Origin of the sequence: Psychrobacter cibarius, assembly GCF_016107535.1 — a bacterium.
GTDB classification, from domain to species: domain Bacteria; phylum Pseudomonadota; class Gammaproteobacteria; order Pseudomonadales; family Moraxellaceae; genus Psychrobacter; species Psychrobacter cibarius.
This window is the reverse complement of sequence record NZ_JABASQ010000022.1, coordinates 1-51,003: the sequence shown is the minus strand read 5'-3', so window position 1 is coordinate 51,003 and position 51,003 is coordinate 1. Positions and strand designations below refer to the sequence as shown.

General features: G+C 42.4%; 43 protein-coding genes, 4 tRNA genes and 2 pseudogenes. 27 read left to right on the top strand and 22 right to left on the bottom strand.

Annotated elements, in window-relative coordinates; genetic code table 11:
* Positions 1-34: 34 nt before the first annotated feature.
* Positions 35-1,228, bottom strand: a complete 1,194-nt coding sequence (locus JFC08_RS11385; RefSeq protein ID WP_198330772.1) for a DUF262 domain-containing protein — start codon at positions 1,226-1,228, stop codon at positions 35-37.
* A 522-nt stretch (positions 1,229-1,750) separates the two neighbouring features.
* On the opposite strand from JFC08_RS11385, the gene JFC08_RS11380 reads away from it, so the two are divergent.
* From JFC08_RS11380 to JFC08_RS11355, 7 genes and pseudogenes are all read left to right on the top strand, one after another.
* Complete coding sequence (locus JFC08_RS11380; protein WP_198330771.1) at positions 1,751-2,770, top strand: lipoate--protein ligase; 1,020 nt, start codon at positions 1,751-1,753, stop codon at positions 2,768-2,770.
* A gap of 219 nt (positions 2,771-2,989) precedes the next feature.
* Positions 2,990-3,937: a PAAR domain-containing protein gene (locus tag JFC08_RS11375; protein WP_198330770.1), complete on the top strand. Its 948-nt coding sequence runs from the start codon at positions 2,990-2,992 to the stop codon at positions 3,935-3,937.
* A gap of 73 nt (positions 3,938-4,010) precedes the next feature.
* The gene (locus JFC08_RS11370; RefSeq protein WP_198330769.1) at positions 4,011-4,721 is read left to right on the top strand and encodes a hypothetical protein; all 711 of its coding nucleotides are present in this window, start codon (positions 4,011-4,013) and stop codon (positions 4,719-4,721) included.
* Between the two features lie 141 nt (positions 4,722-4,862).
* Positions 4,863-5,039: pseudogene (locus JFC08_RS14070) on the top strand (PAAR domain-containing protein); the annotation flags it as partial.
* Positions 5,040-5,084: 45 nt separating this feature from the next.
* The gene (locus JFC08_RS11365; protein ID WP_244656513.1) at positions 5,085-5,735 is read left to right on the top strand and encodes a hypothetical protein; all 651 of its coding nucleotides are present in this window, start codon (positions 5,085-5,087) and stop codon (positions 5,733-5,735) included.
* Between the two features lie 220 nt (positions 5,736-5,955).
* Positions 5,956-6,633, top strand: coding sequence for a hypothetical protein (locus JFC08_RS11360; protein ID WP_198330768.1), 678 nt, complete (start codon positions 5,956-5,958; stop codon positions 6,631-6,633).
* A gap of 105 nt (positions 6,634-6,738) precedes the next feature.
* Entirely contained in the window at positions 6,739-7,614 is an 876-nt protein-coding gene (locus JFC08_RS11355) for a tetratricopeptide repeat protein (protein WP_198330767.1), read from the top strand.
* Between the two features lie 294 nt (positions 7,615-7,908).
* On the opposite strand, the gene JFC08_RS11350 is transcribed toward JFC08_RS11355, so the two are convergent.
* Both JFC08_RS11350 and JFC08_RS11345 read right to left on the bottom strand, forming a co-directional pair.
* Positions 7,909-8,619 (bottom strand): hypothetical protein, encoded by a 711-nt coding sequence (locus JFC08_RS11350; protein ID WP_198330766.1) that lies wholly within the window; start codon positions 8,617-8,619, stop codon positions 7,909-7,911.
* Positions 8,620-8,764: 145 nt separating this feature from the next.
* Positions 8,765-10,900, bottom strand: coding sequence for an NADPH-dependent 2,4-dienoyl-CoA reductase (locus JFC08_RS11345; RefSeq protein WP_198330765.1), 2,136 nt, complete (start codon positions 10,898-10,900; stop codon positions 8,765-8,767).
* A 433-nt stretch (positions 10,901-11,333) separates the two neighbouring features.
* Here JFC08_RS11345 and JFC08_RS11340 point away from each other — a divergent pair, with 433 nt between their 5' ends.
* Positions 11,334-12,998 carry an AMP-binding protein gene (locus JFC08_RS11340; protein WP_198330764.1) on the top strand — a complete coding sequence of 555 codons (1,665 nt, stop codon included), beginning with the start codon at positions 11,334-11,336 and terminating at the stop codon, positions 12,996-12,998.
* Between the two features lie 127 nt (positions 12,999-13,125).
* Here JFC08_RS11340 and JFC08_RS11335 read toward each other — a convergent pair whose 3' ends face one another.
* The 4 genes from JFC08_RS11335 to hemA all read right to left on the bottom strand — a co-directional run bounded on the left by JFC08_RS11335 (position 13,126) and on the right by hemA (position 17,397).
* Entirely contained in the window at positions 13,126-13,545 is a 420-nt protein-coding gene (locus tag JFC08_RS11335; protein ID WP_193216839.1) for a DUF6691 family protein, read from the bottom strand.
* 98 nt (positions 13,546-13,643) lie between these two features.
* The gene (locus tag JFC08_RS11330) at positions 13,644-14,081 is read right to left on the bottom strand and encodes a YeeE/YedE family protein (protein WP_193216838.1); all 438 of its coding nucleotides are present in this window, start codon (positions 14,079-14,081) and stop codon (positions 13,644-13,646) included.
* A 161-nt stretch (positions 14,082-14,242) separates the two neighbouring features.
* Positions 14,243-15,376 carry an aminotransferase class V-fold PLP-dependent enzyme gene (locus JFC08_RS11325; protein ID WP_060490277.1) on the bottom strand — a complete coding sequence of 378 codons (1,134 nt, stop codon included), beginning with the start codon at positions 15,374-15,376 and terminating at the stop codon, positions 14,243-14,245.
* A gap of 665 nt (positions 15,377-16,041) precedes the next feature.
* Positions 16,042-17,397 (bottom strand): glutamyl-tRNA reductase, encoded by a 1,356-nt coding sequence (gene hemA / locus JFC08_RS11320; RefSeq protein WP_198330763.1) that lies wholly within the window; start codon positions 17,395-17,397, stop codon positions 16,042-16,044.
* A 551-nt stretch (positions 17,398-17,948) separates the two neighbouring features.
* Here hemA and JFC08_RS11315 point away from each other — a divergent pair.
* From JFC08_RS11315 to JFC08_RS11270, 10 genes are all read left to right on the top strand, one after another.
* Positions 17,949-19,898, top strand: coding sequence for a tetratricopeptide repeat protein (locus JFC08_RS11315; RefSeq protein WP_198330762.1), 1,950 nt, complete (start codon positions 17,949-17,951; stop codon positions 19,896-19,898).
* Between the two features lie 156 nt (positions 19,899-20,054).
* Positions 20,055-20,687 carry a lipoprotein insertase outer membrane protein LolB gene (gene lolB, locus JFC08_RS11310; protein ID WP_055123583.1) on the top strand — a complete coding sequence of 211 codons (633 nt, stop codon included), beginning with the start codon at positions 20,055-20,057 and terminating at the stop codon, positions 20,685-20,687.
* A gap of 66 nt (positions 20,688-20,753) precedes the next feature.
* Complete coding sequence (gene ispE / locus JFC08_RS11305; protein ID WP_198330761.1) at positions 20,754-21,716, top strand: 4-(cytidine 5'-diphospho)-2-C-methyl-D-erythritol kinase; 963 nt, start codon at positions 20,754-20,756, stop codon at positions 21,714-21,716.
* Between the two features lie 165 nt (positions 21,717-21,881).
* Positions 21,882-21,957, top strand: a tRNA-Gln gene (locus JFC08_RS11300).
* 243 nt (positions 21,958-22,200) lie between these two features.
* Positions 22,201-22,276 (top strand) — tRNA-Gln (locus tag JFC08_RS11295).
* 110 nt (positions 22,277-22,386) lie between these two features.
* Complete coding sequence (locus tag JFC08_RS11290) at positions 22,387-23,334, top strand: ribose-phosphate pyrophosphokinase (RefSeq protein ID WP_045452669.1); 948 nt, start codon at positions 22,387-22,389, stop codon at positions 23,332-23,334.
* Positions 23,335-23,756: 422 nt separating this feature from the next.
* Positions 23,757-24,431 (top strand): 50S ribosomal protein L25/general stress protein Ctc, encoded by a 675-nt coding sequence (locus JFC08_RS11285; RefSeq protein ID WP_045443278.1) that lies wholly within the window; start codon positions 23,757-23,759, stop codon positions 24,429-24,431.
* 196 nt (positions 24,432-24,627) lie between these two features.
* Positions 24,628-25,209 (top strand): aminoacyl-tRNA hydrolase, encoded by a 582-nt coding sequence (gene pth, locus JFC08_RS11280; RefSeq protein WP_198330760.1) that lies wholly within the window; start codon positions 24,628-24,630, stop codon positions 25,207-25,209.
* A 100-nt stretch (positions 25,210-25,309) separates the two neighbouring features.
* The gene (panD, locus tag JFC08_RS11275) at positions 25,310-25,690 is read left to right on the top strand and encodes an aspartate 1-decarboxylase (protein ID WP_045443274.1); all 381 of its coding nucleotides are present in this window, start codon (positions 25,310-25,312) and stop codon (positions 25,688-25,690) included.
* Positions 25,691-25,984: 294 nt separating this feature from the next.
* On the top strand, positions 25,985-26,965 hold the full coding sequence (locus JFC08_RS11270) for a calcium/sodium antiporter (protein WP_198330759.1): 981 nt from the start codon (positions 25,985-25,987) through the stop codon (positions 26,963-26,965).
* Between the two features lie 62 nt (positions 26,966-27,027).
* Here the strand turns inward: JFC08_RS11270 and JFC08_RS11265 are convergent, their stop codons facing one another.
* From JFC08_RS11265 to JFC08_RS11255, 3 genes are all read right to left on the bottom strand, one after another.
* On the bottom strand, positions 27,028-27,681 hold the full coding sequence (locus tag JFC08_RS11265; protein WP_198330758.1) for an RDD family protein: 654 nt from the start codon (positions 27,679-27,681) through the stop codon (positions 27,028-27,030).
* A gap of 228 nt (positions 27,682-27,909) precedes the next feature.
* A tRNA-Arg gene (locus tag JFC08_RS11260) sits at positions 27,910-27,986 on the bottom strand.
* A gap of 187 nt (positions 27,987-28,173) precedes the next feature.
* A tRNA-Ser gene (locus tag JFC08_RS11255) sits at positions 28,174-28,263 on the bottom strand.
* Between the two features lie 356 nt (positions 28,264-28,619).
* Between JFC08_RS11255 and JFC08_RS11250 the strand changes: the two genes are divergently transcribed.
* Positions 28,620-29,426 (top strand): hydroxymethylpyrimidine/phosphomethylpyrimidine kinase, encoded by an 807-nt coding sequence (locus JFC08_RS11250; protein WP_198330757.1) that lies wholly within the window; start codon positions 28,620-28,622, stop codon positions 29,424-29,426.
* 102 nt (positions 29,427-29,528) lie between these two features.
* Here JFC08_RS11250 and JFC08_RS11245 read toward each other — a convergent pair whose 3' ends face one another.
* Positions 29,529-30,098, bottom strand: coding sequence for a YggT family protein (locus JFC08_RS11245; protein WP_087814728.1), 570 nt, complete (start codon positions 30,096-30,098; stop codon positions 29,529-29,531).
* A gap of 139 nt (positions 30,099-30,237) precedes the next feature.
* Complete coding sequence (gene proC, locus JFC08_RS11240; RefSeq protein WP_198330756.1) at positions 30,238-31,071, bottom strand: pyrroline-5-carboxylate reductase; 834 nt, start codon at positions 31,069-31,071, stop codon at positions 30,238-30,240.
* Positions 31,072-31,289: 218 nt separating this feature from the next.
* Between proC and JFC08_RS11235 the strand changes: the two genes are divergently transcribed.
* Positions 31,290-31,802: a GNAT family N-acetyltransferase gene (locus JFC08_RS11235; RefSeq protein ID WP_198330755.1), complete on the top strand. Its 513-nt coding sequence runs from the start codon at positions 31,290-31,292 to the stop codon at positions 31,800-31,802.
* Between the two features lie 36 nt (positions 31,803-31,838).
* Here JFC08_RS11235 and tilS read toward each other — a convergent pair whose 3' ends face one another.
* The 3 genes from tilS to ppx all read right to left on the bottom strand — a co-directional run bounded on the left by tilS (position 31,839) and on the right by ppx (position 36,197).
* Positions 31,839-33,398 (bottom strand): tRNA lysidine(34) synthetase TilS, encoded by a 1,560-nt coding sequence (gene tilS / locus JFC08_RS11230; protein ID WP_198330754.1) that lies wholly within the window; start codon positions 33,396-33,398, stop codon positions 31,839-31,841.
* Positions 33,399-33,640: 242 nt separating this feature from the next.
* Positions 33,641-34,444, bottom strand: coding sequence for an acetyl-CoA carboxylase carboxyltransferase subunit alpha (locus JFC08_RS11225; protein WP_087814733.1), 804 nt, complete (start codon positions 34,442-34,444; stop codon positions 33,641-33,643).
* A gap of 226 nt (positions 34,445-34,670) precedes the next feature.
* Positions 34,671-36,197 (bottom strand): exopolyphosphatase, encoded by a 1,527-nt coding sequence (ppx, locus tag JFC08_RS11220; protein WP_198330753.1) that lies wholly within the window; start codon positions 36,195-36,197, stop codon positions 34,671-34,673.
* 458 nt (positions 36,198-36,655) lie between these two features.
* Here ppx and JFC08_RS11215 point away from each other — a divergent pair, with 458 nt between their 5' ends.
* Positions 36,656-36,997, top strand: a complete 342-nt coding sequence (locus tag JFC08_RS11215) for an Mpo1-like protein (protein ID WP_227697748.1) — start codon at positions 36,656-36,658, stop codon at positions 36,995-36,997.
* A 16-nt stretch (positions 36,998-37,013) separates the two neighbouring features.
* On the opposite strand, the gene JFC08_RS11210 is transcribed toward JFC08_RS11215, so the two are convergent.
* The 3 genes from JFC08_RS11210 to JFC08_RS11200 form a co-directional block, all read right to left on the bottom strand.
* Entirely contained in the window at positions 37,014-38,762 is a 1,749-nt protein-coding gene (locus JFC08_RS11210; protein ID WP_198330751.1) for an AMP-binding protein, read from the bottom strand.
* Positions 38,763-39,080: 318 nt separating this feature from the next.
* A complete protein-coding gene (gene hemL / locus JFC08_RS11205; protein WP_109590738.1) occupies positions 39,081-40,382 on the bottom strand; it encodes a glutamate-1-semialdehyde 2,1-aminomutase in 1,302 nt (433 codons plus the stop codon).
* Positions 40,383-40,493: 111 nt separating this feature from the next.
* The gene (locus JFC08_RS11200; RefSeq protein ID WP_227697746.1) at positions 40,494-40,847 is read right to left on the bottom strand and encodes a zinc ribbon domain-containing protein YjdM; all 354 of its coding nucleotides are present in this window, start codon (positions 40,845-40,847) and stop codon (positions 40,494-40,496) included.
* A 326-nt stretch (positions 40,848-41,173) separates the two neighbouring features.
* Between JFC08_RS11200 and ygfZ the strand changes: the two genes are divergently transcribed.
* Positions 41,174-41,947 (top strand): CAF17-like 4Fe-4S cluster assembly/insertion protein YgfZ, encoded by a 774-nt coding sequence (gene ygfZ / locus JFC08_RS11195; RefSeq protein WP_198330750.1) that lies wholly within the window; start codon positions 41,174-41,176, stop codon positions 41,945-41,947.
* A gap of 74 nt (positions 41,948-42,021) precedes the next feature.
* On the top strand, positions 42,022-43,347 hold the full coding sequence (locus JFC08_RS11190) for a D-amino acid dehydrogenase (RefSeq protein ID WP_198330749.1): 1,326 nt from the start codon (positions 42,022-42,024) through the stop codon (positions 43,345-43,347).
* Between the two features lie 98 nt (positions 43,348-43,445).
* Here JFC08_RS11190 and JFC08_RS11185 read toward each other — a convergent pair whose 3' ends face one another.
* The gene (locus JFC08_RS11185; protein WP_198330748.1) at positions 43,446-45,659 is read right to left on the bottom strand and encodes a molybdopterin oxidoreductase family protein; all 2,214 of its coding nucleotides are present in this window, start codon (positions 45,657-45,659) and stop codon (positions 43,446-43,448) included.
* Between the two features lie 250 nt (positions 45,660-45,909).
* Entirely contained in the window at positions 45,910-46,599 is a 690-nt protein-coding gene (locus JFC08_RS11180; protein WP_198330747.1) for a TetR/AcrR family transcriptional regulator, read from the bottom strand.
* Positions 46,600-47,102: 503 nt separating this feature from the next.
* Between JFC08_RS11180 and JFC08_RS11175 the strand changes: the two genes are divergently transcribed.
* From JFC08_RS11175 to JFC08_RS11165, 3 genes are all read left to right on the top strand, one after another.
* Positions 47,103-47,306 carry a CsbD family protein gene (locus tag JFC08_RS11175; protein ID WP_045443240.1) on the top strand — a complete coding sequence of 68 codons (204 nt, stop codon included), beginning with the start codon at positions 47,103-47,105 and terminating at the stop codon, positions 47,304-47,306.
* A gap of 758 nt (positions 47,307-48,064) precedes the next feature.
* Complete coding sequence (locus JFC08_RS11170; protein ID WP_198330746.1) at positions 48,065-48,727, top strand: PepSY domain-containing protein; 663 nt, start codon at positions 48,065-48,067, stop codon at positions 48,725-48,727.
* Between the two features lie 295 nt (positions 48,728-49,022).
* A complete protein-coding gene (locus JFC08_RS11165) occupies positions 49,023-49,394 on the top strand; it encodes a hypothetical protein (protein WP_198330745.1) in 372 nt (123 codons plus the stop codon).
* A gap of 9 nt (positions 49,395-49,403) precedes the next feature.
* Here JFC08_RS11165 and JFC08_RS11160 read toward each other — a convergent pair whose 3' ends face one another.
* Complete coding sequence (locus tag JFC08_RS11160; protein ID WP_198330744.1) at positions 49,404-49,715, bottom strand: YqfO family protein; 312 nt, start codon at positions 49,713-49,715, stop codon at positions 49,404-49,406.
* A gap of 53 nt (positions 49,716-49,768) precedes the next feature.
* On the bottom strand, positions 49,769-50,416 hold the full coding sequence (locus tag JFC08_RS11155; protein ID WP_198330743.1) for a DNA-3-methyladenine glycosylase: 648 nt from the start codon (positions 50,414-50,416) through the stop codon (positions 49,769-49,771).
* Positions 50,417-50,719: 303 nt separating this feature from the next.
* Here JFC08_RS11155 and JFC08_RS13910 point away from each other — a divergent pair.
* Positions 50,720-51,003, top strand: a pseudogene (locus JFC08_RS13910) (hypothetical protein); the annotation flags it as partial.

The window sequence follows — 51,003 nt, the reverse complement described above, 5'->3', positions numbered from 1 at the left end:
CCTAAACTATTTCATAATATGGGTTGTACTAATTTTATTGTGGATTGACTATAGCTTCTTGATTTGATGTATAAGCTGATAAAATTAGAGGCTTAAATGCTTTAAAACCTATGTTATTAAGTTTCTCTAGAACTTTAGATTGATCGTTCGTTACCTTAACGGTTTTAGATGGCATTGTTGGATTGTGAATATAAAACCAATACTTTATTGACTCTTGAAGGTTATAAATATATTTAATTATTTCCTCCCTTGTTAATGGATTTACTTTATCTTTTAAAACTCTTCTTGAAGTAAAGGCATCATCTAATAAAAAATCTATATATGCATTTTTCTTGTTACGAGAATAGTCGTAATACATAATCCAATGATTACGTAAAAACTGATCTTCATCTAAAGGTCGATCTTGATTTTTTCCTAGATACTTATAAATAGTCTTCCATACGTTATTTATATCATCACGCAAGCTACCATTATCATTCTGATTAGAGAATAACGTTGTCAAATAAATGAGTCTATTCTTTAATTTCTCCAAAGTAGTTAATGGCTTTCCTCGATTGTTCATCGTTTCAAATGCAACATTAATATCAATATCCTCCTCAATTTCGTAGATACTATATTTCATTTTTTGAGTTAATTTAGTAAACACATTCTCAATTTCACTACGGTCTAATTTAAGTAGCTCGTCTAAAAAGAACTTCTTTGCTTTGTATAAGTTTTTAGTGTAAAGAGTCAGTTCATGATTATTAGAGGTAGAATACCTGTTAAATATCTTAGTTCTTAGATATTCATCGCTTGGGTTATCTTTTTCATATCCAAATATATAACTTTGGAATAACTCATTCTCAGTTTCATGTTGAGTTATAATAAACTTCTCCTCAATATTTGAAATCGAAGAAAAGTTTAAGCTAGAATCTTTGGGTACTGATTGTAGGATTGTCTGTATCAGTATTAGCGCTGTAGTTAATCTTTGTTGACCATCTACCACATAATAAGGCTTAAAACCTCTATTCTTAACTAACCAAATATCTTCTACCCATTTTTCACACTCCCCTTTTTTCAAAGGCTCTAAAGTAATAACGCCTGTATAGTGCATACGATCTTCATGTAGTTGCAATATATCCTCCCAGAAGTCTTTTATTTGATGCTCTCCCCAAGCATATCCTCTTTGATAATCAGGTATACGAAATATTTTATTCTGAAATAAGCTATCTAACGTTTGAGTTTGCATTTCATTCCTCTTTTTTAGTAACCAAGAATATATCACATTAATTTGATAGCTCTAGTTGTTTCCATATAAATTCAAAAGATAGTACCAACAAGACTTAAAGAACCCTCCATGCTAGTATGATTTAGCAAGATACACTACGCCAAATTAAAATATTATCGAAACTTAGTCGAAACTATAAATGGTCAACTTGAGGATCTTTTTAGCCCTGATAGCAGCGGTATCCTAACGCCGACGATGGCGATGCGGACTATGGCTGGGGGTGGTCGCTCGAATGTTGGAACGCCACCAGACTAACCAGTCCGCACGCCATCGACAAGTTAGATACAAGCGAATAGCAGAATTAGCTCCAAAAACTAATTATTCCTCCAAAAAACTATAAATCACATTCTGCAGAATCTAATCAAAATACCCCGCTCTACCCAAATCCTTTTCCCTACCACACAGCCATTGAATTCCAGCCTTACATCGTCAACAATGACAATGTCTATTTATAAAAAATCATTCGAGAAAAAGGAAAAATAAATGAAACTGCGCATCTTAAAGTCTGCCGTGACCAACCCTTGGTTTAACCTCGCAACCGAGGATTGGATATTCCAAGCGCTTGACCCAGACTCGCACACACTATTCTTATGGCGCAATAGCGAGACCGTGGTCATCGGGCGCTCGCAAAACCCATGGGTAGAATGCAAAATCGATAAGATGGAAGCAGACGAGGTGTTTTTGGCGCGGCGTCAAAGTGGTGGCGGTGCGGTATTTCATGATTTGGGCAATACCAACTTTACCTTTTTATCGCCCAAAGCCGACTACGATCAAGCAGCGAACTTCACCATTATTATTAATGCGCTAAAAAAGTTAGGCATAGACGCTGATTTGTCAGGTCGTAACGATATGCAAGTCGGTGATAAGAAAATATCAGGTAGCGCCTTTAAACATGCCGCCGATCGTAGCTTTCATCATGGTACGTTACTGGTGAACGCTAATATGCAAAAGCTTGGTGAGTATCTCAATCCGCATCCACTTAAGCTCAAAGCCAAAGGCATCAAGTCCGTACGTTCTCGTGTCGCCAATTTGGTTGAGTTTAATGCAGACATCAATCACGAGATCTTATCCGATGCGATTATCGAGGCCTTTTGTGAATATTATCGTGACACTGATTATGGCGACACCACGCCGATAGAAGAATTGGATGAAGCCAGTCTCGCCAAGCAGCCGACGCTAAATAAATACTATCAGCAAATGGCAGATTGGGATTGGCGTTTTGGTAAGACCCCTGAGTTCACCCATCACATTGAGACGCGCTTTGATTGGGGCATCATTGATTTGCACCTTGATGTGAAGCAAGCAGCGATACGCGATGTGGTTATCTTCTCTGATGCGCTAAACGTTGAATTAATCGACCTATTAAAAGACACATTGACAGGTATTAAATATGATAAACATCAGATTAATGCCAAGCTTGCTGAATTAGGTAAGGCTCATGCTGAACTGGCAGTACAAATTGATGATGTGTCTAAATGGCTGACTAGTGAGATGGAAGGTTAGATTTTGCTTGTTATTGATAATTAGTAAAGAGTCTCAATTTCTTATTGACGTCAATATTTCAATCGCCTTTATACTTTGTACAGATTAGGCTTGCTGTCTAGGTCACACCCTTAGACAAACTTAAGTTTGATATTTTACGCTTTTGCCATCTATAATGTGATGCAAATAATAGAATCGCTATAACAATCCAAACTTTAAACGTTTAAGCAAGGTAGCACTATGGCAGCCTATATCACCGTTGGCGCAAAGACCTCTCACGGTGGGACGGTCATCTCCGGCTCACCGCACACCACTCATAACGGTATCCCAGTCGCGCGTAAAGGCGATAAAGTCATCTGTAAAAAATGTAAAAAGGTGACCACTATTCTTAGTGGTGATGCATCCTTTATTGTCGATGGCGCACCTATTGCTCGCGACGGCGATGTCACTAGCTGCGGCGCTAAGCTGATTGCGATTCAGCAAGCGTTTGCAGAGTCTGACTTTGATGTTGGCAGTATTGCACAGGCAGCGCCTTTGCAGTTTGCGAAGTCGGAGCCTGATGCTTTATTTGGGAATAGCTTTATAGAGGATGATGAGGAGCCTACTGAAGATGACTATGTCATTACTAATTTAGGTGATGACGTTGATAAAATTGCAGCTGACTCACCTACGTTGCAGGAAAATATCAAAGATTTGCAAGAAGCAGATTGGAACATAATGTATGGTCCTGATTCTGGAGGAACATATACTAATTATGAAGATAGAGAAATAGTAGTTTCTGAATATTATAGAGATAAGCCAGCCATGGCTATGCATGCGCTCACTCATGAGGTAGGTCATGCTACCTATCAAGGAGAGATCGACATATCAAGTAGAGATGCTTATATTGATAGCAAGCTAAAAGGAGAAGGAGGCGCTGCGATTTACAGTGTCATGATCAGAGAAGAGTTACTAGATAATGGTGCCATAGATATTATGAAACCGCATAGTGATCCAAGTGAGCTTAAAACTCTTGTATCAGCATATGAGAAATATGGTGATGATCATAGCGCTTGGAGTGAAGCGGGAAAAGTATATGGAAATCGTAAGACATCTACTACAGGTGAAAAATATAACGACTTTTACGGTCACCGTTATGATGAATATGAGAACGAAGGCAATTTGAATGAGCTGCTATTGAATTTTTAAAAATATTATTTACTTCAGTAAAATAAATTTTTACTAATAATAGTAGTTTATTAAAAAATATAGGTTGATATTTGTGACTAACGATAAAACAAAAAAAATTATTAGAAATATTTTACTATTAAGTACAATAATGTTTTATTGCACAACTGCCCACTCATCTATTACTATGAACAATGCATCCCATATAGATATTGATAGCTTAAATGAAGAAAAACGAATGCTTTTTAACACAATTGACTATTTTTCAAATAACTACCCCTATTCAATTCATCAAGTTGAAAATTTCTATAACCATCAGTTTCAATTAATTGAAGTAGCGCATGGTCTTAATAATTTTTTTGAAATTTCTCAGGACACAAACGAGCATCCTTTTATTCAGGACATAGACTTAAGGGTAAGTGATATAAATAGTAAGTTGCTTATTATTGATTTAAAAAACCCTATCTGCTTCAATAGTTCTGAATATAATAAATTAATATCTGATTACAAAAAATCTTATAACAGTCACTTTCAATCATACTACCGCGTTTTAGATAAAAAGAACGATATAGGAAAAGTTGTTCTGACCAATAGGTTAGTTATTGTTGGTATAAAAGATCACATAAGAGGCTACAGCTCCTCCTCAAATCAAAGCAACAACTCAAATCAAAGCAACAACTCAAAACCTTTAAAAATAATCAGTGATTTAGAGAAAGAAAATAATAGTCGATGTATTACTAACTTAACATTTAATATATTTGATTCGATAAAACCAAAACGTTATGGTCGTTACATTAGAAAATAAACGATAGATGGTTCTGTGGTTTTATACTCAATGATACATAGCGCCCAGAATAGCTTAAATATCAGGGACACATCTACCCAAGTCTGGCTTTAAATATAAAGCTTTTATCAGAGGTAGTAAGCTCCGGCACACCACACACCACACACCACACACCACACACCACACACCACATATAACGGCATCCCAGTCGCGCGTAAAGGCGATAAAGTTATCTGTAAAAAATACAAAAAGGTCACCACTATTGTTAGTGGTGATGCCTCCTTTATTGTCGATGGTGCGCCTATTGCTCGCGGCGGCGATGTCACTAGCTGCAGTGCTAAGCTGATTGCTAGTCAGCAGTCATTTGTAGAGTCTGACTTTGAGGTGGGCAGTATTGCACAGGCAGCACCTTTGCAGTTTGCGAAGTCTGAGCCTGATGCTTTATTTGGGAATGGCTTTGCGAGCACTAAAGGTTTATATATAGATTTAAAAGATAATAAGAGTACAGTTTACGATAGTGGTATTGATGGTAGTAAGTTTTCAGTTTTCGGTAAAGACTGTATACAAGCTTTTAATGAGATTAAATCTACCCCGCAAGGGCAACATATAATCTCTGTTATTCAGAACGATAGTAGTATTTATAGAGTTTCCATCGAAACAGTAAATTCTCGAGGCTTAGGATTAACAACAATAAAAAAAGAGCCTATGATTCTTAATCAGCATGAGTCTTGGAAACTGTGGGAGTCGGATGAAATGGTTGATAAAGATATGATTACTGTGAAAATCAACATGAACGTTTATGACCCTTACTTTGTTCGCGCAGATAGTAAAAGTATAGACAGTAAGACTACAGGTGTTTTTAAACCTACTTTAACAAGGATAATGGCTCATGAATTAGGACATATAAAAAATTATGTAGATACAGGCAAAACAGATTATAAACATAAAGCTATAAACTATGAAAATACAATTATGAGAGAGCTTGATGACAACTCTATTTTAAGACATCCAAGTGCAAGACACATCAGATACTAGACAATCCTACGAAGAAGCGAAATTCAACACGCTAGCACACTTATATGCTGAGTATTATAATTCTCATGTTGAATTCTATATGCTATATCACGGTGATACTTGTATTAATAAATCAAGAGAAGTTTGATATTGATTATGGTATTACACTATCTGATTACTTGATAAGTCATCGTCAAACTGATCTAAGATACGTAGGCAAGCTGATAATTAGGAAAATATAATGATAAGAGTCGCCTTTACTCTATGCGTACTAACAACGCTTGCCTCATGTACCTCTAACGATGATATTGATCATGAGCAGACACGTATTGTTTCTCAAGACCATGACAAGTCCATAATAGACAGCGAACTTTCATCATCAGAAAATTCGACAGTTTACGAATATGAAGATTCTAAAACCATTTTACGTCATGTTACTGATAGATGGGAGACCCCTATAAGCCCTGCTAAAAAAGAAAAGAACTATCAATCTTTACTCAATCTTGAAAAAAAGGGAGATATAGAGTTTGCTCAGCAGAACTATGGTACGGCATGGAATAGGTATAGTATGGCTTCTATTCATTATCCGTCGCCTAAAGTACTAGTGAAAGCTGGTGACGCACAGATGAGTCATATTTTAAATCACTTTGAAACTATATGTGATTGTGATAGTAATGATTTACCAGAAGAAATAAGAAGAAAAAATTTTCAGTTAGATTACTTGCAGTATATTATTAGAAGAGAATATGGTTTAGCACTTGATTTCAACCGCTACCCTAAGAAAAACTACAACAATGAACAGAGTCTAAATAAAGAACAAGAGCAACAATTAATCCAAAAAATTAAATGTCTAAATGAGAAACTTGATTTTGAAGGTGATTCAGCCGATGTTTCAATTTTAAAACCATGTCTTGATTGACCAATCGCAAAAAGAGGTCGATTGTATACCTGTAGCAGAAGGTAAAACTTATGAGCAAGTGAGTCCGAATCAGCCTGTTCAATAGCATTTTCTAACGAGGTTTTAATGCATCAAAGAAAAAATACTACTCTCATTCAGTCTTTACTATTAGCTACTTTATTATCAAATATATTAATCGTTTCCGCTTGTTCAGCTGAATCATCAAACGCACCAGTACTATCAAATCAAAGCACTCCTGCTGAGACCTATGATCTTGGCCTTGCCTATTATGAGGGTGACTCAGTCCCTGAAGATGACAACAAAGCTTTTGAACTATTTGAAAAAGCTACTGATCAAGGCTACGCACCTGCTAAACATTATCTAGGTATTATGTATTATGAAGGTTTGGGCGTAGAGCAAAACTATCAAAAAGCATTTGAGTGGATTGAACAAGCCGCCAACCAAGGATATGCTAATGCTCAATTCGATCTTGGAGTTATGTATCATGAAGGTATTGCTGTTGAACAAGATGAGATAAAAAAACTTGAATGGTTTCAACAAGCTGCTAACCAAGGATACACTGATGCTCAATTCAATCTCGGAATTATGTATCATGAGAGTATTGGTATTGAGCAAGATTATCAAAAAGCAATGCAGTGGTATCTACTAGCAGCTAACAATGGATCTTTTGACGCTCAAAATAATATTGGTAATTTTTACGAATACGGTTATGGTGTGACGCAAGACTATGACAAAGCTTTTGAGTGGTATGCCAAAGCGGCTGACCAAGGGTTAGATGTGGCACAACTTAATATTGGTGGTCTCTACGAAAACGGCTATGGCGTCCCTCAAGACTATGACACAGCTTTTGAATGGTACAAAAAGGCCGCCGACCAAGGCAATCAAGAAGCCAGCAATCGCATCGGTAGATTGGTCATGAATGGTAAAATTGACGATGAAGGTATCGTTTTTATAGCACCCAAGAAACTGGTCTCACATTAGGTGATATTGAAAACATGAGCCAATGATAATGATGAGCCAGATATTAACTTAGGTAACCTAACAGTCATATGTTTCGTGATACGCTATCTTAGACTTAATTATTTTTTCAATATGCTCAACAAATACTTTTGTCTCAGGTCTACTATCTTCGTCAATAATTAGCAGACCTCCTATCGAAACATAGCAGACACCAAAAGATTTAGTGGGTAATAGATTAGTCCACTTAGATGAAATATTATTCTCTAGTTTTACAGTTTGCCAATAGTTCGATAAATAATAATCTCCTGTCATAGATTAAACTTCAGATTCAGTTATGATTGATTGAACCGCTAATGGCGTTTGAAACAGTGCCTCTTTGTGAAATCCATCGAATGCTCGGATGACGAAAGCAGCAGGATGGTTCGGAAACTCTTCTCTTTCCTTTGACCGTCGCATACTCTGTGCTTGCTGTGTCTGAAAAGATTGGATAGTGCTGATATCAACCTCGTCAGCCATTTTATACTCTACATCACGTATAGGCTTTGAATACAATGAATCTAAAAGCTCTACATCACTTAATGATATAGATAAACAGCCAATAATTCTTTCGTCGTCTTCCTCTCGTACGCCGCCATACATGCTAACGCCAATGACACAATTATCAAATATCCATTCACAGTGTTCTACTACGTTGCCACTACAGTAATGGCTATCGGAGGAGTAGTTTGACTCTGATCCTAAATATGCTATTAGCTTTTTAATCACTGGTTGTCTATTAAATAGTTGTGCTGGGATGTTGATCCATATTGAATCTATCAATCGGTCATCATCTGCTGCACTAAAATGACAGTAAGCAACTTTAAGAGACCACATTTCAGACAGTTTTATAGTGACTGTTTCAGGCATATAGCTTTCTTCATAAGAATGCGTTACCGTATCTTTTTCAGGAAGCTGAGCTTTTATATCAGATAACTTATCACCCCATTTAAAATTTACGTCACCAAATTGAAAGTGTTCCTTTCTCATACCTCTTAGCCTTTATCCAAATAGTAATTTAAAGATACTTATAGCTTTTTACGATCATCTATACACTGAGCAAGTCTATATTATCTAACAAAAAAAGCGGCAAGATAATCTTATCTTGCCGCTCTCATTACTTCTGAACTAAACCCTAAATCGCTGCCGCAACCTCAGCACCATCTCTTATAGCACGTTTAGCATCCAGTTCAGCGGCCAGTTTAGCACCACCGATTAGATGATATTGGGCGTCTGGTGCATCACCAACATTTGGCATCAGCTCAACCACAGACTCTTGACCAGCACAGACCACGACGCTATCAACACGTAGCAACTGGCTTTGACCTTGGTTATTAGTGATCCAAATGCCTTCATTGGTGATCTTATCGTACTGAGCACCTGATACTTGGATGACGCCGTGTGATTTGACATGGGCACGATGTACCCAGCCCGAGGTTTTATTCAGCCCACTGCCCAAGCGACCTTTACTGCGCTGCATCAAGTACACTTGGCGGATAGGTTTAATAGCTTCAGGCTTAATCAGTCCACCCTCAGTTTGATAGTTGGTATCATTAGTCACGCCCCACTCTTCACGCCACTCTTCAATAGACTGCGCTTTTGGACGATAGCTTGGATCTTTTAAAAGTTCAGGACCTAGCTCATCAAGCGGCTGACCATGTTTGGCGGTCAGATATTCACTGACGTCAAAGCCAATACCGCCAGCACCGATGACGGCAACCGTATCACCAACTGATTTTTCACCAGAGAGTAATTCCGCATAGCTCATCACTTGTGGCAAATCCGCGCCTTCCAGTTTGCCAGCTAGGCTTCTAGGGACAACACCAGTTGCGACGATGACATGGTGGAATTTGGCTTTCTCAAGCATGGCTTTATCGACTTTGGTATTAAGTTTAATCTCAACGCCTAAATGCTCAAGCTCGTTGATATAGTAGCGAATGGTTTCAAAGAACTCTTCTTTACCAGGGATAACTTTGGCGTAGTTAAACTGTCCACCTAAGATATCTTTTGCCTCAAATAACGTGACCTCATGACCACGCAAGGCAGCAACGTGCGCCGCTGACATACCAGCGACACCACCACCGATGACGGCGACTTTTTTAGGTTTTTTAGTTTTCTTATAAACCAATTCTGTCTCATAACACGCTTGTGGATTGACCAGACAAGTCGAGCGTTTGTTTTCAAAGGTATGGTCAAGACAGGCTTGGTTACAGGCAATACAGGTATTAATGCGATCTGTCTGACCATCTTTGGCTTTATTGACCCAATGGGCATCGGCTAAGAACGGACGCGCCATTTGAATCATATCCGCCTGACCACTAGCCACGATTTCCTCAGCGGTGTCTGGCATATTGATACGGTTGGCTGCCATCATGGGAATGCTAATGTGCTTTTTAATTTCAGCAGTGAAATCAACAAACGCGGCACGCGGTACGCTGGTGACAATCGTCGGTACACGCGCTTCATGCCAGCCGATACCCGTATTCATGATGGTCACGCCCGCTTCTTCTAACGCTTTGGCAACGGTGATAACTTCGTCCATGACATTACCGTCTTTGACCAAATCAATCACTGATAAGCGGAACAAGATAATAAAATCTTCACCCGTTGCTTCACGAACGGCTTTGACGACATCGACCGCCAGCTTCATGCGACCTTGAATATCACCGCCGTATTCGTCGGTACGTTGATTCACATGACGCGATAAAAACTGATTGAGCAAATAACCTTCTGAGCCCATGATTTCCACACCGTCATAACCCGCTTGCTTGGCAAGTTTAGCCGAACGGGCATAATCCTTTACCGTTTGTTCGATGTTTTTAATGCTCATCTTACGCGGCTTAAAAGGTGAAATTGGTGATTTTATTGGACTAGAAGAGACGACAAACGGATGATAGCCGTAACGACCACTGTGCAAAATTTGCATGATGATTTTGCTGTCATATTTATGCGCTGCACGAGTCACACGCTGATGGTTAATCACGTCCGCTTTGCTATTCATAGTACCACCAGCAGGGAGTAACCACCCTTCGCGATTGGGCGAAATACCGCCCGTAATCATCATCGCCACGCCGCCTTTGGCACGTTCAGCAAAATACGCCGCTAGTTTGCCGTAATTATAAAAACGGTCTTCAAGCCCTGTGTGCATTGAGCCCATGACCATACGGTTTTTAAGCGTCGTAAAGCCTAAATCTAGCGGCTCAAATAAATGTGGGTAGTGTTCATTGGTGCTAGCAGTTTCGATGGTATTGGCAGTGCGGCTGGCGGACATATCATTTTCCTTATGAATGGTTTGTGGAAATGCTTGTTAAAGCTGGCTGGGCTTTTTAAAAGTTAAGATTTTTAAAAATGAGGCTTTTAGAAATAGTTAAGCGATAGGATTTAACATCACTGGTATCGTAACACACCGTCATTATCATCAGCTATGCAGACAAGCGACTGATGAGTGAACACTATGTGCATTAGACTAATTGATCATGCGATCCAATATAAGCAAGCACTAAAAACATACTCGCTTTTCACAGAGCATTGTCTATAATGGACGAACAAATATTTACCGTGAGTCATCTATCGGCGGGTTGCTACAAGGAAGATCAGCAAAAATATTAACGGTTTATCAAACAGTGATAAATAACGAAGCCGACTTTATAGCAGGTTTGTAGCGTATTCACCGAATTATAACAGCAAGATAAAGGACTATCCCCATGACAGACTTCCACACAGGTCTCGGCAAAAATGCTGCCAACCATCAACCGCTTACCCCTATCGACTTTATTATCCGTAGTGCTCAGGTCTATCCCGATAAAACTGCCATCATCTATGACGATTTAACACATAACAATCTAACGCAAACGTGGCAACAGACTTATGATCGCTGTCGTCAATTGGCGGATGGTCTGCGCAAATTAGGCATCGATAAAAATGACACAGTTGCAGTCATGATGCCAAACACCCCAGCGATGATCGAATGCGCTTTTGGCGTACCGATGTCAGGTGGCGTACTTTGTACACTGAACACCCGCCTCGATATCAACGCCCTGACCTTTTGTCTGCAACACTCAGAAGCCAAAGTGTTGATTCTAGACAGCGAGTTTGCTGAACATGCTGAAATTATCGACGAAGCATTTCCCAATCTCATCGTGATTCATGCGACAGATGCGGCGCTCGATACTGAACGTTTTGGACAAATGAGCTACGAAGCATTAATCGCCAGCTCAGACAGTTTGGATAATTGGGAAAAGCCACTCGATGAATGGGATGCTATCGCGCTCAATTATACCTCTGGCACGACGGGTAAGCCAAAAGGCGTGGTTTATCATCATCGCGGTGCGACACTCAATGCCGTCTCCAATATTTTAGATTGGGATATGCCCAAGCACCCGATGTATCTATGGACGCTGCCATTATTTCACTGTAATGGTTGGTGTTTTCCCTGGACGATTGCCGAACGTGCGGGCGTCAATGTCTGCTTGCGCAAGATTGACGCTGATTTGATTTTGCAGCTGATTGCCAAATATAAAGTCAGTCATTATTGCTCAGCACCCGTGGTGCACAATATGATTGCTGGCGGCAAAGCTGAATATAAAGACGCCATCAATCATGAAGTCAAAGGCTGGGTCGCTGGTGCGCCGCCGTCTGAAACCATGCTCGCCGCCATGGAAGCCATGGGCTTTCATATCTCGCACGTTTACGGTCTTACCGAAGTCTATGGTCCAGTCACCGTCTGCGCGGAACAAGCAGAATGGGATGAGCTGGATATCGCTGCTCGTGCGCAAAAGAAATCACGTCAGGGCGTAACGTCACATTTAATGACAGGCTTTGAGCTATTTAAAGAAGGCACCACGGAGCCAGTTGCCGCGGATGGTGAAGAGATGGGTGAACTGGCACTGCGCGGTAACATGGTGATGAAAGGTTATCTAAAAAGCCGTAAAGCGACCGAGGAAGCCTTTGCTGACGGTTGGTTCCGTACTGGTGATTTGGGCATTAAATACCCTGACGGCTATATAAAAATCATGGACAGGCTTAAAGACATTATCATTTCAGGTGGCGAAAACATCTCTAGTATCGAAGTCGAGAACGTCTTATATAAAATGCCAGAAATCCAAAGCTGTGCGGTCGTCGCCGCGCCGCATGATAAATGGGGCGAAGTACCTGTCGCCTTTATCGAAATTCATGAAGGCAGCACCTTGCAGCGCGACCATGTGATAGAACATTGCAAGCAGCATTTGGCGGGTTTTAAAGTGCCCAAATATATTATCTTTGCTGAAATTCCAAAAACCAGCACCGGTAAAGTGCAGAAATTTGAGCTGCGTCAAGCGGCTAAATCATTAGCACACGAAACGCCAAAAGTAACGGCTAGCGCTAAGTAAGACTTTATCATTAAGCCTTAATAATACGGAAGTATCGTTAATATTAATGAAACATCATTGATAAAAAAAGGTCAGCCTAATTGAATTAGACTGACCCTTTTATTGCGCTAAAAGAACCAAGCCAATGTTAATTAAGCTTTGGTTCTAGCCACTGATACACCAACATCCCGACTATCATCGCAGGAATAAAGACATAAGCCTGCCACTGTCCTGTACCGAGCAGCACAATACCAGGTCCTGGGCAAATACCAACCAAACCCCAACCGATGCCGAATAGCATCGCGCCAATCAGCAGTTTTTTATTAATGGTGGTTTTGGTTGGCATCTCAATTGATGACCCAATCCAACTGGTTTTTTGACGCTTAGCCAACTGCACGCCAACTATCGCCACCATTAGACCGCCACCCATTACCAGTGCCAGAGAAATATCCCATGCACCAAAGACGTCCAAAAAGCCTTGTACTTTAATAGGATCGGTCATGCCTGATATCAGCAGTCCAAAGCCAAATAATAACCCTGCCAGTAATCCAATTATATTTTTTAGCATGTTTTTTCTCGCACCTAATGTGTTAATCCAAGCGGTTGTAACCATCCGATATAAACAATAGTCATCGCTATCTTCGCAACGTACTGTCTATGTGGTTTTTAAATCAAACCCAAGACATGACGACCAATATAAACGGTCAAAATACCAAACAACATAAAGGTCACCGTCGCCGCCATCGAACGTGGCGACAGTCGCGCATTACCGCAGATACCATGCCCACTGGTGCAACCTGAACCCAAACGTGTCCCAAAACCAACCAGTAATCCTGCCCCAATAAGCAGTGGCAAAGAGCTACTAACCTCTATATCGGGCAACGGTTTTACCAGACCATAAAATAATGGCGAGATAACAAGACCAAGTATGAATAACACCTGCCACATCTCGACGCGCTTGGGCTTAAGAAGACTTGAGAAAATACCACTAATACCCGCAATACGACCAATGCCCAATAGCAAGATGACCGTTGCAACGCCTAGCATCAGACCGCCTACCAAGGAAATTGGCGTAAAGGCCTGCCAATCTATTTGTATACTCATAATATTTACCTAAGCCAATTTTTATCAAAACAGTTTTGAATATCGATTTACATAAATACATTATATTATAAAATATAATAAATAGGTAAAAAAATACTGAACCCTCGTTACAAGGGCTCAGTATTCTTTTTACTTAAAGAACATCTTACGAGATAAAGATATTATTTCGCCAATACTTCATCAAGTGCAGTTTCAAAACGCTGTACCGCTCCGTCTACATCAGTCAATTTATCTAGACCAAATAAACCTAAGCGGAACGTTTTAAAGTTATCCGGCTCACCAACTTTTAGCGGTACACCAGCAGCGATTTGCATGCCTGTTTCGGCAAACGCACTGCCTTTATGCATATCATCGCGATCGGTGTAAGCAACCACGACGCCTGGCGCTTCAAAACCTTTCGCCGCAACGCTTTCAATGCCTTTAGCGGCTAATACTTCACGAATACGGTTGCCCAATTGCCACTGCGCATCACGCAATTTATCAAAGCCAATCTCTTTTGACTCTAAAATAGTATCGCGGAATTGACGTAAGCTATCGGTTGGCATGGTGGCATGATAAGCGTGACCGCCATTTTCATAGGCACGCATGACATTTAACCACTGCTTTAAGTCTAAGCTAAAGCTATCTGATTCTGTATTGTCTACTTTTTCGATTGCCGCAGCGCTTAGCATGACTAAGCCTGCACACGGAGTGCTGCTCCACCCTTTTTGCGGGGCGCTGATGAGAACATCAATACCCAAGTCTTTCATGTCCAACCACACACAACCTGAAGCGATACAATCAATGACCAATAAACCGCCAACGCTATGTACAGCCGCGCTTAGCGCTTTGATATAGTCTGATGATAAAATAATACCCGATGAGGTTTCGACGTGCGGCGCAAAGACCACTGCTGGTTTCTCTGCTTTAATTTTAGCAACGGCTTCATCGATATCAACGGGGGCAAATGGTTTTGGTGACTCACCCTCTTCACGATGTGCCGTCAATACCGTAGACGACTTGGCGATTTTGCCTTTTTCTAAAATTTGCGTCCAGCGATAGCTAAACCAACCGTTACGAATAATGAGGCAATCTTCATCATTGGCCAATTGGCGCGCAACGGCTTCCATTCCATAAGTACCAGCACCGGGTACAATGACCACTGCTTCGGCGTTATATACAGATTTTAGGTCGCTAGATAAGTCATTCATCACTTGTTGAAAGACTTTTGACATGTGGTTTAAGGCGCGGTCAGTATAGACCACTGAGTATTCTAATAAGCCGTTTGGATCAATATCTTGACGTAATGCAGTCATAGGAAGCTCCTAGTTTATAGTTAGATAGTTTAATTTTCTCAAGCATTGGCTATAGCAAAATCCAGATACTCTCTTAAACCAACCTGCCTTAATAACGCTAACCAATCTAGAAACCTACTGTTCGCCAACTTAGCCAAATAATGCTTCTATTAGATAACATGGTTGTTAAATAACGTCTTTGTTAAATAATATGGCTGTCAAATAGCATTGCTGACCAATAGTATAGTTGTTAGATTGCATAGCAGCTAGATACTACTATGGGTAGTATTAACTGAATATTAATATTGGGTAATAGTCGAGAGCATGACGCAGGGTTGACGATATAGCACTTTATCCTAGCGCTATTGCCGTTGGTGATTGTGTTTTGCACGCCGTGTTTTTATTGATTTTAGACAAAGTCGTACAGAACAGGTGCGCCACTATAGGGGCTACGCGGTGGTAGGCTAATAATGGTCACTAACAACTGATGAGATGAATAGGCATCAAGCGAGAACATATACACTAAGGTTTTTGGAGAATAACCGCTCGCGTACAACAAAAGATTATCATCGCTTAATATACTCATAACAGCTTGATATTAGCACTGATAATGCAGGTTGACAACGATATGTTTGCGCAATAATAAGGTTTGCGCCACTTACGTTTTTTTGATCAGTCAATAATAACTATCGACGTCCGCGATAAGCATCTTGCAGCCCAGACACCACAAAGTCTAGCAGTTCACTATCCCCTTCACGGGCAGCCTTACGCATAAGCTTCGATGGTGCGTGGGTTAGCGTCTGCGTCAAACGGCGTGACAGCTCAATGATAATATCTTCAGGACTGGCATTATCCTGTTGTAGCTTGGCAATAGATTCATGCAGGAGTTTATCTACTTGGTCCTGCGTATGCGTGCGATACTGCTGAATGTCTTTACCGACTTGGCGCACTTGAAAGCTGCGATCCATCTCAACGACTAATTGGCTAACGAGCAGTTCCGCATCAACTGCTGCTTGTCTACGCTGTTCGATATTGCCAGCGATCACGTGTTGTAAATCATCGACAGAGTAGAGATAAACATCATCGATACGACTAATAGTTGAGTCAATATCGCGCGGTACGGCTAAGTCAATCATCAACATGGGCTGATAACGACGATGTTTCAGCGCCCGCAAAGTCATGGTTTTATCGATCAACACATCCATACTACCGCTACAGCTACTAACGATATCGGCTTCTGCTAAAACTTGTGGTAACTCTTGCAAAGGTCTGACTTCTACCAAGTGACCTGCGCGGCGCAGCTCCACTGCCAGCGCTTCAGCGCGCTCAGGGTTGCGGTTGCAAATAATCACGCGACCTACACCAAGCCCAGCAATGTGGGTGGCAACCAAACGGTTCATCTCGCCTGCCGCGACCACCAGCAATGTGCGACTGGGCAAATCATCAAATATTTGCGTCACTAATTTGGCGGCCGCATAGCTAAGCGATACCGCTTGAGCACCCACTTGGGTCTCATTACGGACGCGTTTGGCGGCAGCAAATACTTGATCGATAATCCAGCCAAGCTGATTACTCAGCGCTTTTTGTTCTTGCGCGAGCTGTACTGAGCGTTTGATTTGACCGAGTATCTGCGGCTCACCCAATATCATAGAGTCAAGCCCTGCGGCGACCCTAAGCCAATGGGTCAGCGCGTGAGTGTCACGGTGCACATAAAGATAAGGATCAATCTCAGACAGTGACAACTGCTTAAAGTCAGCAAGCCATGCTTTAATTTTTAAGATATGAGCACTAATGGCCGCCGAAGATGTCTGAGCACCGACCGCGCCATTAGAAGAAATAGAGGGAACATCTTGCGGCTCTGCTAGCTGCGGCACAAGCGCATAGATTTCAGTACGATTGCAAGTAGAAACAATCACACTGCCATCAGTAAAGGCCTCTAATTGTTTGAGAGCGATATTCACATCGTCACCCACAAGCGCCAAGCGCTCTCTTAGAGCGACTGGTGCAGTTTTGTGATTGACCCCAATGACCACTAATCTCATTATTGATAGACCATAAACATGACGCTCACCTGCCAGCCCACGCTATCTCATTATTTTTAAAAGACAGTTATAGACGACAGCGCTGAAAGGAAGACTCTAAAAGCCGCTTATTATATCATTATTGCCAGCTTTAATTAACACTCAGCTATCGATGATAGCTATTTGCTTGTATCTGGGCACATGAGTAACAAATCAACTACCGATACGATTGTTAAAACCAATATCTATGTTTTAGCGAGTACTTATAGAAATGGATAGAAATCATTCGCTTACTTGACGTTAACTTGTTATATTTTCACAATATTTAGGCTAAGATTTACAACCAATGAAATACCTCGTCGATACAAATTATCAGCCAATCCTACTTTGTTAGCAAAGATTTGGTAGAGCGGCTGCTATTAATAACGGAGTAACACGGGCACTATTGTTTATCCCATCGATCTGCTTTTATAATGTCAGGCATGGGTACTCGTTACCAATAGTTAGTTTGAAATGATTAAAATAAAATTGTCTTATCGATATAGATGAACAATGGGCGAATACGGTTATCTATGATTTTTTTTGGGTCATTATTTCGATCACAACTTGCGCATGACGACCAATCTAATCTGCGTGCTCTATTGCATGCGGTTATCGAACGTCTGTGCCAGCGTTATAAGCTAACCTTGTCATTGGCCTTTTGCCTATGCTTAGGATCGTCTTCTGTTCATGCCAGTCATCCTGATATCTCGCTCGAAGCCCATGTACCCAAACTATCCATTGCTGATAAGAACGACAAGGCTGTCAGTAGCGACGGCATTGATAATAGCCACTCAACGCTACCAGCAATTGCTCCTAACAACACACAACCAATAGAAAATGTCGCCAATATTAATGGGCTAGCACCAACTACCTTATGGCAACCTGAGCTCAAAGAGCCTAGCCTGTATGCGCTGCTTGATGCAGAATTTGCAGCAGATCGCGGTGATAGACAACGAGCGATTACCATCTATAAGCAGCAAGCATTTAAAGAAGATGCAACTGCCGTATTTGAAAGAGCGCTCAGCCTTTCTTTACGCACTGAAAGGGTTGAGAAATCGTTACAATTTGCCAAGTCATGGCAAGACCAAAATCCAGATCACGTGCCTGCTTGGTTCTATGTGGCGCATTTGGCCCTGAGAGCACACGATTATCTGTTAGCTGGTGAAACATTGAATCGTATTTTGCTTTATGACCCTAGAGCGGACTTAAGCGAAATCCTTATCGGTATCTATCCAAACAATGATGAAGACAAACGTGAATTACTTGCCGCTTTGCAACCACTAGATAGCGAGCAGAATGCCTCATTGTCGGTATTGAAAGCAGGGTTGCTTTACCAATTTAACGAGCCTGAGATTGCCATTGTCCATATCAATCGTGCGCTAGAACGCCAGCCTGACTATGTACCTTTTATTACGCTAAAGGCAGACATACTGCGCAAAATCGTCACGGCTGAAACCGTCGTCAATTATGTGAGCCAAGCGCGCCTGCGTAACCCCGATAGTAAAAGTCTCTATCTGTACGAGATTCGCTACTTGCTTGACTTAAAGCAAAGCCAAGAAGCGTGGCAATTATTGCTGGATGCCCATGGTCGCTTTGCTGATGATGCCGAGATTACTTTGTTGGCTGCGTTGGTGAGCTTAGACATCGAAGAATATAACAGTGCCGATGAGCTACTCAATATGCTCGCAAAAAACCCCGCTTACCTTGATCAAGCTTATTATTATCTTGGTATCAGTGCCGAGCGTCAGCAGCACTTTGACCAAGCCAAATACTATCTCAACGGTGTCATGCAAGAAGACTTGGTATTAGAGGCTCGTAGAAAAGTAGTGGCTTTTGAATTGCTTAACGATGATGTGGATGCGGCGATTGCTACTTTAGAAAAATTGCGTAAAGACTTCAACGTCTTTGCGCCAGATACCTTTGTGCTACAAGCTGATATTTTATGGCAGCAAAATGAGTCCGAAGAAGCCCTGCGCCTACTAACCAAAGCTGCTCGCAAGTATCCTGATAATGAAATGCTCTTGTTTGCACGCGCCCAGCTCCTTGATGACAAAGACGACTATATCGTTAAGCGCACCTTGCTCAATCATCTGCAAATACTTGACCCAACCAACCTCTCCTACCAGCTCAGTTACGCGCAGTTATTGCTAGCCAATGAACGCAGTTCGGAACAAGGATTGGCATTGGCCACCGCCATCATTCAAATTCGCTATGATGACCCACGTTATGACAATGAGCTGCACCTGCAAGCGCTGAATGTGTTGGCTGGCAATGCATTGGCCAATGAGAACTACCAACAAGTCATCGACTACCTACAAACCCCTTACGATGTGTTTCCTACCTTGCGCTCTGGCAGCTTACTGCTGCGCGCTTATCAAGGTTTAGGCAACAATGAAAAAGTCGAGGCATTACTCGCAGACTTGCAGCAGCGCTTCTCATTTGGGCAACACAATATCAATGACCGCATACAGCTTTACTGACCCGTCATTTTATAGTGGATAAATCGTTGCGTGCTATGATTACAAGGCACTCATAAGATACTAACAGCCACGCATAACTGAGTAACATACAACCATTAAGCTAATCTATTTTCGAAACAATGATTTCGTAAATTTGTCTATCTTTGAGGAAACATCATGTCAGTATTGGTCCATGCTAATAAGCCTAATAAATTGGCGCTATTCGCTGCCGTGACAACCGCGCTCGTCATCACGTCTGGTTGTCAATCACTAAAAACAGCCAACGCTACTAACCAACCCAGCGCGACCTTACAAGGTCAAAACGCTGAGCCACCGCAAAAGCTTGAGAACTTTAATATCACTGGCAAAATCGGTGTAACGATGCCCGCCAATGACACCACAGGCACTCAAGGTGGCAGTGCGTTCTATGCATGGGGGCAGCAGAATGATCGCTTTGCCATTGAGCTGATCGGCGCGCTCGGCATTGGTAAAACCAACATCGAGTATAATGGTCAAACCGCCACTTTAGTCAGCGAAAAAACAGGTACCTTAACTGCTGATGATCCTGAGACTTTGCTCAAAAAGGCCACAGGGTGGCAAGCGCCTATTTCACAAATGCCCTATTGGATATCTGGTCGCCCAGCGCCTTCCGATAGCGCACCACAGCTCGATGATCAAAATCGTTTAATCAGCTCAGTCAATGGTGAATGGACCGCAAGCTTCACCTATAAAGGATCCGACAAGTTACCAAATAAAATCAGTGCCGTACTGCCACAAGGCAATAAGGTAGTAATGACGATCAATCATTGATTAGTCACGTAAATACGATGAAAATTGCTGATTATTGATTACTATAGCCGTTTATGACTGAAACTTATGATTAAGAACTTAGCTGTGTTGCCTGCTTCTTCTATTTCTCGCTTATCGCCAGCAAAAATCAACTTGTTTTTGCACATTACTGGCAAACGGGCTGACGGCTATCATAATTTACAAACCGTTTTTCGCTTGCTCGATTGGGGCGATTATTTGCATTTTTCAGTCACGGATGATGTGGTGATTTCTACGGTAGATAATGCCTTAGATGCCAATGAGCTCTGTCACCAACTTATAATATTGGCTGGTGCAGAGACTATAACTGCCGATATAGAAGACAACTTAATTTTTAAAGCAGCGCGTGCATTGATAGCGTCTGCCATACAATCAAATACTCTACCTGAGCAGTTAGCACAGGTGCATATCGCTTTAGATAAGCATTTGCCGATGGGTGCAGGCTTGGGTGGCGGCTCATCCAATGCCGCAACGACATTGATGACACTTAATGAAATTTGGCAGCTTAATTTTGATCAAGATACGCTTATAAAAATTGCTGCCACTATTGGCGCAGATGTGCCGATTTTTATCTTTGGGCAAGATGCGATTGCGATGGGTATTGGCGAGAAACTGACCGCAATCAAGTTGCCCGACCAGCAATATTTAGTATTGACGCCCAATGCTCACGTTAATACTGCCCAGCTGTTCGCGCATCCTAAATTACAACGTGATATCGCTGTGCTATCGGTTGAGACAATTAAAAATAAACAAGCCGACTATGTACAAACTCTGACCACGCCCTATCAAAATGTCTTTACGCCAGTGGTAACCAGTCTTGCTCCTGCCGTCAGCGAAGCATTACGTTACTTACAAGGGTTAGAGGCGCAAGCACTCGGCACAGCACGAATGACGGGCTCTGGTAGCGCGGTGTTCTTGCCTTTGGATGCAAGCGTGGCTACTGACAAAGCACTTTTAGCAAAGTGGATTGAAGAGGCGCCTTGTTCTGCCTATTTAGTTCGTAATCTATGAGTTAGGTTTGAGCTGCAGTGTGCAAATAAAATGATTATAAATACAACGTAAAGCGTTTTATTGACCCGATATTCGTTGTTTTTGACCTATTTTTCAATAAACGCCATAAAAAGGCGCAAATGACTTGCAAATTCTGAAAATTTAATTATAATAGGTCGCCTCAATAGGGGTATAGCCAAGTTGGTAAGGCATCAGGTTTTGATCCTGACATCCGTTGGTTCGAGTCCAGCTACCCCTGCCATTTTTTAGTACGAAGCGTTTAATATGCAGTGATCATAGGTGGTTTATAAATAGCCGCTTATCTTATTGACATTGACAACGTTATCCCAGTTTCGGTATAGTTCGCAATGGACACCGCTAGGGAAAGTTATGTTTTAAATGGTTTATCCGTTTATAATATAGCGAACAGGTCGTGACGCTATTCTAACAATGACTTTTATTAAAAGTTGCTTTTAGATATCGACGTACACAGCCTAGACATTACAGGGGTATAGCCAAGTTGGTAAGGCATCAGGTTTTGATCCTGACATCCGTTGGTTCGAGTCCAGCTACCCCTGCCATTTTTTACTGTAATAGTAGTCATCAAAACTTTTCACCACTCTTTTCTGAATTTGAGCAGTTTGACACTGCTTAGCGGTCGCTGCTTGAGTCAATCAATAGGACTTCTGTCATGCCTTATTTGGCGATTTTTACGGGTAATGCCCACCCTGAATTAGCAAAAACCGTAGCCGATCATCTCCATATACCTCTTGGTAAAGCTGATATCACGCGTTTTTCTGATGGCGAAATCGCCGTAGAAATCAAAGAACACGTGCGCGGTAAAGACGTGTTTATCATGCAGCCAACTTGTGCACCAACCAATGACAATTTGATGGAAATCATGATGATGGCGGACGCTTTGCGTCGCTCTAGTGCGGGTCGCATCACAGCAGTCATGCCCTACTTCGGTTATGCCCGTCAAGACCGTCGCCCTCGTTCAGCTCGTGTACCTATCTCTGCTAAAGTCGTCGCTGACATGCTAAACATCGTCAGTATCGATCGCGTGATGACGGTTGATTTGCACTCAGATCAGATTCAAGGCTTCTTTGACATTCCTGTAGACAATATCTACGGCACGCCTGTATTGCTTAACGACCTACAAAAACAAGATTACGACAACATCATGGTTGTTTCACCTGATGTGGGCGGCGTGGTGCGTGCGCGTGCTATGGCTAAACAGTTGGGCGATACTGACATGGCGATTATCGATAAACGCCGTGCCCGTGCCAATGAGTCGCAAGTCATGCACATCATCGGTGACGTGCGTGATCGTGATTGCGTCATCGTTGATGACATGGTTGATACCGCAGGTACGCTATGTAAAGCAGCTGAAGCATTGAAAGCAAACGGTGCACGTCGCGTATTGGCTTATATTACGCACCCTGTCCTATCAGGCAACGCACTACAAAATATCAGCGAATCTGCGCTAGACGAAGTCGTTGTTACCGATACGATTCCATTGTCTGAAGCGGCAAAAGCCTGTAGCAAAATCCGCCAAGTGAGTATCGCACCGATGCTTGCTGAAAGCTTACGCCGTATCAATAACGAAGAATCTATCAGCGCCATGTTTGACGCTTAGACTTTTAATGAGCACTCGCTCTACTTTCTGTTGGCAATGCTCGTTATAAAACACTGCTTAAGTTTAAAAAAAAGCGTCAAGTATCTTTACTTGACGCTTTTTTTGCCTATTGGTGTTGCACAGTCATTTTGCGTAGGTCTTTATTATTACTACAAAATCACGTATAATGCGCGCCTGTGCCAACCATTTGTTCGATTTAATTAGGTTGGCATTCTCAAAAGTGCTGATCATGCCCAAAAGTAACGATTGTCATGATAATGACTATCCAAAAAATCGTTATGATGAGCAAATGGCTACATTTAGCAATTGTGAATTTTGTTAGCAATCATAAATGTTGGCTATCATCACGTATTAGTGGATTGGTCGCAAATCCACTTTTTTATGACCAGACACTTCATCATTCTTTTTATAGGATTATATCCATGAGCATTAATCATTTTGAACTAAACGCTGTTGATCGTTCTGCTGAGCAACAAGGTAAAGGTGCGAGCCGCCGCCTACGTAAGCAGAATCTAGTTCCTGCTATCATCTATGGTGGTAACGAAGAGCCAACGTCTATCTCAATCAAGATCAACGAGCTAGTAAAGTCACTTGAATTCGAAGCGTTCTTCTCACACATTTTGACAATCAATGTTGATGGCGTAGAGCATCAAGCGGTTATCAAAGACTTGCAACGCCATCCAGCTAAAGGCTTCCCAATGCATGCTGATTTCCAGCGCGTTGTGAAAGGTCAGAAAATCAACATGAACGTTCCTGTGCATTTTGCTGGTCGTGAAGAAGCGCCTGGTACTAAAGCTGGTGGTGTTCTATCAACGCTAGTATCTGATATCGAAATCGTTTGCCTACCATCACAATTACCTGAATACCTAGAAATTGACGTATCAGGCATGGAAATCGGTGATCTATTCCGTCTATCAGACATCAAACTACCTGAAGGCGTTATCATCTTTGATCTTGACATGGAAGATGCTCACGACCGTACTATCGTTAACATGCAGCCACCAACGGTTGAAGAAGTTGACGCAGACGCTGAAGAAGTTGATGCTGCTGACGTACCTGCTACTGAGCAAGGTACTGAAGACAAAGACGGCGAATAATAAACCACCGTTACATAGAGCACGCAATCTAGCGTCTGCTATGTAATACAAGGTTTGTTTAGTCAAAAAACAGCAGGTGATAAATATCTCCTGCTGTTTTTGTAAGTAAGGTTTGAAAAATAACAGATATGCTATGAATAAATAGCATAATCACAAACCTTATGCCTCATTTATTCAATTTAAGCAGGGTGTTTTTATGGCCATAAAGCTTATTGTCGGTCTTGGTAATCCTGGTCAGCAGTATATGTTTACACGTCATAATGCAGGGTTTTGGTTTGTCCATCACTTGGCTCAGCAGTTCAACATTACCCTCTCTCATGATAAAAAATTTCATGGAGTAACAGGACGTGGGCAGATTCATGGGCATGACGTACGTCTATTGATGCCGCTCACCTTTATGAATAAGTCTGGTCAGTCAGTGGTGCCGATGGTGAAGTTTTATGGCATTGAAAATGATGAGTTACTGATTGCTCATGATGAGCTCGATATTCCAGCTGGCAGTATCAAACTTAAGACGAATGGTGGTCATGGCGGTCATAATGGTCTGCGTGATATCACCCCTCATATCGGCAACGACTTCCATCGTTTGCGTATTGGTATTGGTCATCCTGGTCATAAGTCTAAAGTTAGTGGTCATGTGCTCTCAAAAGCTGCGCCCGATGAACAGATTGCCATTGATAGCGCTCTGACAGCAGCATTTGAAGCGCTACCATTATTACTAAATGGCGATATTGAAAAAGCACGTTCACAAATTAATGGCTTCAAGCTGCCGGAATAAAATCATGCTTTAACCATAATAGCCTTTTATTTTAGCAAGTTATCCCCCATTAACCTTTTGATTTGAATCATTAATCTCAGTTACGCTAAGGAAGCAACCTATGCTACTTAATATGCTTAAATGCAAATTACACCGTGCTCGCGTCACCCATGCCGAACTTCATTACGAAGGCTCATGCGGTATCGATGGTGATTTATTGGATCTTGCTGGTCTGCGCGAAAATGAGTCTATCGATATCTACAATGTGACCAATGGTAAGCGCTTTCGCACCTACGCTATCCGCGCTGAAGCGGGTTCTGGTATCATCTCGCTAAATGGTGCGGCGGCTCACATGGCAGATTTAGGCGATATCGTTATCATCTGTGCCTATGCTCATTTTGATGAAGTAGAAGCGGCAACCTACCAGCCAAAACTGGTGTATTGCAATGAAGACAACACCGTAAAAGACACGGCAAACATCATTCCGGTACAAGTGGCTTAAAGCACCGGAACACCGAAGATTTTTGGATAAAGCAAGGATAAATAATCGACTAAGCTGTTGAAGTTATTCTTATTATCCAACCAAAACCGCTATGCTAATATGAGAGCTGAATCTCCATTCTGATTCAGCTTTTTTTATGCCATTTTTATATGGCAAATTCACATTTTATACCACTCTTAAAAGATGAAGTCGTCAGAAAAATAAATGTCAGCGCTATGTTTTTAAGCTAAATGAATTTGACACGGCTAAGCGTATTTTTAGGTTTGGTATTAACACTAATAAGGAAACAGACTGATGTGGTTGGCAGTTATTGCAGTATTGATCGGACTAGCTATTCTTGTTTGGAGTGCAGACCTTTTTGTTGATGGCGCCACTGCCTTAGCAAAAAAATTCAACGTCCCTAGTTTCTTAATCGGTGTGTTGATTTTGGGTGTGGGTACATCCGCCCCTGAGATGGTCGTGTCAGTATTGGCGGCACTAGAAGGCAGCCCTGATTTGGCATTAGGCAACGCTTATGGCTCAAACATCATCAATATTGCGCTGGTATTGGGTGCAACCGTATTGATTAGTCCTATTATCATTCGTAAGGGCATCATCAAGCGTGATTTACCTCTATTAGTATTGATTACTATGGTCGCCGCATGGCAGCTGCGTGATGGGCAATTAGACCAAGCAGATGCGATTGTGTTGATAGCGCTGCTGGTCGTGACTTTAGGCATTCAGATTGTACTAAGCTTACGTGAAGGCAACCATGAGCACGAAGGAGAACCCATAGCAGAAAGCATCGATGCTGAACATATCGAGCAAACCCTAACACGGGGACTCATCAGCTTAGTTATCGGCATGCTTTTACTGGTCATTAGCTCACGAGCTATAGTTTGGGGTGCAGTAGAATTGGCAACGCTGTGGGGCGTGAGCGAACTGGTGATTGGATTGACGATTGTTGCTGTGGGGACATCGTTACCTGAGCTGGTATCGAGCCTATCAGCCGCCCGTAAAGGCGAACACGACATGGCACTGGGTAATATTATTGGCTCTAATATATTTAACACCTTGGGCGTTGTTGGTCTCGCAGCGCTTATAGCGCCAATCACAGTCAGTCCAATTATCTTATCGCGCGATATAGTGGCGATGGGATTGGTCACCTTGTTACTCTTGGTATTGTGCGGGTTTGCCTTTATGAGTAAGCGTCCATTCGGTCGCACTTCTGGGTCGACTTTGGTCTTATTCTTTGTCGGCTATACTTTATGGCTGATACAAACCGTCAACCTGTAACGCTTAAAGTGTATTAACAGACCTAAAAATGCATGAACAGACTATGGCGATGATAATGGGGTTTATTTTCCTTGCTTGCGATTTCTAATCACCCGCCATAGTCCTTCATTCTCTGTTTTTGGCATTTTTAAGGTAATGGTATTCGATAGCATATCTTGCACTGCGAGACCACGTGGGTTAAAGAGGCAAAAAGCATAGTTAAAGACAAAGCCCAAAAAGGCACTGGTCAATAAAACAGCACGCGAGCCATCGATGACACTACCAATGATACCAAATATAAGTGGCATGATACTGGCCGCTAAAATCCGCTTAAATGACTGTCCCCACGTTAGCAAATGACCATTACTATTGACCGTCTTCAACCGCCAAGTTTGCATACCTAATGTCTGCCCACCACGACGCCAAAATATCCCATAGAATCCGACTAACGTCAGTATAAAAGACGGCGTCATAATCACGTTTTGATACCACGTTGGCAGCGACTGCGCTTGAGAAGAGTCTGTACCGGTATTCATGGTCAGCAATGTACCAATCACGGTTAGCAGGGTACCGACCAAAAACAACAACGCTAAAATTAACATGCCATCATAAAGAATGGCTGCCATACGAGTGCCAGGTTTAGCAATCGTTAGCTCTTCAACGTCAGAGGCATAGTGTGCTGAGGCTTTAGTTTTAGCAGCAGATTTGGTAGGTCGTTTAGGTAAACTCTTTGACATGGTACAAGCTCATAGCAAGCAGTGAATAATGACTCTATTGTACCGTAATTCACTGTCTTATCGTACATTATCCTAAGATGCCGTAAGTCATATAACCATGTCGTATGACTCATCAGCTCATAAGACTATCACACAGAAATTGCAGACATAAAAAAATCGCCAAATTGTCATAAGACAGGCGATTATTTTAAGGTTTCTTTAACTGGGTTAAAGAAGTGATGATGCAAATGGTGCGCTTGGAGAGATTCGAACTCCCGACCCCTTAGTTCGTAGCCAAGTGCTCTATCCAACTGAGCTACAAGCGCGTACTTTGCACATCATTTACTGCGTTGTTAAGAAACAATTGCAGCAAATTAGGTTGGTTATTATATAGATAATTTCGCTTGTGTCAATATCTTTTTTTATTAAAATCAAATTATTTTTTGCTTTAATAAAACAGAAGATTATTAACGCTTTTATATCGCGTCACTACTCTACTAAAAACCGAATAAATGGAGGTGAAGGAGGGATTCGAACCCTCGATACGCGTAAACGTATGGTTCCTTAGCAGGGAACTGGTTTCAGCCACTCACCCACTTCACCAAACGACGTAAGACTTTTTAAGTTCTAAAAAATAGTATTATTGCTGATAATACGTCTTATCCCGTGGGCGAGTATTATAGCAAAGCCAAAACGAATTGCAAGCACTGTCTACAAATTTAATGCAGTTTTTATCATATTTATTTATTTATGGGGTTTCATAGCCTCTTGAGCAGCTCAAATATCAATAAAAACCAGTAAAAACGATGTTTAAGTTAGTCAGCACGCTCTGGGTTGTTGTTAATTGATGGATTAATGGATGGATTGTCTATGTATCATCTCTCACCTACTATGGCTTTTTTAGCAGTGGGTGTCTATAGTATTTGTTACTCATTTTAGGTTATGTCAAAGGAATTTTTATGCGACCAGTGGTACTGTGTTTTTCAGGATTAGACCCCTCAGGCGGCGCTGGATTACAAGCGGATATTGAAGCCATCGGTCAAGCAGGTGCGCATGCTGCCATTGCTTGTACAGCTATTACCATACAAAACTCGCAGCAAGTCTTTGGTTTTGAAGCTTGTGCAGCAAGTTTGGTAAAGGATCAGGCCACCGCAGTGCTCGATGATTTGCCTGTTGCAGTTATTAAGTCAGGTATGTTGGGTACGACTGATAATATCGCTATGCTGACTCAGTTTTTTGCCGAGCGCCTTATCACCGCTGATACGCCATTTGTATTAGATCCCGTATTGGTTGCCAATAGTGGTGGCAGTTTGGGCGATGAAAAGACGCTCGTTAGCGCATTTAGGGAACTGTTACCATACGCGACCCTCATCACACCGAATACTCATGAGCTACGCGCATTAAGCGGTGAGCAAGACTTACATATTGGCGCGCAAAAACTATGCGCCCAAGGCACCTATGCTGTATTGGTAAAGACCTCACACGACTTTGATAGTGGCGATATAGAGCAGTATTTGTACATAAAGGGTGAGATGGTACATAAAAGCACCTTGCCGCGCTTAACGGGCGAGTTTCATGGCTCTGGCTGTTCACTTGCCAGCTTTATCGCTGGGCGCTTAGCAATGGGTGATGCGCTTATCGATGCAGTAAGAGCAGCAGACAGCTGGATTACCCAGACGCTGCGAGCCGCTGATGCACCGCACCCTAATAATGAGCAAGCCCAATTAATACCCAATCGTTTTATAGACTTTCAGCATAACCTCTAAATAAGCAATAAAAAAAGGGCGCTCTATATCTCGTAGAGCGCCCTTTTTTAGATAGCTATTGGTAATTTTAGATAGCGGCTTTCAAGTGACCATTAATCCAGCTCAACCCAACATCGGCATGAAGCTCGCAGCAAAGCCACCAATAAACATCTCAAGCAAAATAAAAGCAATGAAGGCGACCATTGGTGATAAATCAATCATGCCCAAGTTTGGCGTGATTCGACGAAATGGTGCCAAGATTGGCTCCGCTAAATCGACAATAATACCAATAATCGGATGCTGAGATTGGGTAAATACCACAATCCAGCTGACAATGATGGAGCCAATGACGAGATAGCGACACATACGTAAAAAGTCTAATACCAAGCTGATAGTACCAGTGAAAAATAACGGTACAGGAGCGATACCTTTATGGGTCAGTGCTGCTTTTCCAGAGATATCGATCAAACGAATCAAAAACATCAGGACGATAGCCGCAATACTGATACGCCCTTGCCCGACGGTTGGAAAAATACGCCCAAACACATCGACAATGTGCGTGGCTTTATAAGCAGGCGCAATCATGGGGTTGCTGGCATCCATCCCTGCAAATTGCAGCATAAAGCGAATAAACACCAACATCATGACGAAGGTGGTGACCAAATCAAAGATTTGAAATAACATGTTGTTCATGAAGTGCTACTCAATGTGACATTATTAACAGGTTTTGGGATGACGACTGTCATTACTAGGTACTTGGTATTGGTGCTTAGTATTAACGCTCAGGCGCGTCATGCGCTTGTAGCAAATAACGCGCCTGATATAGGGATGATTATTTACTCATCTCTTCACTCAAGGCTTGGCTACGGTCATAGCAGGCCTGCATAGCCTCAACGATTTGACCACCGATATCATTGGCTTGCATTGACTCAACGGCGGCTTGGGTTGTCCCATTTGGAGAGGTAACCTTGCGACGCAATTCAGCAGGTGCATCCTCACTATTCATCGCCATTTTTGCCGCGCCTAGCATGGTTTGCATAGCGAGCGCTGAAGCCTGCTCTTTATCCAGCCCAAGAGCGACTGCCCCATCGACCATCGATTCAATGAAGTAAAACATATACGCTGGTGCTGACCCTGATACGGCGGTTACCGCATGCATGTGTTCTTCATTATCGACCCACATGACCAAACCTGATGCTTCCATCACCGCCGTTGCTAACTGCTTTTGTTCAGCAGAAATATTATCAGTACCGTACAGACCCGTTGCGCCCATTTGAATCATTGCAGGGGTATTTGGCATCGCGCGGACGATATTGTCATAGCCACCCAACATGTCAGATAGAAGCTCAGTTGACAAACCTGCTGCCACTGAAATCACCAGCTGCTTGTTTAAGATATCCGCAAAGCTACTGACTACCGCTTTCATCACTTGCGGTTTGACCGCCAGCACCACAATGTCAGCATCGATAACGGCAGCTTTTGCATCAGCAGTTGGATCAACCGTGTTCAATCCTTTAGCAGCCAATTGCTCACGCGCCTCACTACTAGGATCAGCAACGGTAATTAAACTCGGCTTGACACCGCAGCTGACAAGCCCGCTAATCAAAGCCTGCGCCATATTACCGCCACCGATAAAGCTGATTTTCTTATTATCTAATACTGACATACATGTCTCCTATTCAACAATCCAAAGGTACTCAAACTAACATAATGATAGGTAAAATGACACTCAGTTTACCATACTGCTACTGGCATCGTTTGATAAATTGACGGCATCTAGCCCGGCTGTAAGCTCCGTTGAACCACTTAATTACCATGGACTATTGCACAACCAAACGGTTAAATTAACAAGGGCATTATGTAAAATCAGTGACGGAGAGTAATATGTTTTTCATTCGTAAAGCTAACCCAGAGGATTATGCAGACATTGCTAACATTCACTTCAAAAGTTGGCATGTAGCCTATTTAGATTTGCTACCAGTGTCCTATATCAATGATAAAAACAACTTATGTAATAAGACAAAAATGTGGCAGGAGTTAATGGCGCATCCTGATGTTATTGTCTGGATAGCATATGATGCTCATCATCATAATTTGGGGTTTATTGGCTACTTCGTTAATAATAAAAATTATGAAATTACCACGTTGTATGTTTTGCCCGACTACCAAGGATTGGGTATAGGCACTCAATTAATGACAGTATCATTGAAAGCTCTCTTAGAATCTCATATCCATGCCCATTTTTATTTATGGGTATTAGAAAATAATGTGGCTGCTATTGATTTCTATCAAAAATTTGGCTTTGTAGCTAATGGCGAAAAGAGTGAAGAATGCTACAAAAGCACGCAAATAATAGATATCAAAATGGTTAGAAAACTTGTTGACCTAATGTCCTAGATAACCTGACCTTCCCAAAGATTTAGATCGCCAATATTAAAAAGCGTTATTGATGCTTAGACTGTTTCTAATAACACTATCTAAAACACCAGTATTGTCTATCGTGTCTATTAGCGATCTACTCGTCCCTAGTATCCAGCGCTCAAAAGGTGAAACCAGCAATAATGGCCACTCTTTATCCTGCTGTACGGATACGGCACTGACCACCACCAAACTCTCGCGCAACCATACAGGTACACCAAGCGTTTGATATAGTTTCTTGCCCGCTTGTGGACGTGATGCCAATGCAGTTTGCACACGCTGTTGACGACCTAATGGTGCAAAGGTAATCTCAAACTTCTCATCACCATCTTGGTCGCTGTCTAATAGCTCTGCCAAGGCATTTGGCATCATTTGCGCTTGCCAAGTCAATTTATTATCCCTGCGTAAGGTAACTGACACAGGCTGGGCAGCCGCTGAATCAGCATCAGCCACAACAAAATCAGATAAGGGTTGAATCTGTTTGGTAAGCGGTAATGCTAACCACTTGCGCCACTCACTGCTTAAACGATAAAGCTGCTGACGGTAGCGGCAAATCGTATAGGACTGCTTACGAGCTTGCCAAAAAAGCGCCGTTTGGTGATCAGCATCTCCACGTTGGCTTAGCATAAATACATCATCGACCAGCTGCTTAGCAGGCGGTAACGGTTCATCTTGACCGAGCCAATGATGCAATAGTTTCCGCTGACGATAAATGGGTAATGCTTGTAGCTTGTCTATACTTAGCACACGCTGGGCAGACGATAGCTGTAATGATGCTACCTCTATCTGCTGTAAATCTTCTGCCGCTTGTGCATTGATTATTAATTGGGCATCACGCAATAGCTGTGCGCTACGGGCGATATTGTCAATGACATTAGAATTATAGGTCGCCAATACTGGCATGATGTCGAGGCGTAGCCCACTACGTACATTATCGCCAGCATCATTGGTTGGGTCATCAATATAAGGGAGCTTTAGGCGCTGAGCGTAATTGCTGATATTGCCGCGTTTGACCATCAGCCAAGGTCGCCATAATGCCATACGCTGTGCGCCCTGCGTTTGGATACGCCACGGCTGCATACCCGACAGACCATTCACCCCAGCGCCTTGTATCAGCCGCATCAGCACCGTCTCTGCTTGGTCATCGGCATGATGTGCTAAGAGCAATACATCATCTTGATTGAGTTGCGCTCGCATGACATCATAACGAGCTTGCCTTGCGGCTTGCTCATCATGACCATTCACTTGCGCACGTAAAATCCGACACGGTATCTGCTGCACTGCTGCCCAATGAGCGACATGCATCGCCCAAGTGTCACTATCTGCTTGCAAACCATGGTTGACATGCAGCAATTGCGGCAAAAATGGCAACTTACCTTGGCGATAGAGCTGCAAACACAGCGCAGCCAATGCTAATGAATCACGACCACCACTACACGCCAGCCAAAGCCGTCGACCGTGCAGCTGTTCACCATATTCAACCATACTGCTCAATAATGCTTGTGCCAGATCGGCATCGACAGGCAAGTCTGCGATTGGCTTCATAGGATGCGGGAGGATTGCACTGCTGGTCATAATCAGCCTTATTTATTTAGCATACATACATGAATTGACATATAAATGAATCAGCTTATACGTCAGCTACGACATCAGTTACAGCGTCAGTTACAGCGTCAGTTACGACGTATATTAACAGCCACAAAAAAACGCGCCATAAAATGACGCGTTTTTATTTTAGCATTAAGACTCAGTCTCTAATATGAAAAGCTTTGTGTCCATGAATAGCGGCTTAGTAACAGAGGTGTGATAGCGACCAATTAGGCAGGCAACATCACTTCTGAGTTAAAGGTTTTCAGCTTCTCATAACGCAGCTCACAACGCGCTTGTGCGTCTAAATCTTTAATCTCATCTAACTGCTCAGCAATAAGTGCTTTCAAGGCGATCATGACTGGCTGCGGCTTGATATGTGCGCCTTCACCTTCTTCAATGACGGCATCAATCAGCCCCATTTGATATAAATTAATCGCATTTAATTTCAAGGCTTCACTAGCGTCTTGTGCTTTTTCAGCTGTTTTCCACAGGATAGAGGCACAGCCTTCCGGAGAGATAACCGAATAAATACTATTTTGTAGCATATTGACTTTGTCACCAACACCAATTGCCAACGCCCCACCTGAGCCGCCTTCACCGATGATAGTCACGATAATAGGCACTTTTAGGCTAGAAAAAACGGCGATACTTTCGGCAATGGCTTGCGCTTGTCCGCGCTCTTCAGCACCGATACCCGGATAAGCGCCTTGGGTATCGACAAAGGTCATCACAGGAATATTAAAGCGCTCAGCCATTTTGACCAAACGAATCACTTTGCGGTACCCTTCAGGATTGGCCATGCCAAAGTTATGGGCAATACGCTCACGGGTACTGCGACCGCGATGTTGACCAATCACCATCACAGGCTGACCATCAAAACGCGCCAGACCACCAAGTATGGCTTTGTCATCGGCAAAAGCACGATCACCGTGCAGCTCATCGAATTCGGTAAACAGCTGATTAACATAGTCCATAAATAATGGACGCTTGGCGTGCCGTGCAAGCTGCACACTATCCCAGACAGTGCTCATAGACGCTTCCCTTTAATAATTATACTTAATGTATTTATGTTTAAGAATAATATCGTTATCGATTTTCAGATAATGAAAGTACAGTTGTAAACTCAATAGAAGCTATAGTAGCACATCTTAAATGGCATGACATTACTGACAAAGCCGCTTTTGTTACGTTAATCTATAGCATACTCATTACAATAGTAACGGCATCATGTTGATCGTCAGTGCAAAGCAGCGCTGCCTAGCCCTCAACCACGCTCAGCGTCACGCCCCATTTGGCAAACTGCTCAATCTCAGTATGCAAATCGGGCAATAAGAAAGCATAATGCTCACTGTTATCGGCAACGGTGATTTGCCAGCAATGATCATCCATGGCTTGTAACTGTAATTCTGGTAATTCATGATCGCTGCGGCTGTGATGCGCCAGTACGGCTAAGCGTAGCAGCAGACAAAGATAAACGAGCTGATTACCACCAATATTACAGGTCTGCTCTAACATATCAGCCTTGAGCTTACGACGATGATTGAGCATCAGCTGTGCCATGCGCTTTTGATCGACTTGTGAGAATCCTGGAATATCAGAATACTCAAGCAAATACGCGCTATGCTTATGATAACTACTATGACTGATGGCCAATCCTATCTCATGCAAGAAAGCCGCACGTCTGAGTAAATCACAATCATCATTGGTAAGGGCGAGCTTCTCCTTCACTTGCTCAAATAAATGACGACTGGTTTTCACCACTTGTTTGGCTTGTTTTTTGTCCCCTGAATAACGCTTAATCAGCGCCAGCACACTGCGGTCACGAACATCTTCGCTAGCAAAGCGTCCAAGCATGTCGTACATCACACCTTCACGTAGTGCACCATCTGAGTAAGTAATGGTATCTACACCCAGCACTTTCATGACTGCACGCAGTACCGCAACGCCTGCTGGGAAGACGGCTTTGCGATGTTCCTTAACACCTTCTAAATCGATGTCATCGACGTTGCCAATTTTAAGCAACAGTTTCTCTAACTTTTTGACACCTTTATAAGTGATGCGCTCTTGCTCATCAGCCCAGCCCTTAGATACCAGCACATTACGTACCGCTTTAATCGTCCCACTCGAGCCAACCACACTACTCCAGCCCAATTTTTGATAACGACCCTGAATCGCTAACACTTCTTTGCGAGCGGCTGATATCGCATTATTAAAGGCTTCTTTCGTGATTTGACCATCGGCAAAGTACTTCTGGGTAAAGGCGACACAGCCCATCTGCAAACTCTCGGTCAATAGCGGATCGAACTCTTGACCAATGATAAACTCTGTCGAACCGCCACCAATATCGATGACCAAACGCTTGTCACTACTGGCATTGGTGTGTGAGACGCCCAAATAAATCAAGCGTGCCTCTTCTCGTCCCGCGATAATCTCAATGGGTTTCGGCAATATTTTATTGGCACGGGCAATAAAGTCATTGGCGTTTTTGGCTTGGCGTAAAGCGTTGGTCGCGACCACGCGAATGCGTTCGGGTGGTACCGAATCCAAACGCGCCACAAATCGGCTCAAACAGTCGAGACCTCGCTGTGCAGCTGCCGCACTTAAGATATTATTCTCATCCAAACCTGCGGCGAGCTGTACTTTTTCAGACATAGAAACGACTTTTCGCACCTCACCATGGTCAAGACGCGCAATGGCCAGATGAAAACTATTGGAACCGATATCAATGGCTGCCATCATTTCATCATCAGCAAGCGGCGGATTTGTAAGGTAGTCAATAGGCATAAGAGGAATCGTTACCGTGTTGGATAAAAGGGAGAGGATATGCGCTAAAAATCAGATGATTGGGTCATATAAACATCATAGCTGCACCAAATAGAGCCATTTACGCAAAGCGGCTCACGTATTTGACGTAATTTTCGCCATTAAAGCATTTATGCCAAACACTGGCAAGTGACCCAAATGCTAATTAAGCAGCAAGCGCATCATCAACAAAATAACAAATGCGCCATAAACATCCATTGCTTGTGTTAAGGATATCGTTTTGCTACATTAAAAACGACCAATATTATAATAAATAACAGTCACTTAATGAGCGCCAGCCGCTTTATTAAAACAGAAAGCCCCCTAATATCTATACTCAAGAAACGATTAGCAAGGAAGCTAAACAAATGAATCAAGCGACCACACAAAACACTACCAAAAACGCCGATGCTCAAGCGGTCAGCAATGCTAAAAAAAACATGATGACAACCGTCAGCCCAACAAAGCAGAAATTTTATGACTTCTATTTAGCTGAACATCAAAACATGGCTTGCCGCCGCTTACATTTTGCTGGTAGTAGCTTTGGCTTATTGGGACTCGCAAAGTCGGTCAAAACCGCTTCGCCAAAACCATTACTTAAAGGTATCGCTGCTGGATATGCTTGCGCTTGGGTCGGTCATTTTTTCTTTGAAAAAAACAAACCTGCCTCGTTCAAATTTCCTTTAAAAAGCTTTGCTAGCGACTTTCGTATGTACAGTGATGTCCTACGCGGTAGACTCAGCTTAAAAGACCGTAAATTTGATAAAATCGGACGATCATAACTCGCCACTAGCCCAACTAACGTAAAGACTTACGTAATATTTTGCCTACCGCAGTTTTGGGCAATTCATCGATAAACTCGTATGACTGCGGGCGTTTATAACCTGTTAAACGCTCGCTTGCGAAGCTTTGTAACTCTTCTACATTTAGGCTCAAATCCTTTTTAACCACAAACGCTTTGGGTACCTCGCCGCTGTGCTCATCTGCAATACCAACCACCGCGACTTCAAGTACTTTCGGATGCTCTGTCAATGCCGCTTCCACTTCGTTTGGATAGACGTTAAATCCTGAAACCAATATCATGTCTTTTTTACGATCCACCAGCGTCAAAAATCCATGTTCATCTAGCACACCAATATCACCCGATTTAAAGTAGCCATCCTTTGTAAAAGTATCTGCATTGTCTCGTTGCCAGTAACCACGCATGACCTGCGGGCCTTTAATACAAACCTCGCCCCGTGTACCTATTGCACAAGTTGCACCCTGCTCATCAATGATTTTAATATTCATCATCGCAAGTGGCAGACCAACGCTACCATTAAAACGATCTATACCAGGTGGATTAAAAGAGATAACTGGTGCAGTTTCGGACATGCCGTAACCTTCATTGATAATCATACCAGTGACTTGTTGCCACTGATCAGATACGGCTTTGATGATTGCGGTGCCGCCACCAATAGATAGTGCCAAGCGACTAAAATCAAGGTTGGCAAACTTTGGATGATGCAGCATACCAATAAATAAGGTATTAACCGAAGGAATAACATGCGGACGATGCTGCTCGATAGTATTGACTAGTCCATCGATATCACGCGGATTGGTGACCAGTATGTCTTCCCAGCCGCCATAAATGCCTAGTAAGCCGCAAACGGTAAATGAGAAGATATGATAGAGCGGCAACGGATTGAGTATTTTGATCTGCTCGCTACGATCTGCTTCAATCGCATGACCAAACATCGCATAACACTGACAGACATTAGCCATGACATTGTAATGCGTGAGCATCGCACCTTTTGGCTTGCCAGTCGTGCCACCCGTATATTGCAATAAAGCTAAATCTTCACGCTCGATAGTAACAGGCTGATATTGCTCAGCGTGGTATGCACTCATAATATGGGCAAAGCTTACACTCTGCTCTGAGATATTTTTTGCAGCATTATCGGCTGTGGTTTGGTTGGTTTGATTGAATTGACGAGTAGTATCGGTCGACGGTTCAAGTTGGGTAAGCAAAGCAATATCGTTATCAGCAGGTGCAGCATTCGGATTGACGGAACAATGTACGACGAATGAAAGTTGCGCTTTGACTGCATCATCTAACTGATCGTAAGCAGAGGTCATCCCATCGAGGACAATCAGCACACTAGCTTGAGCATCCGTCAGCTGATGCGCCAATTCATAATGGGTATACATCGGATTGACATTCACCAATACCGCGCCTGCTCGCAGACAACCAAGTAACACCACGGCATACTGCAATATATTGGGTAATTGCACAGCGACACGGTCGCCTTTATTGATTCCTTGTGCTTGCAAAAAAGCAGTAAAGCGGCGGCTGGCAATATCCAATTGTGCAAAGGTAAGGGTGGCAGGCCCCATACTAAAAGCTACAGAATCACTATGCTGGTTTATCTTGGGTTGCAATAAATCCAGCAGGTTGTGCTTGCCCTCTAATACATCTAAATTATTTCTTATTCCATATTTCTCATATGAAGCTTGCCATAACGGTGGCGTATTACTGCTGGGCATATCATTAGTGCTTGTAGTCATCAGTTAGCATCCTTGCTCAATTGTCTTGATTCATCTCAGAATAGCATAATTTATCGTTTATTTTGCAATCACCCAAAGAAGGAACTGTCTTAGTCTTAGTCTTAGTCTTAGTCTTAGTCTTAGTCTTAGTCTTAGTTTTTTAATTTATGCAGTCATCGTCAAAAAATCTTTATCTTTTATAGTAAAAATCACAAAAGGATAAATATTGGACACAAAAAAAACCAGCATGATTTCTCATACTGGTTCTTGTAAGTACATACATTTTAAACAGGTCTTAAATAAACAAGGTCCTGAATAAATAAGGTCCTGAACAAACAGTTACGCTTTTGCCATTTCTGCAAAAATCTCGTCAGCGGCTTTAATCGACGCATCAATATCTTCATTGCTGTGTTTAATTGACATAAAGCCTGCTTCATAAGCAGAGGGTGCCAGATAAATACCGCGATCCAACATGCCATGGAAGAACGTGTTAAACACCGTCATATCGCACTCTGTCACGTCATCGAAGTTCTTTGGCGTGTCAGTTTCATTGTTTTTAACAAAGAACATGCCAAACATACCGCCCAATTTATTGGTACGCATGTTGATGCCGTGTTTGTCAGCCGCTGCTTGAAAACCATCTACTAGACGATCAACTTTCGCTGCTAACTCAGCATAAAAACCATCTACGGTTAAGTCTTCAAACATCGCAATACCCGCACGCATCGCGAGTGGATTACCTGATAATGTGCCGGCTTGGTAGACGCCGCCGAGTGGCGCAATGCAAGACATCACTTCTTTTTTACCGCCGAAAGCACCAACAGGCAGACCTGCACCGATGATTTTACCAAAGCACGTCAAATCAGGATCAATGCCGAAATGCGCTTGGGCACCGCCCAGTCCAACACGGAAGCCCGTCATCACCTCATCAAAAATCAGCACTGAACCGTTGGCAGTACATTCTGCACGCAAGGTATCATGGAATTCTTGGGTCGGAATGACCATATTCATGTTGCCAGCGATTGGTTCTAAGATCACGCAAGCGACTTCTTCGCCCCATTTCTCAAAGCAATCTTTAATCGCTTGTGGGTCATTATAAGGAATCGTAATCGTATGCTTGGCAAAATCTGCTGGCACGCCTTTTGAGGTTGGCTCACCGATATCAAGCATGCCCGAACCTGCTTTTACCAATAAGCTGTCTGAGTGCCCATGATAGCAACCTTCAAATTTAACGATTTTGTCACGTTGGGTATAACCACGTGCCAAGCGAATCGCACTCATGGTCGCTTCTGTACCTGAGCTAGTCATACGAATCATCTCCACACTAGGAACGATTTCGCAAATTTTATCGGCAACAGTCGTTTCAAACGGTGTAGGCGTACCAAAACTTAAACCATCATCAGCTGCTTTTTTGACCGCATCAATCACTTTAGGGTGCGCATGACCCAAAATCATTGGACCCCAAGAGCCGACATAATCGATATAAGCATTGTCTTCGGTGTCATAAATTTTGCTACCGTTAGCACGGTGCATAAAAATAGGCGTGCCACCGACACCAGCAAAGGCACGGACTGGCGAGTTTACGCCGCCAGGAATATGTTTTCGGGCTTGCGCAAATAGCTGTTCGTTTTTAGTGCTCATAATTATTCTCTACTTATTATTTCTTTAATATTGGTTCTGTCTTATTTTATTAAAAATAACTTTGCGTCTTGTTGTTAATGCTTAGCAGATTTTTAAAGCACATTTAATAATTTATGCTTTTTTAACAACAGATGATTTAAGCTTCATTGGCCCAAAACCATCAAGTTTACAGTCGATATCATGACCATCAGACGCATCGGGCAGCAGGCGAATACCTTTTGCTTTGGTACCGACTTTAATAACGGTCGATGAACCTTTGACTTTTAAGTCTTTAATCACGGTGACGGTATCGCCATCTTGCAGCTCATTACCGACCGCATCACGAATGACCGCGCCTTGCTCTTCAGCTTGTGCCGCATCGGTTTCAGCCGCAGTCCATTCATGAGCACACATGGGACATACCAGTAACGCACCATCTTCGTACGTATATTCAGCATCGCATTTTGGGCAATTGGGTAAGCTCATAATTTCCTCGTCAGCCGTGATAAATTGGGTGTATTCTAGAGCTAACATTGTACCGTAACTCGCCAGCTTTAACCAATCGCTTCGCTTGTAAATGCGGTGCTGTGACTAATTGATAGATTCGCTCATGTCTTACAGCGGACGTTTTTTATCACACAGTGTTTTGTGGTACTCTGCTTTAAATAAATTTGGTTTGATGACCATGTATCTTTAGATGGTAAAAACCTCAATATTTACTTTAGCAATTACTTTAATAACTCAGTACTCACCACAATATCTGAGGCTATGGCTACTTATAACGATAGCGACTTATGAATAGGATAATAATAATGACTCAATCAAAAGTATCGACCCTCTCATCAACATTGCCACAATTTGTTCAACTAACGATTCAAGGTGAAGATGCAGAAAAATTCTTACAGGGTCAGCTAACCTCTGATGTCACCAAGCTCGGACTCAGTTATCAAGCAACGGCGCTTAGCAATTTAAAAGGTCGCATTGAATTTGGTATTTGGATTAAGAAGCAGGCAGAAAAGCATTACGATGTGGTTATCAGTGCCGATTGTGCTGAGGCTTTTCAAGCCCATTTAAAAAAGTTCGGTGCCTTTTCAAAGTTTGATACCAGTACGCCCGCGCCCATTTATCCTTGCGTGCTTGATGACGTGCCAACTTTTAGTCATCAGGAAGACCACAATACGCCAACCGATACCCAAGCGTGGATGCAAGCGAGTCTTGCCATTGGCAACTATTGGATAGTTGCTGCCACCCAAGGTCTGTTTCAGCCACAAGAGCTGCGTCTGCATCAGCGCGGCGGTATGGACTATGATAAAGGCTGCTATCTTGGTCAAGAAGTGATTGCCCGTATTTATTTTAAGGCAGCACCAAAAGCGTTTTTACATTATGTCAGCGGCGCAGGTGACGTGCCAGCAGCCGGTGACAAGCTAGAAAAAATTCATGTGGTTAATGCGATTACCGATGACACTATTAATGGTAATGGTTTTAAAGCATTGGTCGTTGCCCGTCCAGAGCATTTAGCCGATAGTGAGCTTACGATATTAAACTTACCGCCAGCGCTGCAAGCCGATGTTGCGCGTCAAAAATAGTACGACATGATGAGTGACGCGTAATAAGCAGAACTCTTCAAAACATTTTTACTAAAAAAGCAGCAGAGTAATCTATGACCCATATTGCGGTACTCGGAGCGGGCGTGGTGGGCGTGACCACCGCATGGTACCTTCGCCAAGCAGGCTACGATGTGACCGTCATTGAGCGTGAGCCAGCGGCCGGTATGCAGACCTCATTTGCCAATGGTGGGCAAATATCTGTCTCGCACGCAACCCCTTGGGCCAATCCAGCGGCTCCAATGAAAGCGCTTAAATGGCTGTTTCGCGAGGATGCACCGCTGCTGTATCGCTTGCGTGCTGATAAGGCGCAGCTTAAATGGGCGATGCAGTTTTTGCAAGAATGCCGTGCAGATAGAGCCGATGCCAATCTGGTACAAATGGTACGTTTAGGCTTGTATTCACGAGATGCACTACAACAGCTGCGTGCTGATATCGGTATTGATTACGAGCAGCAAACGCGTGGTATTATGCATTTTTATACCAATCAAGCGGAATTTGATGCCGCGATTGCGCCAACGGAGCGCATGCAAGCGTTAGGCTGTGAGCGTCATGTCATCGATATAAATAATGCCGTTAACCTAGAGCCTGCGCTTTACCCTATTGCTCATAAGCTAAAAGGTGCTACTTATACCAGCCGTGATGAATCGGGTAATGCCCATTTATTTACCCAGCGCTTAGCCGAGCGCTGCATCGAGGCTGGCGTTAAGTTTTTATACGATACCGAGATTCTGGCGTTAAACACTGACGCCCATTCTGCTCGCCCGCATGTACATAGTATTACCATTCAACCTAAGGGAGAAAACGCGCAAACCTTTAGTGCAGACAGCCATGTACTAGCCCTCGGTAGCTATAGTGTGTCATTACTAAGACCTTTGGGAATACATGCGCCGATATTTCCAGCCAAAGGCTACTCAGCTACTTATCAAATCAACCCCCGCGCCCCGCATCTAGCACCCTTTGTCAGTCTCATTGATGATGAGTTTAAGCTGGTGACATCACGCCTTGGTGACAAGTTACGCGTCGCTGGAACGGCAGAATTTAACGGCTACAATTTGGATTTAAATAGCACGCGCTGTGCTGCCATTACCCGCCGTGTGCAGCAGTTGTTTCCCAAAGGTATCATTGCCAATTCTGTGCAATATTGGACAGGGCTACGTCCAATGACACCTTCTAATGTGCCGTTAATTGGGCGCGCACACAGGGGTCAAGTCCGTCATGGTAGTCATAATATGGATGCTAGTTTTGATAATTTATGGCTCAATACAGGTCATGGTACGCTTGGTTGGACCCATGCTTGTGGTTCGGCAAAGGCTATCAGCTTATTGATACAAGGTGAGACACCGCCAGTCGATTTTGATTTTGTTGGCTTAGGAACGTAGAAATAAGAAACGTAAGAATAAGAAACGTAAAAAAGGCGCTACCACTATAAGTCAGCGCCTTTTTTCTTTATATGGAAGACTTTTATTCTAGAACTATTTTATGCAGCGCTCCCTGATTCCATATTGAAATCAACATCAGAATCAGCCGTCTCCAAATCAGTTGCTTCCGGCTCAATCGCTTCCAATTGTACTGGTACACCATTGACTGCCGCATTGCCACTTAGCTGATCGATTAAGGTATCGTCTGTCAAATCATTGACACTGACGCCCGCATGCGCTTGAACGATTTTTTGTTTTACCCCTTTACGGCCATGACCCCACCCATGAGGGATACTCACGACATTTGGCATCAGCTCATCCGTCACTTCTGCTACGATCGTGACACTACCCACACGCGACGTTACTTTTACGTTTTGACCATCCTCAATACCGTACTGTTTCGCCGTTTCAGGATGCAGCATCAAAGTACAGCGCGGCTTACCTTTTACCAAGCGATAGCTGTTGTGTAGCCACGAATTATTGCTGCGTACATGACGACGACCAATCAATAGAATTTGCTTGTCATCATAGTCCTGCATCATCTCCTGCACCCGCTCTAAATCTGCTCGATAAAAATCAACATTAAGATGAATCTGCTTGTCTTTGTGTTTTAACGCTTGTGGCAGCATGGTTTTGAGCGATCCCAAATCAATTCCATGCGGATTTTTCTTCAATTGCTTTAGATTGAGACCCTTATAAGGCCCACGTTTCAGACCTTGATTAAGCACAAATTTCGGACCCAAAACTTTTATTGTTAGGCGTTCGACTTTGGTTGCAAGTACGGCTTTTTTATCCAAGCGTTTTGCTAACTCTAAGTAGATTTGCCAGTCATGTTTGGCACTTCTTTGCTTAACAAACAATGCCTTTGAATATTTGGCGACGTTATGGACAGCAAAATTGTTAAAGGTGACGTCATAATGATCGCGCTCTAGCGGCGATACCGGCGGCAAAATGATATGCGCATGACGGCTGGTTTCTGTGACAAAGTAGTCAATAGCGACCATAAAGTCTAAGTTGGCAAAAGCCGTATCTAACTTTTCACCATTCGGCGTGCTGAGTACAGGGTTGCCCGCGACAGTCATAAAGCCTTTTAGCTGCCCCGCCCCTTCTACCAACATCTCATCCGCCATCGCTACCACTGGATAATCGCCGTTAAAATCAGGCAAGTTACTCACGCGGCTATGGCGCTTACCTAAATAACCTGGGCCTGAGTTATTGACCACGTCGACCGCAGGATTGGGGAACATCAGACCACCCACTTCATCCAAACGACCTGTGACAATATTAATCAGCATGATTAGATATTGACTCAGTAAGCCAAACTCTTGCACCGAGACGCCCATGCGCCCGTAACAGACCGAACTTTCTGCTTCACAAAATTCTTTGACGAGTCGTTTAATCTCATCTGCCGCAATACCAGTAATCTCAGCGACGGACTCGGCGCTATAGTCTTTTGCAAAGTCTGCAATGCGTGCAATCTCTGGCGCGAGCGCCGCTGCTCTATTATTGTTAGCGCGTGCCTTGTCCGCATACCCTTGGAGATAAATTTCATTGAGCATGGCGAGCAAGAGCAAAACATCGGTCGCTGGACGAATAAAGTGATGCTCGCTAGCAATGTCGGCGGTTTCGGTGCGGCGTGGATCAATCACCACCACTTTACCATCACGCGCTTTGATATCTTTTAGTTTTTGACGCATGTTTGGTGCGGTCATAATACTGCCGTTAGACGCCAGCGGATTGCCGCCAATGATGAGCATATATTTGGTACGATTGACTTCGGGCACAGGGATGCGCAGCATATGCCCGAACAGATGCATGCTAACAATGTGATGCGGTAACTGGTCGATGGAAGTCGCAGAAAAGCGACTGCGCGTCTTGATACTGGTTAATAGATGCTTAATGGTTAACATGCTGCCCAAATTATGGACATTAGGATTGCCTAAATAAATACCGAAAGCGTTTTGACCATGTTTTTTCTGTACCGACTGAATACCGGCGGCAACCTTATCTAACGCCTCAGCCCAGCCAATCTCTTTCCAACCGTTAGCCGTTCTCTCAACGGGATGACGCAGGCGATCACTGTCTTCATGCAAGTCTTGCAAAGCAGTCGCTTTTGGACAAATATACCCTTTAGAAAATGGATCATCTTTATCGCCTTTAATCGATAATACCTTGTCACCATCGTGCTTGATGACAATTCCGCACATTGCTTCGCATAAATTGCAGGTTCTAAAATGTGTTTGTTCATCCTTGTGACTCTTTTCACTAGCCATGGTCGCGCTCCCTGTTATTTTTTACTATGGTCACTCCACTATAAAAGTATTACTGCGTTAACCTCGCTTGAAGCATTAAAGATACATCTACACTCGGTTGCCTTGTACTACTTTTAAATTGACTCGACTATATCGCTTTCACTATATAAATTCCGTTTTATAAGTTGAATATGGTTACTAAATTTGCTCATCTTAACAATCTTAAAAACACTGAGAATTAGCCAAAGTGCAACATTGATAAGCTGGATGACTAGCCATTTACTCTGCGCTTGTCTTTGGCGAAAAAACTGTTAAAAAGTCCATCAAAGTTTTTGCACAATATCTCAATGGCTTGCTGCCGTGAATAACGCTGTTGATGACAGCCCAATATCAATTCATGTACTTGGGCGGCAGCGATATCGACACAGAGATGAACGTCAGATTCGTCAAAAGAGCACTCGGCTGACTGCAATCCCTCTATAAATATCTTGGTCCACTCATGTCTTATCTCTATGATTAGACTTCCCAACCCGTTACATTTTATGTTTGAATCAAAGCGCAGACTGTCTTCGAGCAAACGTTGAAATAAAGTGATGTTTTGAAAAGCGGCATCAAAAATCAATGTTAGGCATTCCTGACAACGCTCATTGAAATCCTCTTTAGACAGCGTTGGATAGTCTTTAAGCATATCTACCCACGCCATGCGCATCGGCGATAAATAGTTGTCTTTAAGTTGCTTGCTTAACACCTGCTGCAACGCATCTAAACTATCAAAATGATTATAAAAACTTGGCTGAGCAATACCTGCACCTTTCGCGATTTTATTCATGCTCATACCAAGAGCGCCCTCTACGCTATACAGCTGCAAGGCACTTTTTAGCAATTTATGACGGGTTTTCGCTTTTGCCTGCTTGCGCTTAGTTTCCGGTTTTTTAGCACTTACGCTGTTAAGTACATTCACTATCAATCTGCCCCAACTTAATCTATAAAACAATTGTTATTTCAACTATAAGGCTATAGCCATTTAAACAAGAAGTCTATCACTAAATATTTAACCTTACTTATTCTTGATGATTCGTTTTAACCCATCCTAAAACAATCATAAAAAAATAGCCGCCACATTTATGATGACAGATACTTTTTTTATTCCTATATTTACAGCGTGTTACGACGTCATTTTTATAAATCATCGTCAGACTTGTTGATCCTCTTTACGTATGTCACTGATAAAACACTTCATTCATTACACAAATGGACGATGCATAACATAGCTGTGCAGATCTCCATAATGGAGCAACACTCTCAACATTGCATATACAGACATGGCGATGGTGAGCACTTATATTAGATATCACCAGTTAGCTGATTCATAAGTACTGATAGCAGCTGAGTAAAATGTCGATTAAAGACAGATGGAATAATTGTCTCAATAACCAATTTTATAATAAAAGAAGGAACATAAAAATGAACGAACATACTCTAAAAGGTGAATGGAACCAAATAAAAGGCTCAGTAAAACAAAAATGGGCTGATCTTACTGATGATGATTTATTACACGTTGAAGGTAGCCGTGATAAATTGGTCGGAAAAGTTCAAGAACGTTATGGTCACAGCAAAGATGATGCTGAACGTGAAGTAGACGCATGGCGTACTGAACATAAATACTAAGTTATTGTAATTTCAAAAAACAAAAAACCGTATATTGCCTATACGGTTTTTTTATTACTAGCACTTCATCTAAATTTCGACAAATATATTTAGCGAAGTTTCTAGAAGCTAAATCAAATATCGATTACTTTAGGGATTAGGCTTTTCTCAAAGTCTAGACACAATAAAACCGCATAGCAATTAACTGTTATGCGGTTTTATTATTAACCATCCATGTTACCTATCACCACTGTTTCCCATGCATCCTTGCATAATATTCAGCATATTGTGATACTGGGCATCCTGCCCTTTTTACTACAACTACCAGCATTAACTACTGATAGCAGCAAAGGGTATGTGTCCTTACTCCACTTATCATTATCATCCTGATGCTAATAAGTGAATCATTATCCTTAATGCGGTCAACTCAATCCTTGAGTCACATTCCCTAATGCCGTGTGACTATAATGCCTAATTCCTAACCTGATGTTAAGTCGCGTAAGCGTCATTACGTGTAAGCATATGCTTACATGATTCATATTCGTTACCCTGATTACAACTTATTAACGCAAAAGACACTAATCATCAAGCTTTGTCCATTATGATAGATAATGTAAGAAAATATTTCAAAGCGCATAATGGTAATGACGATGGTAACAATTAATTTGCCAGTAAGTTATGAATACGATTATATGAACAATTTATAGAGTGCGTACGTGCTCGGCTATCACCAGCAATGATGCGACGGGTAATTTAAAAATATTATAGGATATTGGATCATGAAAACTCTAAAGCCTTTCTCATTTAAGACCGTTATATCTACTGGTCTTGCGATTGCATTATTGGGCACTACAATTGGGTGTACCGTCGTCGGTCCAGGATATGATAATTATCCAGTATATGGTGGTAATGATGATTATGGTAACACTGACTATAACCGTATTAGTCAAAAGCTACGCGCTGATCTGCGCCGTAAAGGCTATCAGGTTATGGATATCAAATCCGATAACTACCGTGGCAATCGCATAATGACCGCTTATGCCAAAAAGAACAACCAAGCATACGAGCTAAAATACACGTATCCTGATCTAAAACTTATTAGCTCGAATAAAAAAGTTTGGTCTAATGTTTGGCAAGACGATAGATATGACAAAGACCATTACAAGAAAGACAAATATAAAAATAATGGCAAGCATAAGAATAATAAGCACTATAAAAATGATGATATCGAAGATAGTATTAAAAGAGACTCGCGTTATCCAGCAATTAAGCAACGTGCAATCAATAAAATACAAGGCATGGGCTATCAGGTCAAAGACATTGAGTTGGAAGAAAAGAACGGAAGCGGCGTGTTCGAGATTGAAGCCAAGCGCGGCTCGCAAGAATATGAAATACGACTTGGTTACCCAAATTTAAATGTGATTAAGATTGAAAAAGACTAGGGCATGTCCTCCATTCAATTGATAGTTATAGTCAATCCTATATAAATCAGATACGGTATCAGGCTCGCTTAGTCTGCTATTTATAGTATTTTCGCTTGCCTTCCTTGAATCTAAATTATATTGAATCGACTATATCTAAGTGCGCTAAAGATGAAATTAGTGAAATAAAGCTATTAAATAAAGTTTTGGCATCATTGATTACTTGATGCCTTTGGTCAAATAAGCCAGCCCTTGGTTTATTTGACCCTTTTTTATAAGAGACGCAAAAACATCTTTGACATCATAAGAGGATTTGATGAACCACCATACTTTATTAAAAGCCACTGCTACCGCCAGTATGATTGCAGTGTTGCTGACGCTAACGACTGGCTGTGTCACCGCACCTGGTTATAATGCTTACGGCGACCTTTACGAAGATGTTTATAAAGACAGTAAGGTCTACAAAAAGCACAAGAAGACCATCAACTCCATTGATAAAGAGCTTTATCAGCCTGCTATCGAGCAAAGGGCTGCGAATAAAGTCAGCAATATGGGTTATCGAGTCAAAGACGTCAAATACAAAAAAGGTGACAGTAAAATAAAAGTAAAAGCCAAACGCGGCAGTGAAGATTACAAAATCGAGCTTGGCTATCCGAGTTATAACGTGATTAAAATCAAAAAAGACTGAGAGCTGACCCTAAAAGTCTAATACTTCAATCACATCATAGGCAGGCGTTTCATAAGGATGCGCCTGCTTTAACGCCTCGACGACCTCTTTAATATCAGCATCAGCCACTACCATTTCTACTCGCCATTCCTCAACGGTTTCCAGTCGATCATGTGCTCCAATATTTGGATTACTGCCTGCCAGTGGTCTAAATTGCCCTATTCCCTGCACTTGCCAACAGCACTGTTCATAATTGCCAATCGTCCCAGCGCCCGCCGAAAATAAAGCGGACTTTACCTGCTCTAATGCTGTATCTGGAATAAAAACCGTCAATTTATACATGTATTACTTCCTTCTAGGCTATTTAGAAAAACAGCCATCAACTATCAATCTTACTATTTTTTGGATAACGAAGGATGGTCAGTCCAAATGTAGCGTAATAACCACTCTTTTGCCTCGCCCGCATAATCAATACCAATCCGTGGACGCAGCGATACTGGCGGCTTGCAACCGTCTTCTTCTATCCAAACGGCTGATGCTGGATGAATAGATTTGCCATACACGTCACGGTCGATTTGTAAACGCTTAGTCAGCTTACCGGGACCAGAAAACTGCTTAGGATGAATCAGTTGTTGATCTAAGCTCAATAATTGCTCATCTCGCAGGCGGTCACTATCTTCTGCTAAAAACCCCGCGCGTATCAGCACCGACTCAGGGGAGTCGATAGCACCGCTGATTAAATTAAGCATATGATGGACGCCATAAGTCAAATACACATAAAAAACGCCACCTTGCTCATACATGATTTCAGTGCGCGGCGTTCGGCTGCCAGCATGTGAGTGACAAGCGGGATCGCCCGCACCGATGTAAGCTTCAGTTTCTGAGATGCGCATACGCAATATTTTAGTTGTGCCATCCGTATCTGACAGCTTTCTACACAGCACTTTACCTATTAAGTCAGCAGCGACCACACAGGTTGGTCGAGTAAACCATGATGGCTCTAAAATAGTAGGCTGCGCCGTGGAAGTTTGAGGCGTTGACATTAGTAATGACCTTTTATGCTTTTTATACCATTGAATAATTAATAAGTTAGCATAAAATTAAGAAAAGGTATTCAGAACTATTTTTGTTATATATCTTATTGCGATGACTGTATTTTTCTAGAATGCACCTGACACTTTAAACCTAAAAACTATCATGCCTTCCATTTAAATGATTTAATTGAACTCATTTCTAAATATATCTGGAACATGAGATTCAAATATAAAATTAGCGGTATAACAAATAGCAAACATAACATAAACATAAGTGTTATATTCCTCTCTTGTTCTAATTAGGGGAGTGTTATGAAAATGACATCTACACGTTCAGTAAAAGTAATCAGTATGCTAATGTTATCTACCATGCTTGCTGCATGTGGTAATGATAGTGATGAATTTAATTCAGAAGTGAAGCCACCAGTCACAATCCCGCCCACTAACAAACCAGAAGTTAAGCCAGAAATTAAGCCAGAAATTAAGCCAGAAATTAAGCCAGAAGTTAAGCCAGAAGTTAAGCCAGAAGTTAAGCCAGAAGTTAAGCCAGAAATTAAGCCAGAAATTAAGCCAGAAATTAAGCCAGAAGTTAAGCC

Excerpts from the sequence above, each read along its gene's own strand:
- JFC08_RS11385 (WP_198330772.1), bottom strand. The coding sequence starts at position 1,228 with ATGCAAACTCAAACGTTAGATAGCTTATTTCAGAATAAAATATTTCGT.
- JFC08_RS11380 (WP_198330771.1), top strand. The coding sequence starts at position 1,751 with ATGAAACTGCGCATCTTAAAGTCTGCCGTGACCAACCCTTGGTTTAAC.
- JFC08_RS11375 (WP_198330770.1), top strand. The coding sequence starts at position 2,990 with ATGGCAGCCTATATCACCGTTGGCGCAAAGACCTCTCACGGTGGGACG.
- JFC08_RS11360 (WP_198330768.1), top strand. The coding sequence starts at position 5,956 with ATGATAAGAGTCGCCTTTACTCTATGCGTACTAACAACGCTTGCCTCA.
- JFC08_RS11355 (WP_198330767.1), top strand. The coding sequence starts at position 6,739 with ATGCATCAAAGAAAAAATACTACTCTCATTCAGTCTTTACTATTAGCT.
- JFC08_RS11350 (WP_198330766.1), bottom strand. The coding sequence starts at position 8,619 with ATGAGAAAGGAACACTTTCAATTTGGTGACGTAAATTTTAAATGGGGT.
- JFC08_RS11345 (WP_198330765.1), bottom strand. The coding sequence starts at position 10,900 with ATGTCCGCCAGCCGCACTGCCAATACCATCGAAACTGCTAGCACCAAT.
- JFC08_RS11340 (WP_198330764.1), top strand. The coding sequence starts at position 11,334 with ATGACAGACTTCCACACAGGTCTCGGCAAAAATGCTGCCAACCATCAA.
- JFC08_RS11335 (WP_193216839.1), bottom strand. The coding sequence starts at position 13,545 with ATGCTAAAAAATATAATTGGATTACTGGCAGGGTTATTATTTGGCTTT.
- JFC08_RS11330 (WP_193216838.1), bottom strand. The coding sequence starts at position 14,081 with ATGAGTATACAAATAGATTGGCAGGCCTTTACGCCAATTTCCTTGGTA.
- JFC08_RS11325 (WP_060490277.1), bottom strand. The coding sequence starts at position 15,376 with ATGACTGCATTACGTCAAGATATTGATCCAAACGGCTTATTAGAATAC.
- hemA (WP_198330763.1), bottom strand. The coding sequence starts at position 17,397 with ATGAGATTAGTGGTCATTGGGGTCAATCACAAAACTGCACCAGTCGCT.
- JFC08_RS11315 (WP_198330762.1), top strand. The coding sequence starts at position 17,949 with ATGATTTTTTTTGGGTCATTATTTCGATCACAACTTGCGCATGACGAC.
- lolB (WP_055123583.1), top strand. The coding sequence starts at position 20,055 with ATGTCAGTATTGGTCCATGCTAATAAGCCTAATAAATTGGCGCTATTC.
- ispE (WP_198330761.1), top strand. The coding sequence starts at position 20,754 with ATGATTAAGAACTTAGCTGTGTTGCCTGCTTCTTCTATTTCTCGCTTA.
- JFC08_RS11290 (WP_045452669.1), top strand. The coding sequence starts at position 22,387 with ATGCCTTATTTGGCGATTTTTACGGGTAATGCCCACCCTGAATTAGCA.
- JFC08_RS11285 (WP_045443278.1), top strand. The coding sequence starts at position 23,757 with ATGAGCATTAATCATTTTGAACTAAACGCTGTTGATCGTTCTGCTGAG.
- pth (WP_198330760.1), top strand. The coding sequence starts at position 24,628 with ATGGCCATAAAGCTTATTGTCGGTCTTGGTAATCCTGGTCAGCAGTAT.
- panD (WP_045443274.1), top strand. The coding sequence starts at position 25,310 with ATGCTACTTAATATGCTTAAATGCAAATTACACCGTGCTCGCGTCACC.
- JFC08_RS11270 (WP_198330759.1), top strand. The coding sequence starts at position 25,985 with ATGTGGTTGGCAGTTATTGCAGTATTGATCGGACTAGCTATTCTTGTT.
- JFC08_RS11265 (WP_198330758.1), bottom strand. The coding sequence starts at position 27,681 with ATGTCAAAGAGTTTACCTAAACGACCTACCAAATCTGCTGCTAAAACT.
- JFC08_RS11250 (WP_198330757.1), top strand. The coding sequence starts at position 28,620 with ATGCGACCAGTGGTACTGTGTTTTTCAGGATTAGACCCCTCAGGCGGC.
- JFC08_RS11245 (WP_087814728.1), bottom strand. The coding sequence starts at position 30,098 with ATGAACAACATGTTATTTCAAATCTTTGATTTGGTCACCACCTTCGTC.
- proC (WP_198330756.1), bottom strand. The coding sequence starts at position 31,071 with ATGTCAGTATTAGATAATAAGAAAATCAGCTTTATCGGTGGCGGTAAT.
- JFC08_RS11235 (WP_198330755.1), top strand. The coding sequence starts at position 31,290 with ATGTTTTTCATTCGTAAAGCTAACCCAGAGGATTATGCAGACATTGCT.
- tilS (WP_198330754.1), bottom strand. The coding sequence starts at position 33,398 with ATGACCAGCAGTGCAATCCTCCCGCATCCTATGAAGCCAATCGCAGAC.
- JFC08_RS11225 (WP_087814733.1), bottom strand. The coding sequence starts at position 34,444 with ATGAGCACTGTCTGGGATAGTGTGCAGCTTGCACGGCACGCCAAGCGT.
- ppx (WP_198330753.1), bottom strand. The coding sequence starts at position 36,197 with ATGCCTATTGACTACCTTACAAATCCGCCGCTTGCTGATGATGAAATG.
- JFC08_RS11215 (WP_227697748.1), top strand. The coding sequence starts at position 36,656 with ATGATGACAACCGTCAGCCCAACAAAGCAGAAATTTTATGACTTCTAT.
- JFC08_RS11210 (WP_198330751.1), bottom strand. The coding sequence starts at position 38,762 with ATGACTACAAGCACTAATGATATGCCCAGCAGTAATACGCCACCGTTA.
- hemL (WP_109590738.1), bottom strand. The coding sequence starts at position 40,382 with ATGAGCACTAAAAACGAACAGCTATTTGCGCAAGCCCGAAAACATATT.
- JFC08_RS11200 (WP_227697746.1), bottom strand. The coding sequence starts at position 40,847 with ATGAGCTTACCCAATTGCCCAAAATGCGATGCTGAATATACGTACGAA.
- ygfZ (WP_198330750.1), top strand. The coding sequence starts at position 41,174 with ATGACTCAATCAAAAGTATCGACCCTCTCATCAACATTGCCACAATTT.
- JFC08_RS11190 (WP_198330749.1), top strand. The coding sequence starts at position 42,022 with ATGACCCATATTGCGGTACTCGGAGCGGGCGTGGTGGGCGTGACCACC.
- JFC08_RS11185 (WP_198330748.1), bottom strand. The coding sequence starts at position 45,659 with ATGGCTAGTGAAAAGAGTCACAAGGATGAACAAACACATTTTAGAACC.
- JFC08_RS11175 (WP_045443240.1), top strand. The coding sequence starts at position 47,103 with ATGAACGAACATACTCTAAAAGGTGAATGGAACCAAATAAAAGGCTCA.
- JFC08_RS11170 (WP_198330746.1), top strand. The coding sequence starts at position 48,065 with ATGAAAACTCTAAAGCCTTTCTCATTTAAGACCGTTATATCTACTGGT.
- JFC08_RS11165 (WP_198330745.1), top strand. The coding sequence starts at position 49,023 with ATGAACCACCATACTTTATTAAAAGCCACTGCTACCGCCAGTATGATT.
- JFC08_RS11160 (WP_198330744.1), bottom strand. The coding sequence starts at position 49,715 with ATGTATAAATTGACGGTTTTTATTCCAGATACAGCATTAGAGCAGGTA.
- JFC08_RS11155 (WP_198330743.1), bottom strand. The coding sequence starts at position 50,416 with ATGTCAACGCCTCAAACTTCCACGGCGCAGCCTACTATTTTAGAGCCA.